Origin of the sequence: Streptomyces sp. NPDC006872 (assembly GCF_040635845.1) — a bacterium.
Taxonomy (GTDB): Bacteria; Actinomycetota; Actinomycetes; order Streptomycetales; family Streptomycetaceae; genus Streptomyces.
In genome coordinates this window covers 451,127-506,701 of record NZ_JBEYIL010000008.1, presented here as the reverse complement: position 1 = coordinate 506,701, position 55,575 = coordinate 451,127, and the positions used below count along the sequence as shown (strand labels likewise).

Here is a 55,575-nt window from a genome sequence, read left to right as displayed (position 1 = left end):
TGTGACCCGGGTCGCCGATCCCGAGGACAGCCGCTCCCGGCGCATCCGTCTCACCCCGCTCGGCGAGGACGCCGTGGCGCGGCTGGGCGACGCGGGCGCCCGGGGCATGCAACTGGTCCTGGCCGACTGGTCGCCGTGCGAACTGCGGCGGCTCGCCGACCTGTTCCACCGGATGGTGGACGTCTTCGACCCCCCTGACGGCGAAAGGCGTGTGTCCGATGCGGGCGCCGCGTCATCCAGGGCGTGACGACCCGCGGTTCGGCCACGCGGACCCCATGGGCGACACGGACCTCCCCGAACCGTCAACCTGCCCGAGCCCGAGCCCGAGCCCGAGCCCGAGCCTCGACCCGAATCCGAATCCGAACCCGAGTCCCCGACGAACGGTTGCGGCCATGTACGGCGACGCGAGTGAGACAACGTCCTATGTGAGGGGGAAGCCGTCCCTCGCCCGCGGCGCCGGACAGCATGTCCTGGTCGTCGCCGGCGAGCCGGACATCGCCGAACTGCTCGCCACCACCCTGGAGTTGGCCGGCTACCGGATCACTCTCACGGGCGCGGCGGTCGAGGCGCTGGTCCACCTCGACGCGCTCCGGTTCGACCTGTTGGTCGTCGACGCCGATCTGCCGGACCTGGCCGGGTTGGGCGCGGCGGGCCGGCCGGTGGTCGTCCACCGGCCGCCGGTCCTCTATCTCACCGCCTACGACTCCCTCGGCCGCCTGCTGCCCGAACTGGGCCTGGGGGAGAAGGACTACGTCACCAAGCCCCTCCGGGTGGCCGAGGTGCTCACCCGTATGCAGCTGCTGCTGCGCGCGGCCTCCCCGGGCCGTCGCCCGGACCACGCCCCGGCCTACGGCGACCTGGTCCTGGACGACACCCTGTGCCGGGCCCGGCGCGGCGCCCGCGGCCTCGACCTGACGCCCGCCGAGTACCGCCTGCTGCGTCACCTCCTGGGCAACGCGCACCGGGTGCTGTCGAAGGAGCAGATCAGCCGGTACGTCTGGGGCGACTTCCGGGGCGACAACGCGATCGAGCAACTCGTCTCCCGGCTCCGGCGCAAGGTGGACCGCGACGCGCCCGCGCTGATCCATACGCGCCGGGGCTTCGGCTACTGGCTGGGAAAGGCGGACGGCGACGGCTGAGAGTCGACGGTGCAAACGCTGAAGAAGCGGTGTGCCGACGGGTGACGGGCGGTGTCGTGAGGGTGCGGCGCCGCCCGTTCGCGTTCGCGGCGAACCCGTCGTGATCGGGTCAATCGGCAGGCTGTGCAGGTGAGTTGAGGAAACGTTTCACACGTGGGACGAACCCCAACTCCCCATGTGATCCACGTCACGTCAGGCTTCTGTCAGGGAACTGACCGGAACGCGTCAGCCCCCTCTGTTTGCATGTGCTCATCGAGGCCTCGACACCTTCCCCCGGCGCTCCGGCCTCCCCGGAGCCCCCACCACCGAGGAGAGCCCATGGCCGAAACCCTGACCGGCGCGGTCCCCGAAGTCACGGACGCCGTCCCCGAGTTCCCGATGCCCCGGGCGGCCCGCTGCCCCTTCGACCCCCCACCCGCCCTCAAGGACCTGCAGGAACAGGCGCCCCTGACGAAGGTGCGGCTCTGGGACGGCAGCGAGTCGTGGCTCGTCACCCGCTACGCCGAACAGCGGGCGATCCTCGGCGACCCCCGGGTCAGCGCGGACACCGACAGCCCCGGCTATCCGACCAAGGCCAGCCCCCAGGGCGGCGAGGGCAAGCTCAGCTTCATCATGATGGACGACCCCGAACACGCCCGGCTGCGCCGGATGGTGACGGCCCCGTTCGCCATCAAGAAGGTCGAGGCCCTGCGCCCCGCCGTCCAGCGCATCGTGGACGACCTGATCGACGAGCTGCTGGCCGGCCCCCGACCGGCGGACCTGGTGGAGCGGTTCGCCCTGCCGCTGCCCTCGCTGGTGATCTGCGAACTGCTCGGCGTGCCCTACGACGACCACGCCTTCTTCCAGGACAACACCAAGACGATGGTCCACCGGGACGCCACCCCCGAACAGCGCGGACAGGCCGGCCGCGAAGTGGCCGGCTACCTCGCCGCGCTCATCGGCAAACGGCTCGCCGACCCGCGCGAGGACCTGCTGTCGAGCATCGCCGGACGCATCACCGCCGGTGAGATCGACCACCAGCAGGCGACCGAGATGGCGCTGCTCCTGCTGATCGCGGGACACGAGACGACCGCGAACATGATCGCCCTCGGCACACTCGCCCTCTTCCAGAACCCCGACCAGCTCGCCCTGCTCCGCGAGAGCGACGACCCCAAGCTCGTCGCCTCCGCGGTCGAGGAGCTGCTGCGCTATCTGCACATCACCCACCTCGGGCGGCGCCGGGCGGCCGTCGCGGACATCGAGATCGCCGGACAGGTCGTCAAGGCCGGCGACGGTCTCATCATGGCCAACGAGATCGCCAACCGGGACCCCGAGGTCTTCCCCGACCCGGACCGGCTCGACATCACCCGCGACGCCCGCCGCCATGTCGCCTTCGGCTTCGGCGTCCACCAGTGCCTGGGCCAGCCGCTGGCCCGCATGGAGCTCCAGGTCGTCTACGGCACGCTCTACAAGCGCATCCCCACCCTGCGGCTGGCCGGCTCGCTGGACGACGTCCGCTTCAAGCACGACGCCTTCATCTACGGCGTCCACGCCCTGCCCGTGACCTGGTGACGGCCTTCCGTCCCGAAGCGCAACCACACGACCGACCGTGAAGACCGTGAAGAAGGGGAATCCCATGAGTGCCGTCAAGGTGGAGCTGGAAGCCGACAAGTGCGTCGCCTCGGGGCAGTGCGTGGTCGCCGCCATGCAGGTCTTCGATCAGGACGACGACGGCATCGCGATCCTGCTGGAGGAGCAGCCCGCGCCCGAACTCCTCGACGACGTCCGCGAGGCCGTCGCCGTCTGTCCCGCCGCCGCGATCCGGCTGGTCGAGCAGTGAACCGGATCGTCGTCGTCGGCGCCTCGGCCGCCGGGCTCGCGGCGGTCGAGACCCTCCGCCGCGAGGGCCACACCGGCCCCCTCACCCTGATCGGCGACGAACCGCACCTGCCGTACGACCGGCCGCCGCTGTCCAAGCAGGTGCTCGCCTCCGAATGGGAGGAGCACCGGCTCCCGTTGCGTCCGGCCGGCGACCTCGCCGCCCTCGACCTCGACCTGCGGCTCGGCGTGGCGGCCACCGGACTCGACGTGGCCGGACGCGGGGTGCGGCTGGCCGACGGGACCGAGGTGCCCTACGACGGACTGATCATCGCCACCGGGGTCCGGCCGCGCCGGCTGCCCGGCGAGGGCGCACACGTGCTGCGCACCCTGGAGGACGCGCTCACCCTGCGGGAGCGGCTGACGCCCGGACGGCGGCTGGTCGTCGTGGGCGCCGGCTTCCTCGGCGCGGAGGCGGCGGCCGTCGCCTGGCGGCTGGGGGCGGAGGTCACTCTTCTGGAACCGGCGGCGGTGCCGCTGGCCCACGCCGTCGGGGAGCGGGTCGGACGGGTCCTGTCGCGGGCCCATCTCGACCGCGGGGTGAACCTGCGCTGCGGGGTCACCGTGACCGAGGTGACCGAGGACGGCGTACGGCTCGGCGACGGCGAGATCGTCGAGGCCGACGAGGTGCTCGTCGCGATCGGCTCCACGCCCAACACCGACTGGCTGGCCGGCAGCGGGCTGACGGTGGGCGACGGCGTGGTCTGCGACCAGTACCTGGAGGCTGTGCAGAACGTGTATGCCGCCGGGGACGTGGCCCGCTGGCACAATCCGCTGTTCGGGACGTCGATGCGGATCGAGCACCGCACCAACGCGGCCGAGCAGGGCATGGCCGCCGCCCGGAACCTGCTCGCCCCCGACGCCCGCAAGCCGTTCGCACCCGTGCCGTACTTCTGGTCCGACCAGTACGACATGAAGATCCAGGCGTACGGGTTCCTGCGCGGCCACGACGAGGTGGCCGTCGTCGAGGGCGACCTCGCCGAACGCCGGTTCGTGGCCGTGTACCGCACCGGCGACCGGGTGAGCGGGGCGCTCGCGGTCGGGATGCCGCCGAAGGCGATCCGGCTGTGGCGTCAGACGATCGCGGCCGGCGCGGCCTGGGCCGAGCACGTGCGCGTGCGCGCGTAACGCGGGCGTCGACCGACGGCCGACGGGCCCCGGCAGGCGGTGCGAGCCTGCCGGGGCCCGTCGTGTCGGTACCATCCGCGTACCGCAGGCGGGCGGTGTGCGCGTCATCCGTCCGCAGTAGATCGCCGTAAACCCACGCAGTAACTTACTTGAGTTACGCAACAAGATGGTAAAGTGGGTCGCATGTCCACCGAACCGCTCCCCCTGCCCTCCGTCGCCACTCCGGAAGTGATCGAGATCGAGCGCGCGCTCACGCGCATCACCTACCTGAGCACCCGCGCCCGCCAGCACGACCGGCTGATGTCGATGGCCGGCGTCCCCCTGGACCGCGCCGCCGTGGCCCTGCTGCGGCAGGTCGCCGACACCGAGCCGCTGCGGCCCGGGGAGCTGGCCCAGCGCCTGGGCGTGGAGGCCTCCCATGTGACCCGCACGGTGCAGCAGCTCCAGAAGTCCGGGTACGTCACCCGGGTCCCCGACCCCGACGACGGCCGGGCCCAGCGGATCCAGCTCACCGAGGCCGGCCGCGCCGCCATCGACCGGGTCCGGGACGCGGGCGCCCGAGGGATGCAGCTGGCGCTGTCCGCATGGTCCCCGGAGGAGCTCGGTCAGCTCGCCGCCCTCTTCCACCGCATGGTCGACGACTTCCTCTCCTACGCGATCGAGGACGAGCCGGAGCAGCCTCCCGTCACCGCCTGACCGGGGCGACCGGGTCCGGCGCGGGCTCGCGCAGACCGCGCAGCAGGAACCAGGCCGCCACGGGAGGCAGCAGCAGGGGGAGCAGCCCGATCCGCAGGGACGTGGCGTCCGCCAGCGCCCCGATCGCCGGCGCCGCCGCGCCGCCCACGCTCACCGTCAGCCCCAGGGTGACGCCGCTCGCGGTGCCGACGCGCCGGGGCAGACAGTCCTGGCCCAGCGTCACGTGCAGCGAGAACGGCACGTACAGCCCCGCCGAGACCAGCGCCACGAAGAGGTACAGCGGCCAACCCGGCACGAGGAGCACGCCCGCGACCGCGAGCAGGGTCACCCCGTACGAGCGGCGGACGACCGTGAGCCGCCCGTGCCGCTCGGCCAGCCGGCTCCCGGCCAGCGTCCCCGCCGCACCGCCCGCGTACAGCACGCACAGTGCGGCCGTACCGGCGACCTCCCCACCGCCGGTGCGCTCCCGCACGTACAGCGAGACGAACGCGCTCAGACCGACGAAGACGATCGAGCGGCACACCACGGCGCCCGACAGCCGCAGGAACGCCGGCCAGTCGTCCCGGCCCGCAGCCTCCGCGGCGGCCGGGGCGGGCACGGCCCGGGCGGTCGCCGAGCGCACGCCGGCCACGCACAGGGCCACGCCCGCCAGCGCCGGCAGCCCCAGCAGCGGCGAGGCCCGCAGTCCCCAGCTCGCGACGACGGCCGCGACCAGCGGCGGAGCGAGCGCGAAGCCGACGTTGCCGCCGAGCGCGAACCAGCCCATCGCCGTGTGCCGGCCGCCCGAGGCGACCCTGGCCGCACGCGCGGCCTCCGGGTGATAGGCCGCGACGCCGATCCCGGACACGGCCACCGCGGCCAGCGTGAACGGGTACGAGCCGCCGACCCCGCTGACCGCGACGCCCGCGCCGGCGGCCGCCACGCCGAGCGGCAGCAGCCACGGCATCGCCCACCGGTCGGTCAACAGGCCGAACAGCGGCTGCGCCACCGACGACAGCAACGACGCCGCCAGGACGATCCCGGAGGCGGCGGCATAGGAATAGGCGCGCTCGGCGACGAAGAAGGGGACCAGGGCGGCCACGGCCCCCTGGTACAAGTCCACGCAGGCATGGGCGACGGACATCAGGGTGATGGATCGGTTTTTCGGCACCCTGCGATCGTCACGACCTCGGCGGCTGTCGCGCTTCCGATAAACTGCCCTCTTGTGTCGAACATCCGCCACACCCCGCAGGCCCCCACCCGCGCCCAGGTCCTGGCCGCCGGCGAGCGCATCGACGCACACCGGCACGACGACCACCAGATCGTCTACGCGGGCTCCGGCGTCCTCGCCGTCGCCACCGACGCCGGCACCTGGTTCGCGCCCGGCACCCGCGCCCTGTGGGTGCCCGCCGGGACCGTCCACGCGCATCGGGCGTACGGCCATCTCGACCTGCACCTGGTCGGCCTGCCCGCCGACGACAACCCGCTCGGCCTGGACGCCCCGGGCGTCCTCGCCGTCAGCCCCCTGCTGCGCGAGCTGATCCTCGCCTACACCCGCGCCCCCGAGGACACGAGCCCCGAACGGGTCCGGCTGCTCGCCGTCCTCCGCGACCAGCTGCGCGCCTCGCCGCAGGCGCCGACGCGGCTGCCCACCCCCGCCGACCCCCGGCTGGCCGCGGTCTGCGCGCTCGTCCACGCCGCCCCGGCCGACCAGCGCACCCTCGCCGCCCTCGGCGCCGCGACCGGCACCGGCGAACGCACCCTCAGCCGCCTCTTCCGCCGCGAGTTCGGCATGACCTTCCCCCAGTGGCGCACCCAGTCCCGCCTGTACCACGCCCTGCGTCTGCTGGCCGACGACACCGCCGTCACCACGGTCGCCCACCGCTGCGGCTGGTCCTCCGCCAGCGCGTTCATCGATGTGTTCCGCAAGGCCTACGGGTACACACCCGGCCGCCACCAGGGGCGAGTTGGGGAACGCCCGGCCCGGGACCCCGCCGCCGGACCGCCGCCTACCCTCCAGTAATCTCGGGCCCCAGGTCATCAGAGGAGGAACCGTGCCCCGGTCCGAACGCTCACCCCTGCTACTGGCGGGCCTGCTGGCCGGCATGGGCGCAGCCCACTTCGCCGTGCCGCGCCCGTTCGACGCGATCGTCCCGCGGGCGCTGCCGGGCTCGCCCAGGGCCTGGACGTACGCCAGCGGCGTCGCCGAACTCGCCCTGGCGGCCGGAGTGGCCCTGCCGCGGACCCGGAAGACGGCCGCGCTGGCCACGGCCGCGTTCTTCGTCGGCGTCTTCCCCGCCAACGTCAAGATGGCCTGGGACTGGCGGCACCGTCCCACCCCGCTCAAGGCCGCCGCCGTCGGCCGCCTCCCCCTGCAGGTGCCCCTCGTGCTGTGGGCCCGCAGCGTCGCCGACCGCACCACCACCACCGCGAACCTCATGGAGGGACGGGCATGACCAAGGCTCTTCAGACCGGCGACCTCGTCGAGGACTTCGCGCTGCCGGACGAGACCGGCACGGTGCGCAGCCTCACCGAACTGCTCGCCGACGGACCGGTGGTCCTCTTCTTCTACCCCGCCGCCCTCAGCCCCGGCTGCACCACCGAGGCCTGCCACTTCCGTGACCTGGCGGCCGAGTTCGCCGCCGTCGGCGCCCAGCCGGTCGGGATCAGCGGGGACACCGTCGACCGTCAGCAGGAGTTCGCCGGCCGGCACACCCTCGGCATGCCGCTGCTGTCCGACGCGGACGGCGCGGTGCGGGAACGGTTCGGCGTGAAGCGCGGCTTCTCCCTGGCCCCCACCAAGCGGGCCACCTTCGTCATCGGGCAGGACCGCACCGTCCTGGAGGTCGTACGCAGCGAGCTGCGGATGAACACCCACGCCGACCGCGCCCTCGACGTGGTGCGGGCCCACCGGGCCTGACCGGCCCGGCGCGGTTGATGCACCGGGCCAAAGGGACCATTCTGGACGACATGGACGACATGGAGCATGTCGTCGCTGCGGCGGTCGTCGATGCTCGCGGCATCGTGACGGGCTGGAGCGAGGGTGCCCGTCTGCTGACGGGCCATGCGGCCCAGGAGGCCGTGGGGCGGGCCGCGGTCGACCTGCTCGCCGAGAAGCTGCCCCGACGTGCCGACGGCGAGTGGACCGGCCCCGTCGTCGTACGCCACCGCGACGGCCACCCCGTCGCCCTCGCCGTCACGGCCTGCCCGATGCTCGGCCCCGAAGGCGACCCCACCGGCTGGACGCTCACCGCCGAACGGCCCGCCGCTCCGGAGCCGACCCTCGCCGGACGCGCCTTCCAACAGGCGTCCATGTCCATGTCCGTCTTCGACCCCCGGCAGCGCTATCTGCGCCTCAACGAGGTCGCCTGCAAGGTCATGGGGGTCTCCGAGGACGTTCTGCTCGGCCGCTACTTCCCGGAGACCGTCGAGGAGGCCGAGCACAGCAAGGGCTTCAACTGGCACCTGCGCCATGTCGCCGAGACCGGCCGCCCGATCCGCTACGAGAGCTGGACCGGCGCGCCCTCCCTCAACCGGGAGCACGCCTGGACCACCGAGATGTGGCCCGTGACGAACGCCTCCGGGGAGGTCGCCGGCGTCGCCCTGGCGGCCTTCGACAGCACCGAACAGTACCTGGCCCGCCAGCGCCTGGCCCTGCTCAACGAGGCGGCGGCCTCCATCGGCACCACCCTCGACGTGGTGCGCACCGCCGAGGAGGTCATCGAGCTGCTCGTGCCGCACTTCGCCGACTTCGCCAGCGTGGACCTCCTCGAATGGGTCCTCGGCGCGGACGAGCCGCCCCCCGTGCCCGACGGCGAGATCGTGCTGCGCCGCGTCGCCCATGGCTCCGGCCGGGACGGCACCCCCGAGGCCGCGGTCCACCTCGGCGACAGCGACAGCCATCCGCCGTTCAGCCCGCCCGCCCGCGCCCTGCGGGAAGGGCACGCGATCCGCAGCCAGGCCGGCGAGCCCGACTTCATGTGCTGGCTCGCCGAACGCGACGCGCGCGCCCCCGAGGGCCGCCGCTTCCGGCGCGGCGTCCACTCGATGATCTCCGTGCCGCTGCGGGCCCGCGGCACCGTCCTCGGCGTACTGGTCGGCATCCGCATGGCCCACCCCGACGACTACGAGGACGACGACGCCGTCTTCGCCGAGGAGCTCGCCAGCCGGGCCGCCGTCTGCATCGACAACGCCCGCCGCTTCGCCCGCGAGCGCACCACGGCGCTCGCCCTGCAGAACAGCCTGCTGCCCCGCGGCCTGTCCGGACAGGCCGCCGTCGACGTCGCCCACCGCTATCTGCCCAGCGGCTCCACGGCGGGCATCGGCGGCGACTGGTTCGACGTCATCCCGCTCTCCGGCAGCCGCGTAGCCCTCGTCGTCGGCGACGTCGTCGGACACGGCATCCCCTCCTCGGCGACCATGGGACGGCTCTGCATGGCCGTGCGCACCCTCGCCGACGTGGACCTGCCGCCCGACGAACTCCTCACCCACCTCGACGACCTCGTCACCCACCTGGCGGCCTACGACGAAGGCGGCGAGAGCGGCGAAGAGGTCGCCGAACTCGGCGCGACCTGCCTCTACGCGGTCTACGACCCCGTCAGCCGCCGTCTCACCGCCGCCGCGGCCGGCCACCCGGCGCCGGCCGTCGTCCTGCCCGACGGCACGACCCGACTGGTCGACATGACCCCCGGACCGCCGCTCGGCGTCGGCGGACTGCCCTTCGAGGCCGTCGAGCTGGAACTGCCCGAGGGATCGGTCCTCGCCCTCTACACGGACGGCCTCATCGAGGACCGCGACCGCGACGTCGACCGCGCCACCGGTGAACTGTGCAGCGCCCTGACCGCACCCGCCGCCACCCTCGACGCCCTGTGCGACACCGTCCTCAAGGCGGTCCTGCCGGAGGAGCCCAGCGACGACGTCGCGCTGCTGCTCGCCCGCACCCGCGCCCTCGGCACGGACCGCGTCGCCACCTGGGACGTCACCCCGGACCCCGCCCACGTGGCCGCCACCAGAGCGGCCGCCACCGAGCAACTCGCCGCCTGGGGCCTGGAGGAGGCCGCGTTCGTCACCGAGCTCGTCGTCAGCGAACTCGTCACCAACGCCATCCGCTACGGCGCGGCCCCCATCCAGCTCCGCCTGATCCGCGATCGCACCCTCATCTGCGAGGTGTCCGACGGCAGTTCCACCTCCCCCCACCTGCGCCGCGCCCACGCCTTCGACGAGGGCGGGCGCGGCCTGCTGCTCGTCGCGCAGCTCACCCAGCGCTGGGGCAGCAGGCAGACCGGCCGGGGCAAGACGATCTGGGCGGAGCAGACGCTGGAACCCGAGTGAGCCGGCAGCGTGAGCGCTCAGAACTCCTCGTGCACCTCGGGGTCGCCGCCCAGGCGCCGATGCGCCCGGTCCGCGATCGCCGCCATCTGGGCCGGGCCGAGCTCGAAGCCGAAGACGTCGAGGTTGGCCCGCCGGCGTTCGGGGCTGGACGACTTCGGGATGGGCACCGCGCCGAGCTGGACGTGCCAGCGCAGCACGACCTGGCCGGGGGTCACGCCCAGCGCCTCGGAGACCGACACCACGGCCGGATCCTGGAGCAGCGCCGAACCACGGCCCAGCGGGCTCCAGCTCTCCGTGCGGACGCCCTTGGCCTCGTGGAAGGCGCGCAGCTCGTCCTGCGGGAACAGCGGGTGCAGCTCGATCTGGTTGACGGACGGCAGGACGCCGGTCTCCTTCTCCAGCCGCTCGATGTGCTCGGCGGTGAAGTTGGAGACGCCGATCGACCGGACCAGGCCCTCTTTGCGGAGCTTGATCATGGCCCGCCAGGAGTCGACGAACCTGTCGACCCGGGGGAGCGGCCAGTGGATCAGATACAGGTCCACGTACTCGAGACCGAGCCGTCGACGGGACTCCTCGAAGGACGCGAGCGTCTCCTCGTACCCGTGGTGGCGGCCGGGCAGCTTCGTGGTCACCACGAGCTCCTCGCGCGCCACCCCGCCCCGGGCCACGCCCAGGCCGACGCCGGTCTCGTTGCGGTAGTTCGTCGCCGTGTCGACGAGTCGATATCCGAGGCCGAGCGCCTCGGCCACCCCCTGCTCCGCCTCCGCGTCGTCCATCGGCCAGGTGCCCAGACCCAGGGCCGGGAGCTTCGTGCCGTCGTTGAGCGTGTGCTGCGGGATGCTGATCACGATGGGACCTTCCCTCGACTGTGCCGTCCCTCCAGCCTCGGGGACAGGGGGCGGATTGATCAACCGGACACCCGGGCAGGGGTGGGTTCGGACGAGCCACGACGAGCGAGCGGAGCGGGCATGACGACGGACTTCGACGGCCGGGTGACGGAGTCGGCCGGAGTGGAGGTGAATCCGGTCGCCGGGCACATAGGCGCCGAGATCGGCGGCGTCGACCTGGCCGCCGGCCTCGACGACGCCCAGGTCGCCGCGATCAGGGCGGCCGTGCTGCGCTGGAAGGTGGTGTTCTTCCGCGGTCAGCGCCTCGACCACAAGGGGCACGTGGCGTTCGCCCGACGGTTCGGCGAACCCGTCGTCCTGCGCAGGCGCGGCAGCGCCTCGCCGCCGGACTTCCCGGAGATCGAGACGACCGCCGACCGGCTGGAACTGGGCGGGAAGTTCGGCATGGAGCACGAGGAATGGCTCCGGCGCCGCCGGCACACCCTCCTGCGCGGCTGGCACTGCGACCACGGCGCCCGTATCGACCCGCCGGCCGCGACGATCCTGCGCGCCGAGACCGTGCCGCCGTACGGCGGCGACACGACCTGGTCCAACCTGGCCGCCGCGTACGCCGGACTCTCCGCGCCGGTACGGGAGTTCGCAGCCGGGCTGCGCGCCGAACACCGGCTCGGCGTCGGCTACCAGCCACGCCCCGGCGACGACGCGTATCTGCGCCACCTCCTCGACCACCAGGTCGCCTCGGTGCACCCCCTGGTACGCGTCCACCCGGAGACCGGCGAGCGGGTGCTGTACGTCAACGGCTACTACGTCGAGCAGATCACCGACCTCTCGCGCGCCGAGAGCCGGGCGATCCTGGACATGCTCCTGGAGGAGGCGACCCGCCCCGAGTACACGGTCCGCTTCCGCTGGGAACCCGGCAGCGTGGCCTTCTGGGACAACCGCGCCACCATTCACCTCGCCCCCGGCGACAACGCCCATCTGGGTTTCCCGCGCACCATGCACCGCGTGATGCTCACCGGCGACGTCCCCGTCGGCGTCGACGGCAGGCCGTCGGAGCCGCTGACGGGGACCGAGCCCGGCCGCTGGTGACGTCAGGCGCCCGGCTGCCGGCCGAGCGCCGGGCCCAGCTTCGTCGCCATGTCGGTGAGGATCTGCACATAGTCCTCGTGGTCGAAGGTGAACGGCAGCGCGAAGGCGACCTCGTCGATCTCACGGAACGCGGCGTGCGCGTGCAGGCGTTCGGCGATCTCGGCCGAGGCGCCGACCAGGTCCGGCGCGAACAGCAGCCGCGCCGGGCCCTGCGGGGAGGTGGTGCGCGGGAGCCGCTTGGCGGCGAACTCCTCGTACTTCGCGCGCTGTTCGGGCGTGGCGGAGTCGGTGGGGATGACCACGAGGCCCTGGGAGACCCGGGCGGCCTCGCCGTCGGGGTGCGCGGCGCGGAAGGCGCGGACGTGCGAGAGCTGGATCTCCGCGAAGTCCCGTGTGTCGTCGGGCCCTTCGGCCTTGACGACGCTGCTGGTCAGGAAGTTCATCCCGTGCTCCCCGGCCCACTGCGCGGAGCCGATGCTGCCCCCGCCGTACCAGAGACGGCGGCCCAGGCCGGGCGAGTGCGGCTGGACCCGGTCGGAGAACACCTCGAAGCCCTCCACCCCGCTGAAGTCGGAGGCGGACTTGCCGCGCACGAGGTCCAGCAGCCGCCGCACCCGCTCGTAGCTGAAGTCCTCGGTGCCGGAGCTGTCCGGGTACAGGGCCTCCTTGACCTGGTCGTAGTGCATCGGCGGGCCCACGCTCACCCCCGGGTTGAGCCGGCCCCCGGAGAGGACGTCGACCGTGGCGAGGTCCTCCGCGAGGCGCAGCGGGTTCTCCCAGCCCAGCGGGATGACCGCGGTGCCGAGCTCGATGCGGCGGGTGCGCTGCGAGGCCGCCGCCAGGACGGCGACGGGGGAGGAGATGCCGTACTGCAGATGGCGGTGGCGCACCCACGCGCTGTCGAAGCCGAGCCGCTCGCCCAGCTCGATGATCTCCAGCGTGGTCTCGTGGCCTCGGGCCGGGTCGTCCCCGTCGAACAGCCCGATGGTGAGGAAGCCCAGCTTGCGCAAGGGGCGTGAGGTCGACGACAAGAGCTCCTCCATGGTGCGCGGCACGTACGGTCGTACAGGTCGTACAAGTCGTACGGGCCGCGCCGCATTCCCCCGTGTCGTCCCAGGTGGCGTCAGCCCAGCGGGATGGTGACCTCGTCCTCGACCGGCGGGTTCAGCTCCTGCGCGAGATTGCCGGTGGCCGCGAAACAGCGCAGCCGGACCGACTCCGGTGAGACGTCCAGCCGCAGGAAGCACTTGAAGAAGGGCGGGCTGTAGGTGGCCGAGCTCGGCGAGAAGAGCTGGGTGTAGATCTTGCGCACGGGCAGCCGGAACCGTCTGCGGCGGTCCGGGCTGCTCCCGGTGCCCAGCAGGCCGGCGATCAGCCGGATCCGCCGTGTCACCTTCACCTCCGGACCCGGGGTGCGCGTCGCCGGGATGCCCAGCCGCTCGGCGACGACCGCCTGGCCCTCCGCCTCGGTGAGGGAGAAGAAGCGGCGCAGTCGCAGCCGACGGCCGTAGAGCCCGCTGTAGAAGGCCAGGGAGTCGCCGCGCAGCGGATAGCAGCGGAAGTCCTGCTCCGTCACGCCGGCGACGGACACGCGCGGGATGGTGTGCGTGGCGTGCATGAAGGCGCCCCCGCCGCCCGAGACGACGTACTGGAGCGTCCGGCCGTCCGCCAACCGCACCGGGTAGCGCTGGTAGTTGTGGATGTCGCCGCCGATCGCCGCCACATAGCGGTGCTCGGGCGCGCTGACGATGTCGTCGACGGTGCCGCCCCCGTCGATGGGGCACGGGTGGTGCTCGCCGTCGACGTACAGCGGCGAACCGGTGATCAGGATCTTCGGCCGCGGCCCCTGGGACACCTCGCGCAGCCATGCGCCCTGTTCGGCGTCGAGGGAGCCCAGCAGACCGGTGTCGATGCCTATGATCCGCACCGGTCCGGTGTCGATCGCCCAGTACGGCCCGGGCTGCACGGCGCGTTGACCCGTCCCCGACCGCAACTCCCGCGCCTCGGCGAGACGTTCGCCGTCCTTCGCGCTCGGTCGGTGCCACAGCCACGACCGCAGCCGGGCGCCGCTGAACAGGCGCGGCGCGGGCTCGGCGGGCAGGGCGGGGGCGTCGTCGCAGAAGACCCGCATGAACGCGCCGAGGTCCTCGTACCAGTCGTGGTTGCCCGGTATCGCGTAGACGGGGGCCTGGTAGTCGCGGTACGGGCGGAAGAACTTGCTGCCGTAGTCGTCGGCGCTGCCCACCGGGTAGATGACGTCACTGGCGAGGACCGCGAAGGACGTTCCCTGACTGGCTCTCAGAAAGCCCGGCACGACGGCGTACTGGGGATCGTCGCCCTCGCCCGTGTCGCCGATGACCATGAAGGAGAAGTGGTCCGGGTCGCTGCGCCGGATCACCTTGTCGGCGGGTGCGCCCGCGGCCGCCCGCTGGGCGACCCACCGGCCGCGGGTGCGGCCCGTCGGGTCGCCGAACCAGGAGGCGAGCACGCCGTTGCGGGCGGCCCACAGGGTCCTGGGATTCAGCCACGAGATCTTCTCGACCCTGGCCGGCATGAGCCGCTGGTACGCGCCACGGTCGGCGCCGCCCCAGCCGGCGCCTTCGGCGGTATCGCGTGAGGAGTCAGACACCGGTGCACCGTAGCAATCATCCCGAACATGTCAGGACTCGGGTGACCGGCGACGACGGCCGCCTCCGCTGGTGAACTGCGGCCGCACGTCGCCCTGTTGCCCTCACCGACCGCCGGGGAGCGTCACCGTGGCCCGGCGCTCCACGACCGACCGGCGGCAGGCCGGCCGACCGGCTCCTCCGCCGCGGCCGCGGCCCGCCCCGCCCGGGCGGCGCGGTTCCACTCGCCGTCGCCGAGCACGAGCAGCGGGTCGAACATCACCACCACACCGGCCAGCAGCAGGAAGATCACCGGGCCGATCAGCATCGGCAGCAGCAGCGAGGTCGGGGTGTCGCCGGCCCACGACGAGGTCGCGCCGTGCACATGGACGCTGACCGCGGCCATCCCCGTGTAGTGCATCCCGGACACCGCGACGCCCATCACCAGGCTCGCGCCCAGGCTGGTGAGGAACCCGCGGATCGTGACGGCGGCCCACAGTGCGGCGGTCGCGGCGATCACCGCGATCAGCACGGAGAGCGCCACCGTGGACGGGGCGTACTCGATGTCCCCGTTGAGCTGCATCGCCGCCATGCCCAGGTAGTGCATCGCGGCCACCCCGAGGCCGGTGACGACTCCGGCGAGCGACAGCGACCCGCGGCCGGCGCCCCGGTAGCCCACGATGAACACGCCGACGCCGACCACCGCGATCGCGACGGCGAGGCTGAGCACGGTCAGACCGACGTGGTAGCCGATCCGGGTCTCCTCCACCTGGAAGCCGATCATCGCGATGAAGTGCATCGTCCAGATGCCGCAGCCGATCGACGCGGCCCCGAGCGCCAGCCAGCCGGGCTTCCACGAATCGGTGCTGAGCAGCGTCCGCACGATGCAGCGCAGCCCGAGCGCCCCTCCCAAACAGGCCATCACAAAAGCCGCCACCGGGGTGACCAATCCGTACCGAAACCCGTCGATCGTGCCTTCCACGCCAACTCCCCCCAGAGTGACGGATGTTCGTGGGAGCCATGTCTACGGGTAAGGGAGATGTGAACGCAAGCGATTCCTGTGTACTCGTCTGTATTCGTCGTTCCTCCCTCTTCCGAGGGAGGCCGCAGATGGGTCACGTCGGCGATGTCCGGGGGGTGCCGCCGCGGCGAGGATCCACGGCATGGACAAAACCATCGCCTTCGCCGCCGCCCCACTTCTCGTCATCGTCTACGCGGGCCTGCGCATCCTGGACGGCCTGGACGGCGAGCGCGGTCCCGGGCCGGCCTGGACGACCGGGCACCTCGCGTTCCTCGCCGCGTTGTTCCTGTTCGTCCCGGTGTTCCTGGCACTGCGCCGACTGGCGGGCCGCGGCCCGTTCGCCACGGGCACGGCCGTCGTCGGCATCGTCGGCGCCGTCTGCTCCATGGCACAGATCACGATCGACATCGTCGTCGGGGCGCGCGCCGCCGATCACGAGGCCATGCGGGGGATGTTCGCCGACGTCCAGAGCGTCCCCGGGGTGGACGTCGTCGTCTACACCGTGGGCCCGGTGCTGCTCTTCCTCGGTCTGCTCGTCATGTTCTGCCGGCTTGCCGTGGCCCGCGCCGTTCCCGTGTGGCGGGCGGTCGCGGTGGCGCTCGCCGTGCTGGTCTCCCTCCTGGGACTGGACGCGCTGCCGGCCGTCGGCCTGTTGCTGTACGTCGGACTCGCGCCGTTGCCCGGTCGCCGCGGCGCCTCTCGCGCCGCCGCGCGCAGCTGAACGACCGCCGCCCGACGCCCTCGTGGAAGAATCGGTCGCCATGCCCGCGCTGCCCATACCCCCCTCGCTCCGCCGCCTCGCGGGTTCGCCGTGGTCGGACGTCGCGCTCGCCGTCGTCACCGCCGTCGCCCAGTCGGCGCCCCTGCTGTTCGCGCAGAGCGACAGCGGCCGCCCCTGGCACTGGTGGGGGTATGTCGTGGCAGTCGGGGCATCGCTTCCCCTGGCGCTGCGGCGGCGCGCGCCGGTGCCCGTCCTGCTGGCCTGCTCCGTGGTCTCCGGCCTCTACGACCTCGTCGACGCGGTCGCTCCGCAGCCGCTCTGGTACGGAGTCCTCATCGCGTTGTACGGGATGGCGTCGGTCTCCCCGTCCCCGGTGCGGATCCCGGTGTTCCTGGTGATGTGCGCCGTCGGCCTGGCCACGGTGGGCTCGCTGGACACCGCGACCCGCGGAATCGTCCTGTACGTCGCCGCCTACGCGCTCGGGCGGGCCTCCGCCGGCTTCCGCGCCGAGGCGGCCGTGCTGGCCGAACGCGCCGCCCGCCTCGAACGCGACCGCCGGATGGACGAGGAGCGCGCCGCCGAACGCGAACGCGCCAGGATCGCCCGGGACATGCACGATGTGCTGGCCCATTCGATCAGCCTGATGGTCGTCCAGGCCGAGGCCGGGCCGGTCGTGCTGGACACGGACCCCGTCCGCGCCTCGGCCGCGTTCGGCGCGATCGCGGGCACCGGCCGCGACGCCCTCGACCAGCTGCGCTCGATGCTGGCGGTCCTCAGGGACGACGAGGACGACGGCAAGGACGACAGGAAGCACGGCGGCAAGGGCGGCGGCAAGGACGGATACGGCCCGCGCGCCCCGCGGCTGACGATCCACGACCTGCCCGCGCTCGCCCGCCAGGTCGCGGGGGCGGGCCTGGAGGTGTCCTGCACCGCCGAGGGCGAGCCACGTCCGATGCCCGCCGACGGCGACACCGCCGCGTACCGGATCGTGCAGGAGGCGCTGACCAACGTCGTCAAGCATGCCGGCGCGGACCGCGCCGAGGTACGGCTGCACTGGCGGCACGACGGTCTGGAGATACGGGTCGTCGACGACGGCCGAGGCGACGGCCGCGGCGCGGGAAGGGACCTTCCGTCCGGCGGGAACGGTCTGACCGGCCTGCGCGAGCGGGCCGCGGCCTGCGGCGGGAGCGCGACGGCCGGCCCCCGGGAGGACCGCCTCCCGGGATTCGAAGTGCGGGCCCGGCTGCCCCTGGCCGCGCCGGAAGCGGGAGCGATGGCATGACGATCCGTGTGGTGGTGGCCGACGACCAGGAGCTGGTGCGCGCCGGATTCGCCATGATCCTTGCGGCACAGCCCGGCATCGAGGTCGTCGCGGAGAGCGGGGACGGGTTCGAGGCGGTCGGCGCCGCCCGGGCCCACCGCCCGGACGTCGTGCTGCTCGACATCCGGATGCCGGGGATGGACGGCATCGAGGCCGCCCGGATCGTCTGCCGTGAAACGGACAGCCGGGTGATCATGCTGACCACCTGGGGACAGGACGACTACCTGTTCGACGCCCTGTGCGCCGGCGCGAGCGGCTTCCTGCTCAAGGACGTACGGCGGGACGACCTCGTCCACGCGGTCCGGGTGGTCGCGGCGGGCGACTCGCTGCTCGCCCCCTCGGTCACCCGCACCCTGATCGCCGCCTTCACCTCGGGCGCCGCCGTGCCGCCGCCGCGGACCGAACGCCTGGACGTCCTCACCGCCCGCGAGCGCGAGACGATGCGGCTGCTCGGCGGCGGCCTGTCCAACGCGGAGATCGCCAGGGCGCTGGTGGTGAGCGAGCACACGGTGAAGACGCACGTCAGCAACGTCCTCACCAAGCTCGGCCTGCGCGACCGGGTCCAGGCCGTCATCGCCGCCTACGAGACCGGACTGGTCGTCCCCGGACAGCGCATGGCGGAGGGCTCGTAGCCTCTCCCGGCGTGCCCGCCCAAAATTCGAAAGCCGGTCGGCACCGTGTGCGCCGAAGAGGTCCTGCGCCGCCAAGTGAACTTCCTGCAGGGGCACTTGGCGCAACAGCGGTCGCCCGGGCGAACCGCCGGTCCGGACAGTGAACGCACAGACCGCTCACAGTCCGGCCGCGGGTGACGACTCCAACACCCTCAGGTACCGAGGGATAACCCTCGAAGCACCCCGCTGTGGCTGACATGCAACTGTCAAGCCTGCCATTCTCCCTCCCAACTGCCGCACAAGCAGCGGCACGTTGCCTGCACACCCTCACGGTCCCGCACAACTCAGCTCGTCCCGGACAGCACACCCGTCTGTCCGGTCTGTCACCGGCCGTACCCCGCGGCCGCCGCAGTAGGAGAACGAGTGAGATCCAACCCCCGCAAGCGGACCTCGGTCGGAGCAGCCCTGCTCTCCACCGCCGCCCTCCTGGCCGTCGGCGTCTCGACGGTCCCGGCAGCAGCGAAGCCCGCAGCCCCCCACCCCAGCCCCCTGCGCACCGGCGGCCTGCCCGCCGACCTCACGCCCGCCCAGCGCACGACGCTGATCAAGAGCGCCGAGGCGAAGACGACACAGACGGCCGACTCCCTGGGCCTGGGCGCCCAGGAGAAGCTGGTCGTCAAGGACGTCGTGAAGGACAACGACGGCACCGTGCACACGCGCTACGAGCGCACCTTCGCCGGTCTGCCCGTCCTCGGCGGCGACCTCGTCGTGCACACGCCCCCGGCCTCGCTGGCCGCCGGCACCGTCAGCACGACCTTCAACAACAACCGCCGTACCGTGTCGGTCAAGTCCACGACCGCCACGTTCAGCAAGTCGGCCGCCGAGAGCAAGGCCCTGACCGCCGCCAAGGCCCTCGACGCGGAGAACCCCGCCGCGCAGAGCGCCCGCAAGGTGATCTGGGCGGGCGCGGGCACGCCGAAGCTGGCCTGGGAGACCGTGGTCAGCGGTCTGCAGGACGACGGCACGCCGAGCAAGCTGCACGTCATCACCGACGCCGCCACCGGCGCCGAGCTCTCCCGGTTCGAGGGCGTCCAGACCGGCACCGGCAACAGCCAGTACAGCGGCACCGTCACCATCGGCACCACGCTGTCCGGGTCGACGTACCAGCTGAACGACACCACGCGCGGCACCCACAAGACGTACACCCTGAGCAACGGCACGTCCGGTACCGGCACCCTGATGACCGACACCGACGACACCTGGGGCACCGGCTCCGGGTCGAACACCCAGACCGCCGGCGTCGACGCCCACTTCGGCGCCCAGACGACCTGGGACTTCTACAAGAACACCTTCGGCCGCAGCGGCATCAAGAACGACGGCGTCGCCGCCTACTCGCGCGTCCACTACAGCACGGCGTACGTCAACGCCTTCTGGGACGACGACTGCTTCTGCATGACCTACGGCGACGGCACGAGCAGCACACACGCGCTCACCTCGCTGGACGTGGCCGGCCACGAGATGACCCACGGCGTCACCTCCAACACCGCGGGCCTCAACTACACCGGTGAGTCGGGCGGCTTGAACGAGGCCACCTCCGACATCTTCGGCACCGGGGTGGAGTTCTACGCGGCCAACTCCTCCGACGTCGGTGACTACCTCATCGGCGAGAAGATCGACATCAACGGCGACGGCACCCCGCTGCGCTACATGGACGAGCCCGACAAGGACGGCGGCTCCGCCGACAGCTGGTACTCCGGCGTCGGCAACCTCGACGTCCACTACTCCTCGGGCCCCGCGAACCACATGTTCTACCTGCTCTCCGAGGGCAGCGGCAGCAAGACCATCAACGGCGTCACCTACAACAGCCCGACCTCGGACGGCGTCGCCGTCGCGGGCATCGGCCGGGCCGCCGCGCTGCAGATCTGGTACAAGGCGCTGACGACGTACATGACGTCCAGCACCAACTACGCCGGCGCCCGCACCGCGGCCCTCAGCGCGGCCACCGCGCTGTACGGCTCCAGCTCGGCCCAGTACGCCGGGGTCGGCAACGCCTTCGCCGGCATCAACGTCGGCAGCCACATCACGGTCCCGTCGACCGGCGTCACGGTCACCAACCCGGGCAGCCAGTCCACCACGGTCGGCACCGCGGTGAGCCTGCAGATCTCGGCCAGCAGCACCAACAGCGGCACCCTGACGTACGCCGCGAGCGGACTGCCCACCGGACTGTCGATCAGCTCCACCGGTCTGATCTCCGGCACGCCGACCACCGCCGGCTCCTACAGCACCACCGTCACGGTGACCGACTCCACCGGCGCCACCGGCACCGCGTCCTTCACCTGGACGGTCAGCTCGACGGGCGGCGGCTCCTGCACCTCGACGCAGCTCCTGGGCAACGCGGGCTTCGAGTCGGGCAACACCACCTGGACCGCGACCAGCGGGGTCATCACCAGCTCCAGCAGCCAGGCGGCCCGCACCGGTTCCTACAAGGCCTGGCTCGACGGCTACGGATCGACCCACACCGACACGCTGACACAGTCGGTGACGATCCCCAGCGGCTGCACCAGCACCACGTTCACCTTCTACATCCACATCGACACGGCCGAGACCACCACCAGCACCGCGTACGACAAGCTGACGGTCACCGCCGGGTCCACCACCCTGGCCACGTACTCCAACCTCAACGCGGCCACCGGTTATGTCCAGAAGTCCTTCAGCCTCGGCTCCTTCGCGGGCAGCACCGTCGCCCTGAAGTTCTCCGGTGTCGAGGACTCCTCGCTCCAGACCAGCTTCGTCATCGACGACACCGCCGTCACGACCGGCTGATCGGCTCCTCCTGACCGGCGTCCCGCACCCGGGCTCCCCCCGGGTGCGGGACGCCGCCGTGTGCGCCCGGTCCGGTTCCCTTCAGTTCAGCGGGTCGAGTGTCAGGTACGCCTGGCGCGGCGAGCCGTCGTGGACGAGGGACTCCTGCTGTCCGACGTCGTCGAAGGCGAACGCGTACGCCTTGCCGTCCGCCATCTGCGCGTGGATCTTGCGGGCGTAGTGGTTGGTCACCGTGTCCTGGTAGAAGTTCGCCGTGGTGGTGTCCGGCTGGTTGGGGTTGACCAGGAGCGTGGAGCGGTTGAAGCCCGCGCACAGGGTGCGGGAGATCGGTCCGCGCACGGCGTCGTTCGGCGCGTCCAGCAGCCGGTGGCAGCCGAAGATGCTGGCTGCGTCCGGCTTCTGGAAGCTGGTCACGACCGCGCCGGAGGAGTTGGTGAAGTTCATGACCCCGCCCGAGACCCGGCCGTAGTACTTGGTGCCCGGCTGGTCGGCGAACGGGGTGACGGTCAGGGTGGTCGTCGCGTACTTCTGCCAGACGCGGTTGACGTAGTCGTCCATGACGTTCGCCGGGAGGGCTCCCGTCTCCACGCCGTACAGCGGGGCGAGAGCCCTCAGCACGGTGCCGTCGGACCGGGTCTGGACGAGGTTCGCCCAGCCGCCGGGCTGACCGCGCAGGGCGTTGAAGAAGCCGGTGTAACCGCCCGCCTTGAGGTGCCCGGTGCTGATGGTGGTCCCGTCGGCGCGCTGCACGCCGACCGCGTACGGAGCGGAGAACATGTCGACCTGAGTGCTGTTCAGCCACAGCCCGGAGTCGTTCAGCGTGTACTCCGACCAGTTGAACAGGATGTTGCGGTTCGGGTCGGTCGGGTTCTGCACGGCCGGCTGCACCAGCCCGCCGGTGGTCAGCCGGAAGTCGAGCTTCTGCCCGTAGGAGAAGTAGACCCGGCCGGAGAACTTGGGGATCCGGATGGTGGCGGACTGTCCGGCGGCCGGGCCCGCGATCGAGGCGTCGGGCGCGGGGGTGGGCGGGTTGCCGCCGGCGGGCCAGGCGTGGAAGGCGCCGTTGGCGTCCGCCCAGCCCTGCCGGCCCGTCGTCAGCTGGGTGCCGAGGTTGTAGACGTAGAGGGCTTCGCCGCGCCCCGAGTTGTTGGTGATCTTCAGCGGGATGGTGTCGGGGACGGCCGCCTGAGCCGGGGGACCGAGCGAGAACAGTGCGCCGACGAGAGCGGCGGCTCCGGCGATTCTGAGCGCGAGCGTGATCCTTGAGAGCACTCTCCACCTCCGTGCGGGTAGGCCTGTGGGGTTGGTCCGTACCATGTTGAGAGCGCTCTCAAAGTCGCACCGCGGTGTGCCCATGTCAACAATGTGAACGGAAACGGCAAAGGAAAGGACGCCCTCGGCACGGCTCGTGCCAGGGGCGTCCCGTAGCCCGGTCCCGTTGCCCGGCCCGTTGGGATCCCTGTGCTCAGAAAGTCCGCTTCAGCAGTTCCAGCAGCGCGGCCCAGTGCCGCTCCGAGCCCTTTTCGTCGTACGCGGAGGTGTCGGCCTGGGTGTAACCGTGCTGCGCGCCTTCGTAGACCTCGCAGGTGTGGCGGACGCCGGCCGCGGTGAGGGCCTGCTCCAGGCGCTCCATCTGCTCGGGCGGCAGGGCCGAGTCGTTGTCGGCGTGGCCCAGGTAGACCTCGGCCTTGATGTGCTCGGCCGACAGGTGAGGGCTGTCCGGCGCGTCGGTGGCGAGATGCCCGCCGTGGAAGCCGGCCGCGGCCGCGACCCGGTCCGGATGGCCGCCGGCGGTCCACAGGGTGAGCCGGGCGCCCATGCAGTAGCCGGTCACCGCGACCGGGCCGGCCGTGACCAGCTCGCTCTCCTCCATCCACCGCAGATAGGCGCCCGCGTCCCGCACGGCCAGTTCGGAGGTGAGGGAGAGCATGATCGGGTACAGCTTCTCGAAGATCTCCGGACGCGCGGCCGGGTCGATGAACTCGGGCAACTCCACGACGGGAGCGCGCCCGTGACGGTAGAACACATGGGGGACCAGCACCGTGTAACCGGCCTCGGCGAGCCGGTCGGCCATCGCCCGCAGGTGCGGACGGAGTCCGAAGGCGTCCTGGTAGAGCAGTACGCCCGGCCGTGGCGCCCCGTCCCCCGGATGGGCCAGATAAGCGTCGGCGACGCCGTCCTCGGTGCGGATGTCGACGGCTGTTCCCTGTACGGAGGTCATCTGGGGGTGCCTCTCTGACGCGGTTCACGGTGTACGGCGAACGTCATCGTTGCATGCACCATCCACCCGGCCGCGAGGACCCCCGGCGCAGGGCGCGCTACTCGAACCGGGAGGTGTCGCCGGCCCCGTGCCGCACGATCTCCGCCTCGCCCTCGGAGAAGTCGATGACCGTCGTCGGCTCGGTGCCGCAGTCCCCGGAGTCGACCACGCCGTCCACCACATGGTCGAGCCGGTCCTTGATCTCCCAGCCCTGGGTCATCGGCTCGTCCTCGCCGGGCAGCAACAGGGTGCTGGACAGCAGGGGTTCACCGAGCTCGGCGAGCAGGGCCTGGGTGACGACGTGGTCCGGGATGCGCACGCCCACCGTCTTCTTCTTCGGGTGCTGGAGCATGCGGGGCACCTCCTTCGTCGCCGGGAGGATGAAGGTGTAGCTGCCGGGCGTCGACGCCTTGATCGCGCGGAACACGTCCTTGTCCACCCGCACGAACTGACCGAGCTGTGCGAAGTCCTGGCAGACCAGGGTGAAGTGGTGCCGGTCGTCGAGGTCGCGGATGGCCCGGATCCGGTCGATGCCGTCCTTGCTGCCCAGCCGGCAGCCCAGCGCGTAGCAGGAGTCCGTCGGGTACGCGATCAGCGCGTCGTCCGCCCGGATGGCGGCCGCGATCTGGGAGATGGTGCGCGGCTGGGGGTTCTCGGGGTGCACGTCGTAGTACTTGGCCATTGGCTGAGCTTATGCCGTGCCACCGGGCGCTGCCGCGCAAGGCCGCCGCCCCGCCCCGCGGACCGGCCGGCCGGGTGGAATCGGCCGACACGGTGACCTTCGACGGACCGTCCCGGCCCACCCCGCTCGCCGGGCCTGGTCTCCCAGGCAGGTGAGGTAACGTCCCCGACCGATATGACTGGTTCGGCTCACAGGGGCCGTGAGCGACGAGGAGAGCGCCGACATGGGCGGCCGGGACGACGAGAACCTCCACACCGAGGCGGCGGACGGCGCCGGATCGACGTGGGCGCAGGCACTCCTCGATCACCTGCGCCCCACCGGGCGGGACGTCGGCCGCATCGTCGACTGGCTCGCGAAGACGCTCGACGCGACGGTCTCCCTGCGCGACGACGCCGGCGCCTCCCTCGCCGGACCGCTCACCCCGCTGGACGAGGCCCTGGCCGCCGACATCACCGGCGGTCGGCTCGCCTCCGCCGCCTGGGAGGGCGACGGCAGGTTCGTACGCCTGATGAGGGTCGAACTCACCCGGCCCGGCTCGGTCGGGGTGCTCGCCGTGACCCGCACCAGCCCCTTCGACCGGCGCGCCTCCGACGTCGTCACGTACACCGTGGGCGTCCTGGAGCTCCTGCTGCGCGCGCAGCAGACCGCGGCGACCGGACACCGACTGGCCCGCGCCACCGCCGATCTGCGCCTGGCCATCCTGCAACTGCTCATGGTCGAGGACACCATCGCCGCCCGCCGCGTCGCCGCCGGTCTGTGGCCCGGCCTCCTCGACACCGACACCGCCTGCGTCTACGTCGTCGAGGTCGGCCCCGAGGAACGCGACCGCCTCGCCGCGGCCTGTGTGGCGGCGACCCGGGACGAGGCACTGGTCGTGCGCTGCCCCGCCCTGGACGGCCACGTCATCGTCGTCGTCCCGGACGACAGCGCGGGCAGTGCACTGCGCGCGCTGTGCGATCGCAACCCCGGCGCATTCCTCGGGGGCAGCTCCCGGCAGAGTCTCGCCCACACCGCCACCGCCTACGGGCAGGCCGTCAGCGCGCTCGCCGTCGCCCGCTTCCGCCCCGACAAGACGGCCGTCTACGCCGAACGCACCCACCCCGAACGCCTGATGGACCCCGAGGTCCTGCGCACCTGGACCACCCGTCTGCTGCGCCCCCTCGACACCCTCCCGCACCACACCCGCGCCGAGCTCCTCGCCACCACCCGGCTCGGCCTGGAGTTCACGGCAGTGAACGCTGCGAAGGTGCTCGGCGTCAGCCGCAACACCGTCCGCGCCCGTATGGAACGCGTCGAGAACCTGCTGCGCACCGACTTCTCCGACCTCACCGTCCGGGCCGCCGTCCATCTCGCCCTCAACGCGCAGGTCGGCATCGCGCAGGAACCCATCGGCGCCGCGGCGGCCCCCAGCCGGTTCGGCGAGCTGCTCACCGGGCCCGCGCTGCTCGCCTGGGCGCAGGATCTGCTGGCCCGCCTCGACACCGACGGCCGAGACCTGCGCGGCACACTGCGCGCCTGGATCGCCGCCGGCGGCAACGCCGAACGCGCCGCCCAGCGGTTGAGCGTGCACGCGCAGACCGTCCGCGAACACGTCCGCAGCGCCGAACCCGTCCTCGAACGCCAGCTCCTCGCCGGCGGCAGCGACCTGTACGAGGTCGTGCTGGCCCACCTCGCGGCGGGCGACCTCGACCAGCCCGACCTGCAGGGACATCCCCAGCGGGAGTCCCGCCAGGATTCCCACCTGGCGGAATCGGGCCATCCGGACTCACCTGTGCACGGGTGAGCCCTCCGGCCCCGCGAGCGGGCACGGCCACGATTCACAAGCCGCCCGCCGGGCCGTTAGGTTCAAGGAACCGCGGGGGTACGACCGGTACGGGGGACTGGTCGCACCCCCGTGTGCGTTCAGCCCCGGAGCCGCACCGGGATCTCCTGCCAGCCGCTCGCGATGAACGAGGGCACCTGCCGCAGCTCCTCGCCGCCGGTGTCCAGCCGCAGCTCGGGGAACCGGTCGAAGAGCGCCTGCAGCGCCGTCAGCGCCTCCATCCGGGCCAGCGGAGCCCCGATGCACCGGTGCACACCGAGCCCGAAGGCCAGATGGTCGTCGGCCGCGCGTGCCGCGTCGAACACCTCCGCGTCCGGTCCGTAGTGCGCCGGGTCCACGTTCGCCGCCGCGTACGTGGTGACGATGGCGTCCCCGGCCGGGATCGTCACGTCACCCACCTTGAGGTCGCTGACGGCGAACCGCAGCGGCAGCGTGGCGATCGACGGGTACAGCCGCAGCGTCTCGTCCACGACGGCGTCCCAGCCGATCTCGCCCCGCCGCACGGCCGCCAGCTGCTCGGGCCGGCGCAGCAGCGCCACCGTCGCGTTCCCGATGAGGTTCACGGTCGTCTCGAAGCCCGCCCCGATGACCAGCAGCAGCGTGTACACCAGCTCCTCGCCGCTCAGCCGGTCGCCGTCCTCGTCCCGCACCCGGATCAGCTCGGTCGTCAGGTCGTCGCCGGGGTGCTCGGTGCGGTGGGCGATGAGCGAGCCCAGCACCGTGCCGATCTGCTCCTGGACGAACGCGGCGTGCTCCGGGGTCGGGTCGGACGTGTCCATGATCGCGGCGATCAGCCGGGCGGTGGCCTCCCGCAACTCCTCGGGCACGCCGAAGAGTTCGCAGATGATCCGCATCGGCAGCGGATGCGCGAACCCGGCCTTGAGGTCGACGACCTCGGCGCCGTCCTCGTCCAGGGCGTCCAGCAGCTCCGCGGTGATCGCCTCCACCCGTCCCCGCAGCACCTCCGTGCGCCGGTGGGTGAAGCTCGGCGCGACCAGCTTGCGCAGCCGCGCATGGTCGGCGCCGTACGTGGAGAGCATGTTGACCACGCCGACCCAGCCCAGGATCCAGCCCCAGGACGGGTGCTCGCCCAGCTCCGGCCACTGCCGCCAGTGCCGGCGGGGGTCCTTGCTGACCTGGGGGTCGAGGATCAGCTCCTTGAGCGTGTCGTACCCGGTGGGCGCCCAGGCCGGGATGCCGCCGGGCAGCTCCACGGGCACGATCGGACCCAGGGCGCGCAGCCGGGCGCTCTCACCGGGGATGTCGGCGCCCAGCGGGTCGAGGGCGATGCGGTCGGTCACGGTCACGGTCGAACTCCTGGCTGGTCGGGAGAGTAGGTGGAGACAGGGGCGGGCGTGCGGGGGCTGAAGCGGACGGGCAGCGCGGTCAGCGAGCGATGGAAGGGACCCGGCCGCCAGTCGAGCCGCTCACGGGGCAGGACGGGATCGAGATCGGGCAGCCACTGGGTGAGCCGCTCGATCGCCTCGGTGACCAGCAGCAGCGTGTGCTGCTTCACCGGACAGGCGTGCGCGCCCGCGCCCCACGACAGATGCGAGGCGTCGTTGGGGTGACGGCCGTGGGTGACCTCCTGCTCCGCGAACAGCCCGAGCGCCCCGTACGACACCACCACCGGCACCGCGTCGCGCAGCCACACCCCGTGGAAGGCGACGGGCCTGCGGGCGTAGTAGATGCCGTAGTTGGCCAGCGGCGTCTCGTGGTGCAGCACCTCGACCACCGCGTCCATGACCGGCCGGGCGCCGCTGGTGAGCGTGGAGTAGTACTCCGGGTTGCCCAGGATCCGGGACAGGGTGTTGGACACCAGGTTCGCGGTCGGCTCGTACCCGGCCCCGAGAGTGAGGAACACCTGCCAGGTGACCTCCTCAGGGGTCAGCCCGGCCGGGTGGTCGAGGAGCCAACTGGGCAGATCGTCGCCGCGCTGCGCGGCCTTGGCGGCGATGACGTCCAGGACGTACTGGGCGTACAGCGCCTCGCCCTCGGCGGCCTGCGCGCCGCCCTCCATCATCTTGCCCAGGCCCTCCTCGAGCCGGTCGCCCTGATCGTCCGGCAGCCCGAACAGGTCGTTGAAGACCAGCGCCATCAGCGGCCGGGAGAAGTCCGCGACCAGGTCCGCCTCACCGCGGGGCCCGATGCGCGCGGCCAGCAGCCGCACCGCCCGGTGCACGCGTCCCCGCAGGTCGTGCGGTTCCACCAGGTCGAACACATCGATGAGGGTGGTGCGGTAGCGCACATGCGCCGCGCCGTCGGCGAACAGCGCGTTGGGCCGCCACCGCATCATGCCGAGCACCGGCGAGTCGACGGGGACCGTCGTCTCCCAGGCCCGCGGGTCGTGCGAGAACGTCTCCTCGTCGTGCAGCACGTCCAGCGCCGCCCGCCGCTCGGTGACCACGTACGCCGGCACCCCGGGCGCCAACTCGGCCCAGCCGATGGGGCCTTGGGCGCGCAGGGCGGCGTAGTAGCGCTGCGGATCGGGCGCGAAACCGTCCTCCCACAGCCGTACGGGCACGGAGCGGGAGAAGTCGCGCCGGTCCGGGGGATAGGTCGTCACCGGGCCTCCACCGGGTCGCGGCCGATCAGATGGTCGACCAGCGCGAGCAGCGCGTCGATCGAGGAGTTCGGGTCCCGGGCGTCGCAGGTCACCATCGGCGTCCCCGGCTCCAGGTCCAGCGCCCGGCGCAGCCGCTCCTCGCCGTAGTGGCGGGGCGTGTCGGGGAAGGCGTTGAGGGCCACCGCGTACGGCAGCCCGCTCTCCTCCACCAGGCCCAGCACGTCGAACGACGCGTCGAGCCGACGGCTGTCGACGAGGACGAGCGCGCCCAGCGCTCCGTAGGCGATGTCGTCCCACAACGCCCGGAAGCGCTCCTGCCCGGGCGTGCCGAACAGGTACAGCACGACGTCGCCGGACAGACTGATCCGGCCGAAGTCGATGGCGACGGTCGTCGTGGACTTCTCCCGCACCCCGGCCAGGTCGTCGACCTGCGCGGACGCCTCGGACAGATGCTCCTCGGTGTGCAGCGGCCGGATCTCGGACACGGAGTCGATCAGGGTCGTCTTGCCCACCCCGAACGGCCCCGCGACCAGGATCTTCACCAGGTCGCGAGCGGTGTCGGGGAGGTGGACGACGCCGGGCGCGGCGTCAGGTGCTGCGATGCCGGGCGCTGCGGTGCTAGGGGCTGAGCTTGAGGGCGCGGAGGCCATCGGCCACTCTCTTCAACAGGTCGGGGTCGAACCGTTCGGCGGGCGGGATCGGCGCACGGGCGGTGATCAGGTTCCGGTCGACGAGGCCGGCCGCCAGCACCCGCACCGCGGAGAACGGCAGCCTGAGCAGCGCCGCGGCCTCCACCATCGCCAGCGAACCGCCCTCCAGGGTGTCCAGCAGGGCGAGTTCGGCGGCGGGGAGGCCGGCGGGCATCGGCTCTTCGCCGCGGGTCAGCACCGACAGCCGCTCCAGGTGGGGGCGGCTGGGCCGGGCCACGCCGCCGGTCGACAGATAGGCGGGAACCAGGGGGCGGCCGGCCGGGCGGCCGGTCATGCCGACGCGTTGTCGTCGGCTCCTCGGGGCGCTGCCGCCATGGCCTTCTCGCCCAGTCGCGCCACCTGGGAGTGCACCCGGTGCGCCAGCAGGTCCAGCCGCACCTCGTCGTCGCCGTACGCGGCCACACAGGTGCCGTGGTCGGTCGGCACGATCAGCACGTATCCGTGGTCGGACTCGATGACGATCTGCCGGATCTCGGCCCGCTCCCGGTCGGCGAACGCGGCCGCCGCGGTACGGCAGGCCCCCTGCACCGTGCTGGTGATGGCGGCCACCCGCTCGGCCGACGGCTGGGACAGGGCGTCGGTGTACCCCGTCACGAGGCCGTCCCGGGTCAGCATGACGGCGGCCAGCACGTGCGGCACCTGCAGGACCGGTTCCAGCACCCATGCCGTGTCGCCCGTGTTGCTGCTGGTCATCTGTCCGTACCCCCTTCGTTGTCGGTCGGGTCGATGTCGTCGGCCGCGGTGTTCCCGGCGGCGTTCTGCGCGCGCGCCGCGGCCGTGCCGGACTGCAGTGCGCCGAGCGAGGCCGCGGCCTCCTCCGGGCGGCGCGCGGGGCGCCGTGTCGGGGTCGGCGGCGGTGCGGCGGCGGTCCGGGTGCGGCGTCGGCGCTGCGGCAGGCCCTCGGCGTCCTCCGGCTCGTGATGCCCGGGAGGGGCCTCGGGGACGCCGGCCTCCGTCCCGTACGCGTGGGCGGGGGCGGGCCGGTCGGGCACGGCTCTGCGCGTCGTGCGCGGGGCGCTCGCGGCCGGGGGCCGGTCGGCCGGGTCGAGGTGGCTGAGCAGATGGCTGTGCACCCGCAGCACCGCGCGCACCCCGCCGTACGGGGAGGCCGAGGAGACGTCGACGCCCAGGTCGAACTGCCGGGTCAGCCGGCCGATCGCGGCCAGCCCCATACGCGGCGGATCGCCCAGGTCGGTCAGCAGGATGAGGTCGTCGCCGGCCACCAGCCGCTGGGCGCGGTCGCGTTCGTCGCGGGTCATGCCGAGACCGGCGTCGTCGACGGTGACGCACACCCCGTGGTGGACGTGTTCCAGGCTCACCACGACGTCGGTGTCCGGGGACGAGTGCCGGAGCGCGTTGTCGAGGAGTTCGGCGACGATGATGGCCACCGGCTCCACGGCGTGCGAGACCAGGGCCGTACCGGCCTCGAGGTGGTTGTGGACCCGGACCCGCTGGTAGCCCGCGAGCCGGGCCTGGCCGCCGGTCACCGCGTCCACCAGGTGGGACTCCTCGCGGGCCAGCCCGACCCATGCCCCGCACACCACGGCGGCGACCTGCGCGCGGCGCAGCGACTGCTCGTTCTCATGGTCCAGCCGGAACAGCGTCTGCGCCAACTCCGGGTCGTCGTAGCGCTGTTGGAGTCCGCGCAGCGCGTCCTGCAGTCGGTAGAGGGCGGCCTGGATCTCCCGGACCGCGCCCCGCATCCCGGCCTGCGCCGCGGCGTCGACCCGGGTGCGCTGGGCGGCCACCTCGGACTGCAGCGCCAGCAGCACGTTCTCCAGGGCGATGCCCAGGGGGGTGCCGACGGTGAGCGGCTGGAGCGGGCCCGGCACGGCCAGGTGCGGATGCGCCACGTGACGGGCGGCGGCGGGCACCCGCTGCGCGGCCAGATGCTCGACCTCGGCCGTGAACGCCCTCAAGGAGCCGTCGAGTCGGGTGCGCAGCGCGGCGATCTCCGCCCGCTGCCGGGTCTGTTGCCGCCGCAATCGCAGCACCCCGCCGCCGAGGGCGAGCGCGGACAGTGTGCCGGCGGCCAGGCCGCCGGCCACCAGGTCCGGTAATTCGATCATCGCTTGGGTTCCAGAAAGGTCGGGCGTCGTCACGGAGTTCAGGGCAGGGGTGGGTCCGACGGGCTCGGACCGGGCACTCGCAGCACAGTACACACCGTCATCGATCGCTCCCGCACGGTTGAGCGATACTTGGCTCCGAAAGTGCCTGCCTTCTGTTCGCTTCTGCGTCGACTGTCGGGAATGCCGTAGGCCGCCGAACGGGCGCTGTGCTCACCCGTGCCGGTGAGCGCGCGCTGCCCGCGCGTACCACCGGCGTGCCCCCTTGCGTTGGTCCGGCATGGACCGAACTCCTCCCGTGGCGCCCCGCGACGACTGCCCGTCCGGTCTCCTCTACGCCCGGTGGGCGGGCGGCCCGCACTGCCGAGTGCCGATCTACGCCGGGCTCGTCGCGGAGTGGCGCGCCCGCGGCCGGACCGTGCCCGCGCGCCCGGACCTGCACTGGGTGTCCCTGGTCCGGCCCTTCCGCCGTCCGTGACGCGTCACGGACGGCACGTCGGGGTCAGCACGGCCAGCGTGCCGTTGGCCTGGCGCAGCGCGAACTCCAGTGTGACGGGCGCGTGCAGCGCACCGGTCCCGTCCGGCGGGACCAGCCACTCCAGGGAGCGCGCCGCCCGGTACGGCGGCGGCACCGCCACCCAGGAACCCCGGCCCGCGCGCCGCAGTCCCGCGCCGATCCACCGGCTCCCGGGATCGGGCGGCAGGAAGAAACCCACCCGGTGCGCCACGGTGTCCACCAGCGTCGGCCCCGGCGCGGGACGCGAGGCCTGCCACAGCAGGTCCAGCGTGAGCAGGCCCAGCCGGTCGGGCACGCTGAGCACGTCCCAGTAGCGGCCCGCCTCCAGCAGGGCGATCCCCTCGCCCTGGTCCCACTCCCGCTTGCACACCCGTGGGTCCGTCGCCGCGGCGGCGAGCCACTCCACGCCGCGCATCCACATCGCATCGCTCATGTCGGCTCCGTGTGACCTCCCCGGCGGCCGCATGCCGACCGGGCATATGCATGCTGGTGGATATTTCTATCGGGTGGAAGGGGTGGCGAACCCTGGCGTTTCGGTCTCTTTCGTTCGACCTTCGCGCCGTTGTTCTATGCCGTCGTTCTGCGCCGTTGTTCTGCGCCGTTGTTCTGCGCCACCGTTCTGGTGGTCGTTCTAGTGGTCGTTCTCCAGGTGCAGTTTGAGCAGGTCCACGCCGTAGTCGCCGCCGTTGGGGGTGCGGATGATGGTGTGGATGTGCTGCTGGGTGGGCGTGCGGCCGGTGCCGTAGGCGATCGGGGACTGGGCGTCGTACTCGATGAGCACGACCGGGCTGTGCACGCGGTAGTAGAAGGCGGAGCTGTCCTCGGTCTCGCCGATCCAGTAGAAGTACGTGTCGTCGAGGTGCTCCTCGACCTCCGTCATCTTCACCTCGGCGTGACCGTCGTCCATGGTGCCGACGTACACGCGGACCAGGTCGAGGAGGCTGTTCCTCTGGGCGTCGGTCCACCCCTTGGCGGCCAGGCCCTGGTAGGCGAGCTGGGCGTTGTCCTGCCCCGCGCCGGCCTTGAAGTTGTCGCCGGCCTTGCTCTCGGAGGAGACGACCTTCCTCTGCTGCGCGGAGGTCAGGGACCGCAGCACGGTCAGCCCCGCCGTGGTCTCCTTCTTGAAGAGGGTGATCTTCTCGCCGTTGTAGGTGGCCGAGGTCGGCTCGGAGCCCATGAAGGTCGGCGTCATGACGACCTGGTCGCCGAGCACGAAGTAGTTGATGGCCACGTGGTGGCCCTCGTACTGGAAACCCCACGGCTCGGTGGTCGACGGCGTGCCCATGAACGTGAAGAAGTAGGCGCCCTCGGTCAACGTCTCCTTGCCGCCGCCGCTGGAGTCGCCCAGGAACGCGTTGAGCTTCATGATGTTGCGCGTCTGGGTGAGCCCCTCGGCGGAGAGCGCGACGCCGAGCAGTGCGTAGCCCAGGTTGCGCTGCTTCTCGGTCAGGTCGCCCATCCGGGCGCCCTCGCGCTGGTAGCCGTCGACGTTGCTCCAGGCCAGCCACTCGTCGTCGTCCACCTCGAAGACGGACGCCTTGCGCTCCGCGGCGGTCAGCCCGTCCAGGAAGGCCTGGGCGGCCTTGACCACCTTGTCGGTGGAGACGTCCGTGGCGTGGATCGAGTACAGGTCGTCCACCACCTTGCCGTCGGTGGTGACCCCGACGAAGTCGGCGTACTTGACCTCGCTCGCGCCGGGGCCCATGCCTCCGGCCCCGCCGCCGGGGCCGCCGGAGGGGCCTCCGGAGGGCATCCCGCCCGGGCCGCCGTACGAGGCGGAGGCCGCGGCGTCGGAGGAGCTGGACGAGCAGCCGGTCATGGTCGCCAGCGCGGCGACTCCGCCGGCGAGCAGCGCCTTGTTCATGAACCAGCGACGGCTGTGCTCGGTTTCGGGGGTGCGTGGTCGGTGTCCGTGCATGGAGCCCAAGCTTCAGGACGTACCTGAAGGAAACCTGAAGCCCGCCGAGCCCTTCCCACCAGGTCCTCCGGGTCCTCCCTCCGGGCCACCCCAGGCCCCGTCAGGCCACCCCAGGCCCCGTCAGACCCCGCCGGGGCCGCCCTGGGGCACCGAAAGCGGCAGCTCGGCCTGGCGCAACTCGGCCAGCAACTCGTTCTGCCCCGCGAGGAGTTCGGTGAGGATGCGGCGGGCGGCCCGCAGCAGCTCTGCCACGTCACCGCCCGCCAGCGCGTAGCTGACCGTCGAGCCCTCCCGGATCGACACCACGATCCCGGACCTGCGCAACACCGCCAGCTGCTGGGACAGGCTGGACGGTTCGATCTCGATCTCGGTGAGCAGGTCCCGCACGGCGACGGGGCCGCCCTGCAGCAGTTCGAGGACCCTGATGCGCACGGGGTGCCCGAGCATGCGGAAGAACTCGGCCTTGGCCTGGTAGAGGGGAACCTGCATGGTCGGTCGCTCGCTCCCTGCCGCGTTCGGTGCCTGGTTCTCGATCCTGGTGGCTGGGGGCTCCGCACACCCGTGTGATGCGCTGATCTGGATGTGTCGAGATGAAGAAACCTTCAATTCGATGGCGTGCGAAGCCGCGGACCTCCGGTCGCCTACACCTCGAGCTCGGCTTCGATGCGCTTGAGCTGGTGCCGGGCCATGGCCAGATTGGACCGCTCGCGGTCCAGGACGAGGTAGAGGAACAGCCCGCTGCCGCCGCGCCCCTTGAGCAGCCGGATGAGGTGGTACTGGCTGCCGAGCGTGATCAGGACGTCCTCGATCTCGCCCTTCAGGCCCAGGTGTTCCATGGTGCGGACCTTGGCGCGGATCACATCGGTGTTGCCGGCCGCGGCGACGTTCAGGTCGAGGTCCTTGCCGCCGCCGAGCGTGCCGAGTGCCATGCCGCTGGTGTAGTCCACGACGGCGACCCCCAGCGCCCCCTCCACCGCGGTCATCGTCTCCTTCATCGAGATCTCCACATTCGCCATGGCGTTTCTCCTGCCGGTTGCACGGGTCCGGGCTCCTCCGGCCCCGCTGGTCCACCGACCGTACGGAGCCCGTCCCCCGACCGGGTGACACGCTCCGGGACTGGACCAAGGAGGTTCGGAAGACGAAGACCCCCGCACTTTTCTGATCGCACAGATATGTGAATTGAGCGGATCGACAGGGGTACGCGGCGGTCATGCTGTTCCTCGATCGACGGCAGGCCGGACGGAAACTGGCCGACGCCCTGCGGGCCCGGCAGGAGCGTGGCCTTCTGCCCGACCCCGTCGTGCTCGCCCTGCCGCGCGGCGGCGTCCCCGTGGCCGCGGAGGTCGCCCGGGCGCTCGACGCCCCGCTGGACGTACTGGTCGTACGGAAGATCGGCGCCCCCTTCCAGGAGGAGTTCGGCGTCGGCGCCATCACCGGCGACGACGAGGACGCCCACTTCGACCAGGACGCCCTCGACCGGCTGGGCCTGAGCGCGGACGCGCTCACTCCGGTCGTGGAACGCGAACGCGCGGAGCTCCGCCGCCGCGAACGGTTGTACAGGCACGGCCGCCCCGCCCCCGACCTGCGGGAACGCACCGTGATCGTGGTGGACGACGGGCTCGCGACCGGGGTCACGGCGCGCGCCGCGCTGCGCTCCGCACGCCGCCGCGACCCCCGGCGGGTCCTGCTTGCCGTGCCGGTCGGCGCGCGGGAGACGGTGGACCTGCTGCGCGCCGAGGCCGACGACGTGATCTGTCTGCATCAGCCGGCCGACTTCATGGCCGTCGGCCTCTGGTACGACGACTTCGAGCAGCTCTCGGACGCCGACGTGCTGCGAGCCCTGCAGACGGCGGCCGAGCGCTGAGCGGCCCACTGAACGAGCTCCCGGTCCCGGGAGCCGTCCGCGGCCGCGTTCTGCAAGGTCAGCGCCGCGCCGTCGGACGCGCCGGTCAGATCCTGGTTCCGCAGGAACGCGATCCGGCCCGTGCCGTCGACGTACCGGAGATTGCGGCTGTAACCGCTTCCCAGGGTCGTCTGGTACTCCTTCCGGACGCCGTCGCTGCCTCCGCTCTCGTTGACCCAGACGTTGCCACTGCCCGCCGCGTTGTAGACCAGCCGCCCACCGGGCAGCCGGACGAGGACCGGGCTGCCCCCCGTCGCCAGGGCCCGCGAGCCGGTGTCGACCGGCAGCGAGGCGACGGCCGTGCCGGTGGGGGAGCCGCGGTAGAACTCCAGCGGGTCGTCGGCGATCCGGGGACGCATCCGTCACCGTGCTCGCCGGGTCAGTTCTGCGGCAGCCACTTCTCCAGGGCGTCGATGAGACGGTCGAGCGCGGGCTCCTCGGTGGAGCGGTCCGTCATGACCGTACGGCCGTCGAACCGGAGCGTGTACTGGAACAGGTCGGCCGCCCCCATGTTCATCGTGAACGACGGGACGTCGTCGAGCGCCGGATCCCCGAGCAGCGTGCGCAGCTTCGTGAACTGGGCCGCGGTGGTGCGGCGCACCGCTGACTCTCCCTTGTCCGCGGTGCGGACGGTGCCGTCGCCCCGGAGGATCACCTCCTTGTTCACCCCGGCGAAGCCACCGCTGACGGTCATGACGACCAGCTTCTGATCCGGTCCGGTGACGGGCACCGGCGACGGACTCGCGGACGCCGGGACCGACGGGGTGGCGGAGGGGGACGGGGATGTGGAGGGGGACGGGGAGGGCGTGGGTGGGCCGGCGGGGGACGAAGGGGACGCGGTCACCGTGGCGCGTGCGGTGTCCGTCGGCTTCGTCGTGTCCCCGTCGTCCCCGGGGGAGCAGCCGACCAGGGCCAGCACACCGGCCGCGCACACCATCGCCGAGCTCCGAGCGAGCACTGCGCACTCCTCGCGTGTCGATACCTGAGTAACCGTCATATCAGAGTGCCATGCTGTGAGTTGCGCCGTCTCCCGGGAGGAAGCATGTCCCAACCGTCCGTCCTCGCCGCTCTGGTGTCCGCGCTGCGCGGTGGGTCCATCGAAGTCGTCGACCTCACCTCACCGCTGTCGTCGTCCACGCCGGTGATCCAGTTGCCGCCCGAGTTCGGTCAGACGGCGGTGTTCGAGCTCGCGGAGATCAGCCGGTACGACGACCGGGGGCCGGCCTGGTACTGGAACAACTTCCGCAGCGGCGAGCACACCGGCACCCACTTCGACGCCCCCAACCACTGGGTGACCGGCAAGGACCTCGACGACGTGGCGTCCGTGCCGGCCGGCCGGCTGATCGCACCGGCCGCCGTGCTCGATTTCACCGCCGAGGCGGCCGAGAACCCCGACTTCCTCGTGGAAGTGGAGCACGTGCAGCGTTGGGAGGCCGAGCACGGGCCGCTGCCCGAGGGCGGCTGGCTGCTGCTGCGCACCGGCTGGGACGCCCGCGGCCACTCCCAGGAGGCGTTCCTCAACGCGGACGAGACCGGCCCGCACACCCCTGGCCTGTCACCGGAGTGCGCCCGCTGGGTGGCGCAGGAGTCGCCGGTGATCGGCCTCGGAGTGGAGACGGTGGGCACCGACGCCGGACGCGGGCACTCGTTCGACCCGGCGTTCCCCTGCCACTCCTACCTCATGGGCAGCGACAAGTACGGACTGACCCAGCTCCAGAACCTGGCGGCGCTCCCGGCCACCGGCAGTGTCGTCATCGCGGGCCCGCTGCCCATCGTCACGGGATCCGGGGCGCCCGCGCGCGTGCTCGCACTGGTGGAGCGCTCATGAAGGTCGCCGAAGGCGTCGGCCGGGCGCTGTCCGCGGCCGGGGTCCGCCAGGTCTTCGGAGTGGTCGGCTCGGGCAACTTCCACCTGACCAACGCCATGGTCGCCGCCGGGTCGAGCTACGTCGCCGCACGTCACGAAGGCGGCGCGGCGACGATGGCGGACGCGTACGCGCGCGTGAGCGGCGCCCTGACGGCACTGAGCGTCCACCAGGGGCCCGGGCTGACGAACGCCCTGACGGGGATCGCCGAAGCGGCCAAGAGCCGTACGCCGCTGCTCGTCCTGGCGGCGGAGGTGACCGAGCCGCGCTCCAACTTCCACATCGGCCAGGAGGCCCTGGCGCGTGCGGTGGGCGCGGCGCCGATGCGGATCACCTCGGCCGAGGACGCGGTGGGACAGGCCCTGGCGGCGGCGCGGCGCGCGGTGCACGAGCGGCGCACCGTGCTGCTCAACCTGCCCCTGGAGGTACAGGCCCTTCAGGCGCCGGACGGCGTCCCGGCGCAGCCCGGGCCACTGCCCGCACGGGCGCCGGTCGAACCGACGGCGGCCGATGTGACGGCGCTGGCGCACCTCCTCGAAGAGGCCCGCCGGCCGGTGTTCGTGGCGGGCAGGGGCGCCCGCTCGCCCGGTGCCGCGGACGCCCTGGAGGCGCTGGCCGACCACTGCGGCGCGCTGCTGGCCACCTCCGCCGTGGCGGCCGGCCTCTTCCACGGCAACCCGTGGTCGCTCGACGTCTCCGGCGGCTTCGCCTCGCCCCTGGCGGCCGAACTGATCGGAGCCGCGGACGCCATTGTGGGCTGGGGCTGCGCGCTGAACATGTGGACGATGCGGCACGGCGCCCTGATCGGCCCCGGCGCGACCGTCGTCCAGGTCGACGACGAGGCGTCGGCGCTCGGTGCGCACCGCAAGGTGGGGCTCGGCGTCACCGGCGACGTGGAACTCACCGCTCGGCGTGTGCTGGCGGCGGGCGGCGAGAAGCGGCAGGGCCGCCGGACCGCCGACGTCGCCGCGGCCGTCGCGGCCCGGGTGCGGTGGCGGGACGTGCCCTACGAGGACACGAGCGGCGGGGGCCGGATCGACCCCCGCACGCTGAGCATCGCGCTCGACGACCTGCTGCCCGCGGAGCGGGTCATCGGCGTGGACTCCGGCAACTTCATGGGCTACCCGGTCATGTACCTGTCGGTCCCGGACGAGAACGGCCTGTGCTTCACCCAGGCGTTCCAGTCGATCGGCCTGGGACTGGCGACCGCGATCGGCGCGGCCCTGGCCCGGCCGGACCGGCTCCCGGTGGCCGCGCTCGGAGACGGCGGCGCGCTGATGGGCGCCGCGGAACTCGACACGGTACGCAGGCTCGGACTGCCGATGGTGGTCGTCGTCTACAACGACGACGGCTACGGAGCCGAGGTGCACCACTTCGGCCCCGATGGACACCCCCTCGACACGGTCGAGTTCCCGGAGACCGACATCGCCGCCGTGGCCCGCGGGTACGGCTTCGAGGCGGTGACCGTGCGCGAGCGGACCGACCTGCGGGCGGTGCGGGACTGGCTGTCCGGTCCGCGCTCGGCCCCGCTGCTCATCGACGCCAAGGTGGTCAAGGACCGCGGGTCCTGGTGGCTGGAGGAGGCGTTCCGCGGGCACTGACCACCGTCGGCTCAGACCACCGTCTCGACGGCGTAGAGGCTGGCCATGCCCGCGTCGGTGAGCACCCCGAGTCGGCCGCCGACCCAGGTCAGCGCGGAGCGCCGTACCGAGTGCTCGATCGGGAAGCGGAGGAGGGGGCGCAGCTCGGCCGGGTCGAGCACCTGGACCTCGTCCCGGTGCGAGACGGCCAGGCGGCCGCCCTCGGCGTCGATCGCCAGATCGCCGCGCGCGGAGTCGAACGGCAGCGGCCAGCCTGCAGGGTGCGTCCCGTCGGTGAGGTCGAGACAGTGCCAGCGCCAGGTCCCGTAGCGGTCCTGGGCGATCAGGCGCGTGCCGTCCGGTGTGAACAGCAGCTTGGCCACCATCGCGAACCCGCCGGACCAGGTGTGCCGCACCCGGCCGTCGGCCACTTCGCGCACGACCACCTCGCCGGGCCGCGCGCAGTACGCGAGCAGGGCGCCGTCGGGGGAGAGGGCGCCCTCCATCTGGAGCGAGTGTCCGCCGTGCGTCGTCGCCGGGACGGTCTCGCGGAACAGCTCGCTCCCGTCGGCGAGTTCGGTGACGACGACATCGGGCTCGGCGTACCAGACGGCGCGGGTGCCCGCCCCGCCCAGAAAGCTCACCGGGTGCGGGTTGTGGGCCGTCAGGGCCTCGAACTCGCCGAACGGGACCGGTCCGGCGAAGATCTGGTGGTCGCCGCGCACCAGGAGCCGCTTCAGCTCCGGAACATGACGGGCCTGCCAGGCCAGCCGGCCGGCGGGCATCGACACGCTGTCGGCCAGGCCGCCGTCCTCGTCGACCAGGAGCAGCCGCTCACGCTTGTCGGTGTCGTCGAACCGGTTGCACAGCAGCCGTCCCTCCACCGCCTCGGCCACCATGGCGCCGGTGTAGGCGGGGCCCAGATACCGGTGCATGACCGGTTCTCCCGGGGCGGCCGTGGGATCGCTGAGCACGAACCCCTTCCGCAGCCTGGCCCACTCCTGCTTCAACGCGTACTCCGGCCCGGCCCCCTCCTTCCTGGTCCGCCGCTCCCGGCCGGGGGAACCGGCGAGGGTCTCGACGACGCCGTCGGCGCAGTGGCTGGTCCAAGTCCGGCCCGTGGCCGGGTCGTTGAGGTGTCGTGTGCGGGGCATGTCTCGATCCTTCACCGAAGCGGGCGGCTCCGACCCGCAGTTGTGTCAGAAGTGTTGACCGGGTCTCTGGAAACGTTTTAACTTCACCTCACTCGGCCCCCGAGGGGAGGAGACTCCGTGGCGACGCTGCTGCGTGAGAACCCCAGTAAGACGGAAGAGAGTAGCTCGTCCCGCCGCTCGATGCGGCGGCGAAGTGATCGGAAACGTTTTCAGGAACGGCGCAACCGGACCCTGTTCCTGCTCATGCTGCCGGGGCTCGTCTACTTCCTGGTGTTCCACTACGGCGCGCTCGCCGGGAACCTCATCGCCTTCAAGGAGTACGTGCCCTTCGACGGCCTGTGGGGCAGCCCCTGGGTCGGACTCGGCAACTTCCGGCGGATGTTCGAGGACGCCGGATTCTGGGACGCCGTCCTCAACACCCTCTGGATCGCGGTCCTCCAGCTCGTCTTCTACTTCCCGGTCCCACTCGCCCTCGCCCTGCTCCTGCACACCCTCACCTGGAGCACCGTCCGCCGCTTCGTGCAGTCGGTGGCCTATCTGCCGCACTTCATCTCATGGGTGATCGTCGTCGCCCTGTTCCAGCAGGTGCTGGGCGACACGGGCCTGGTGAACGGCTATCTCGGCGACGCGGGCCTCGGCACCGTCGACATCATCGGCAACCCCGACGCCTTCCGGCCGCTCGTCGTGGCCCAGGTGATCTGGAAGGACGCCGGCTGGGGCACGATCATCTTCCTCGCCGCGCTCTCCCAGGTCGACGAGCAGCAGTACGAGGCCGCCGCCATCGACGGGGCCGGCCCCTGGCGGCGGTTCTGGCACATCACCCTGCCCGCCATCCGGCCGGTGATCGTGCTGCTGCTCATCATGCGGCTCGGCGACGTCCTCTCCGTCGGCTTCGAACAGATGCTGCTCCAGCGCGACGCCGTCGGCCCGCAGACCGCCGAGGTCATCGACACCTTCGTCTACTACCAGGGCATCGTCGGCGGCGACTACGGATTCGCCGCCGCCGCGGGCCTGTTCAAGGGCGTGATCGGCGCCCTGCTCGTGTACGCGGCCAACAAGGTCGCCCACCGCCTCGGCGAACAGGGGGTCTACCGTTGAGCGCCCACGTCCGGCCCGGCTGGATGGAGAAGCCGCGACCGCTGACCCAGGCCGCGAAGGCCGTCGCCCTCACCGCGGTGGTCCTGCTGGTCTGCGTGCCCTTCCTCGTCATCCTGTCGACCTCGCTCGCCGCCCCGCGCGAGGTCGTGGCGAACGGCGGCTGGGTGCTGTGGCCCGAACACCCCACCCTGCAGGCGTACCGCGACATCCTCGACGGCGGCATCGTCACCCACGCCCTCGCCGTCAGCGCCGGAGTCACCGTCGCCGGCACCGCGCTCAGCCTCGCCTGCACGGTCGCCCTCGCCTACGCCCTCTCCCGCCCCGGAGTGTTCGGCGGCCGCCCGGTCCTGCTGCTGATCCTGTTCACCTTCCTCTTCCCACCGGGCATGATCCCGGGCTTCCTGCTGGTCAAGGAGCTGGACCTGCTGGGCAGTTACGGCTCGCTGATCCTCCCGGTGCTGGTCAACGTCTTCAACCTGGTCGTCCTGCGCGGCTTCTTCCAGGGCATCCCGGAAGAGCTGTACGAGGCGGCACGCCTCGACGGCGCCGGGGACTGGCGCGTGCTGTGGTCCATCGTGCTGCCGCTGTCGAAGGCGGCGCTCGCCGTCGTCGGACTGTTCTACGCGGTGGCCTACTGGAACTCCTGGTTCTACGCCTCGCTCTACCTCGAGAGCGACCAGTGGCCGCTGCAACAGGTGCTGCGCACCTACGTCGTGGCCGGCTCCGGCCTCACCGACACCACCACCGGCGAGGCCACGGTCAACGCGCCGCAGACCATCCAGATGGCCGTGCTGGTGATCGCCACCGTGCCGATCCTGCTCGTCTACCCCTTCCTCCAGAAGTACTTCACCAAGGGCGTCCTCACCGGCGCCGTCAAGAGCTGAGCGACACCACCGCATTCAAGAGCCGCACGCAGAAAGGTCATTCGTCATGTCCAGCATGTCCCGACGCACGCTGCTGCGATCCATGGCCGCCGGTGGCGCCGCCGTCACCGTCCCCGGTCTGCTCACCGCCTGCTCCACCGGTTCGGACGACGGAGACGTCTCCAACGCGGGCAAGGAACTGACCCCGTGGCCCGCCTACGCGGCGCCCGCCGGACCCCGGCCCGACCTCGCCCCCACCGAAGCGGGCGTCCAGGCCGGGTTCACCTCCTACCCCTCCTCCCTGGTCACCTCGGTCGCCCGGACCCCCGGCGACGGCTCCACCGTGAGGGTCCTCACCGTCACCTTCGGCACCCCGCCCAAGCCGGCCGCCCAGAACCAGTACTGGCGGGCCGTCGAGAAGGCCCTCGGCGTGAAGATCGAGTTCACGGTGGTCCCGCAGGCCGACTACCAGAAGAAGATGGCCACCGTCATGGCCGGTGACCCCGATTCCCTGCCCGACGTCATCAACGTCTTCACCGGGGTCACCCTGCCCCGCGAGGCCCAGTTCGTGCAGCGCAGAGCCGAGGACCTGACCCCGCACCTCTCCGGCGCGGCGGTCCGGGACTACCCCAACCTCGCCGGCATCCCCACCCACGCCTGGCGCGACATGGGCCGCATCGGCGGACGGCTCTACGGCATCCCCCTCGAACGCCCGGTGCCCGGCTCCACCCTCTGGCTCAACCAGGGCGCGTTCACCGAGGCCGGCATGAAGAACGGCTGGACCTCGACGGACTTCACCGCCGTGGCCAGGAAGGGCACCCACGGCAAGCGGTACGCGCTCGGCGCCTCCGTCGGCTCCCTCTTCGGCAACGCCGTCCACGCCGCCGCCCACAACGCCCCCAACGCCTGGGCCGTCGACAAGAACGGCGCCTTCCACCCCCACTACACCGACGACCGCTACAAAGCCGCCGTCGCCTTCCAGGCCCGACTGCGCAAGAACGGCTCCTACCACCCCGACGCCACCTCGATCTCCTCGGTGGACCTCAGCACCCTCTTCCTCAACGGCACCGTCGCCTCCCTCCAGGACGGCTTCGGCGCCTACCAGACCCGCTACCCCGACGCCGAGGGCCTGCTGACCCCGGCGCCCGCCCTCCCGTACAGCGTCGACGGCGCGCCCGGCGGCATCGTCGCCGCCCGCCGCTCCTTCGGCTACACGATCCTGAAGAAGGCGGGGAAGGAGCGCATCCAGATGCTGCTGCGCCTCCTCGACCACCTCGCCGCCCCCTTCGGCACCAAGGAGTGGGAACTCGTCCACTACGGCCTCGAGGGCGTCCACTTCACCCGCGGCAAGGACGGCGCCCCGCAGCCGACCCGGCTCGGCGAGGTGGAGAACGTCTCCAACCTGCCGTTCCGCTACCTCGCCGAGGGCCCCCAGGTGCTGTTCCTGCCGGGCCTGCCCGACGCCGTACGAGCCCTGCACACCTGGCAACAGGCCGTGGTCCCGGTCGCGATCCGCAACGCCTCCTTCGGCCTGAAGTCCCGCACCGAGACCTCCCAGGGCGCCACGCTCAAGGCCCTGATGGACGACACGATCACCGCCGTCGTCGCCGGCCGCGCTCCGATGTCGGAGTACGACGAGGCGGTACGGACCTGGCGCTCCCGAGGCGGCGACAGAATGGCCGGGGAGTTCGCCGAGGAGCACGACGCCAACACCTGAGTCGGCGGCAGCGGCGGACCTGGACACGGCCGAGGGGAACGGGGAGCGACATGACGGCACAGGGGCGGGTGACCATCCGAGAGGTGGCCGAACGGGCGGGCGTGTCCGTGGCCACGGTCTCCCGCGTGCTCAGCGGCAACTACCCGGTACCGCCCGCCACCCGCACCCGGGTCCTGCGCGCCGCCCGGGCCCTCGACTACGTCGCCAACGCACACGCGCGTGCCCTCGTCGGCGGCGGCCGCAAGACGGTCGCCGTCGTCGTACGCCAGGTCACCAGCCCGTTCTACGCGCAGGTCGCCGAGGGAGTCGAGGCGGAGGCCGCCGTCCACGGCCGGCTCTGCCTGGTCGGCACCACCGGCGGCGACCCGCAGCGCGAACTGGAGTTCGTGCAGCTCATGCGGGAGGAGGGGGCCCGGCTGGTGATCCTGGTCGGCGGGGTCGTCGAGGACGACGCCTACCGCGAGCGCGTCGCCCACTACGCCCAGGCCCTCGACTCCGCCGGCGCCCGCCTGGTGCTGTGCGGACGCCCCGCGCCCGACCCCGACATCCCCGCACTCGTGGTCGAGTTCGACAACGAGGCCGGGGCCCACGCCATCACCGGACACCTGCTCTCGGCCGGCCACCGCAGGATCGTCTTCCTCGGCGGACTGCCCGGCAACACCGCACTGGACGCCCGCGTCCACGGCTACCGGGCCGCCCTCGCCGAGCACGGACTGCCGCCCGAGGCCGCCCATGTCGTCGACTGCGGCCTCGGCCGGGCCGCAGGACTGCGTGCCATGGCCCGACTCCTCGAGGAACGCCCGGAGTTCACGGCCGTCTTCGCCGGGGACGACATGGTCGCGGCCGGCGCGCTGCGCGCCATCGCCGAGGCCGGACTGCGCGTCCCCGACGACCTCTCCGTCGTCGGCTACAACGACATCCCGCTCGCCGAGGACTTCAACCCGCCCCTCACCACCGTCCGCACCCCCGCCGAGGAACTCGGCCGCGCCGCCGTGCGCATCGCCCTGCGCGACCCCGAACACGCCGCCGGCGCCCACCATCTGCTCGGCACCCACATCGTCGTACGCGACAGCGTCGCCGCGCCCCCATCCGGGCGCGCCCACTGACAGACGGAGGTACCGCCCCCGTATGACCGCGCCGCATCCGTCGGCCGACGCCGGCCACCTGCCGCCCCCCGACCCCGACCTGTCCCCCCGTACCGGCTACACCCGCGCCCACTGGGAGGCCACCGCCGACCGGCTCCTCGCCGCGCTCCGGCCGTACGCCACCCCCGGCCTCGCCCAGTACCGGCTGCCCGGCCGCACCGGTCACTCCGGCGCCTGGTCGGACGGTCTGGAGGGCTACGCCCGCTCGTTCCTGCTGGCCGCCTTCCGCATCGCCGGCTCGCACGGAGCCGTCGGCCCCGACCTCGTCGAGCGCTACGCCGCCGGGCTCGCCGCAGGCGTCGACCCCCGCCATCCGGAGCACTGGCCGCCCATCACCGACCGGAGCCAGCCCATGGTCGAGGCCGCCTCCGTCGCCATCGCCCTGCACGAGACCCGCCCCTGGATCTGGGACCGGCTCGACGACACGACAAGGCAGCGAGCGGTCGACTGGCTCGACGGCTTCGTCGGCGCCACCGTCAACGACTCCAACTGGCGGCTCTTCCAGGTCATCGCCGAGGAGTTCCTCGCCTCCGTCGGCGCTCCGCACGACCGCGCCGAGATCGACGCGGGCCTGGACCGCCTCGACGACTGGTACCGGGGCGGCGGCTGGTACACCGACGGCGACGGCCGCAAGTTCGACTACTACAACGCGTGGGCCCTGCACCTCTATCCCGTCCTGTGGGCCCGGGTCGCGGGCCCCCGCGCCGACCCCGCCCGGGTCGCCGTCCACCGCGCCCGGCTGCGCGAGTTCCTCGGCGTCCACCAGTACTTCTTCGGCTCCGACGGCGCCCCCGTCCACCAGGGCCGCTCCCTCACCTACCGCTACGCCGCCGCCGCACCGCTCTGGGCGGGCGCCCTCGCCGACGCCACCCCACTGCCGCCCGGCCGCACCCGCCGCCTCGCCTCGGGCGCCCTGAAACACTTCACCGACCACCGAGTGCCCGACGAACGGGGCCTGTTGAGCCTCGGCTGGTACCGCCCCTACCTGCCCGTCACCCAGCCGTACTCGGGACCGGCCTCCCCCTACTGGGCGAGCAAGGCCTTCCTCGGTCTGCTCCTGCCCGTCGACCACCCCGTCTGGACGGCACGCGAGGAAGCGGGCCCCGTGGACACCGCCGACCGGCAGCTGTCCCTGCCCGCACCGGGCTGGCTGCTGCACTCGACGGCCGCCGACGGGATCGTCCGCCTGGCCAACCACGGCAGCGACCGCCTCCCGCCCCCGCCCGCCGCCTCCGACGACAGCCCGCACTACACGGGCTTCGCCTACTCCACCGCGACCGCGCCCGAGACCCCGCCCCCCGGCGAGGAACCGGGCCCCGACAACCGCATCGCCCTGCTCACCCCCACCGGTCCCTCCCGGCGGGGCCGTATCCACCCGCTGTACGCGGACGGCCGGCGGGCGGCGTCCTGGCACACCCCGCTCGGCCCGGACGGCGACGGGCGCCCGCACATCACCACCGTGAGCGTGGTGCACGGACCGTGGGAGATCCGCGTGCACCGTGTCGAGGCCCCGGCGGGCACGCCCGTCCGGGCCGGCGGCTGGGCCGTGGCCTGCGACGACGCCCCGCCCGCCGCGCGGACCGGCCGGACCTGGGCGGTGGCCCGCCGGGCCGACGGACTGACCTCGGCCCTCGTCGGCCTGCTCGGCTGGGACGACGCCGCCGCCGAGGTGGCACGGGCCCGCGGCCACAACGCCTACGGCGACCACTCGGCCGTCCCGGTCCTCACCGCACCCCACCCGGGGGGCACGCTGCTGCTGGCGACTCTGGTGGTCCTCACCGCCGACCCACTGGTCTCGACGGACGGTCCGACGGGCGCGAGCGCGGTCCTCGCCCCCGACGGCAGCGTGCGGCTGCGCTTCCCGGACGGCACGACCGAGAACGACATATATTTTGCGGCCCACGGGACCGGCTACCGGACAAAACGCGCGTATTAATATGCCGTGCTATACTCGTTACTAGTTGCAGTTGTGGTTCCCGAAACTTCAAGTGCCTTGGCGACTGGATGTCGTCGGGCACTTTTGTATCTCCGGTGCTTATCCGGACGGGGTTCATTTGTGGCAACGCAGGGGTTCACACAGAGTGAGCTCGCGGGCACTGCCCCGAAGGAGATCTGACATGGCTACTGGCACCGTCAAGTGGTTCAACGCGGAAAAGGGCTTCGGCTTCATCGAGCAGGACGGCGGCGGCCCCGACGTCTTCGCCCACTACTCGAACATCGCCGCCCAGGGCTTCCGTGAGCTTCAGGAAGGCCAGAAGGTGAACTTCGACGTCGTGCAGGGCCAGAAGGGCCCGCAGGCGGAGAACATCACCCCCGCCTGACGCGGAACAGCATGAAGCAGCCGGGGCCCCCACCCAGTGGGGGCCCCGGCTCCTGCTTTCCCATTAATCCACTGGATTCTTGTCAGTTTTGCATTCGGCTCGTTCTTGCAATTCATCCGACGCGGTCCTGTCGGGAATTCCTCGATGCGTGCCCTGTCGAGGAAGGTTCGTCATGAGCCGTTCAACTCGCACGAACGACCGTAATCGTCCGCAAGGGGAGTTCGCGCTTCCCGTCACCGTCACCCCGGAGCTCCCCGCGGTGGCTGCCTTCGGCGAACTGGACATGCCCGCCGAGTTGTTGGAGATGCTCACCGGTCACGGCCTGACGGAGCCCTTCCCGATCCAGGCCGCCACCCTGCCGAACTCCCTCGCCGGACGCGACGTCCTGGGCCGCGGACGCACCGGATCGGGCAAGACCCTCGCCTTCGGCCTTGCGCTTCTCGTGCGCACGGCCGGGCAGCGCGCCGAGTCGCGCAAGCCGCTGGCCCTGATCCTCGTGCCCACCCGCGAGCTGGCCCAACAGGTCACCGACGCGCTCACCCCCTATGCCCGGCTGCTGAAGCTGCGGCTGGCCACCGTCGTCGGCGGAATGTCGATCGGGCGACAGGCCGGCGCGCTGCGGACCGGCGCCGAGGTGGTCGTCGCGACGCCCGGCCGGCTCATGGATCTCGTCGAGCGCAAGGACTGCCGTCTGGACCGGGTGAAGATCACCGTCCTGGACGAGGCCGACCAGATGGCCGACATGGGCTTCATGCCCCAGGTCACCCAACTGCTGGACCAGGTACGCCCCGACGGCCAGCGCCTGCTGTTCTCGGCCACGCTGGACGCCAACATCGACCTTCTGGTCCGCGAGTATCTCCACGACCCCGTCGTCCACTCGGTCGATCCGTCGGCGGGCGCGGTCACCACGATGGAGCATCACGTGCTGCACGTGCACGGCGCCGACAAGTACGCCACCGCCACCGAGATCGCCGCCCGCGACGGGCGCGTGCTGATGTTCCTGGACACCAAGCACTCCGTCGACCAGTTCACCCGGCACCTGCGGGGCAGCGGCGTCAAGGCGGCGGCGCTGCACAGCGGCAAGTCACAGCCCCAACGGACCCGCACCCTGGCCCAGTTCAAGGACGGCCACCTCACGGTGCTGGTCGCCACCAACGTCGCCGCCCGGGGCATCCACATCGACGACCTCGACCTCGTCGTCAACGTCGACCCGCCCGCCGACCACAAGGACTACCTGCACCGCGGTGGCCGTACCGCGCGCGCCGGCGAGTCCGGCAGCGTCGTCACGCTGGTGCTGCCCAACCAGCGCCGGGACATGGCCCGTCTCATGTCCGCCGCGGGCATCCGCGCGCAGATCACCCAGGTCCGCTCCGGCGAGGCCGAACTGAGCCGCATCACCGGCGCCCAGGCTCCTTCCGGGGTCCCCGTCGACGGCAGCGCGCCGGTCACGGAGCGCCCGCAGCGCGGCGGCGCCCCGTTCCGAGGCATGGGCACCCGCCCGGGGCGGGCAGGCCGCGCCGGCGGCGAATCCCGCCGAGCCGCCGAGGCCCGCCAGACGGCAGAGGCCCGCAAGGCCGCCCGGATCCGCCGGGGCGCATAACCGCGAACGACGGCGTGCAGCCGTCAGCGGATCCGACAGCCGCTGTACCGGGCAGGTCGTCAGCTAGTCAGCCCGCCAGGCGGTCAGGCCGTCAGCCCGCCAGGCGGTCAGGTTGTCAGCTCGGCGGGCCGCCAGCCCGTCAGGCGGCCAGGCGGTCAGCTCGACGGGCCGTCAGGCCGTGAGCTCGATGGGCCGCGAGCCCGTCAGGCGGTCAGCCCGCCAGCCCGCCAGCCCGCCAGGCGGCCAGGCCGTCAGGCGGTCAGCTCGACGGGCCGCGGGGCCCGCCCGGCCGGGGCTGTTCGTCGTGCCGTCCACGTCCCTGTCGCATGGACCATCGACGCCGCCCCGTCGCCCCGCGCAGCCGTGACCGCGTCGCCGCTTGCGGCCGACGCGGGGAGCGGGCAGGGTTCCGTGCCGTGGCCACCTTGCTGATCGTCCATCACACCCCCTCGCCCAACTGCCAGGCGCTCTTCGAAGCGGTCGTCTCGGGCGCGACGGCGCCGGAGATCGAGGGCGTCCGCGTCGAGCGGCGGGCCGCGCTCGCCGCGACCCCCTCCGACGTCCTGGCCGCCGACGCCTATCTGCTGGGCACCCCGGCCAACCTCGGCTACATGTCCGGTGCGCTCAAGCATTTCTTCGACCAGGTCTACTACCCCTGCCTCGACACCACCGGGGGCAGGCCCTTCGGCTACTACGTGCACGGCGGCAACGACGTCACCGGCGCGGTGCGCGGCATCGAGGCCATCACCACGGGCCTGGGCTGGCGACGCGCCGCCGAGCCCGTCACCGTCACCGGGGAACCGGGCAAGGCGGACCTGGCGGCCTGCTGGGAACTGGGCGCGACGCTGGCGGCCGGCCTGATGGACTAGGACCGGTCCTGGACACTCTCAGTTCCAGAGCGGATACGTCACGACCTGCCCGAACTGCTCGGGCCTGGCTCCCGGGTAGGTCAGGGTGATCCGGCTGTAGTGCTGCACCTGCGGATCCTTCTTCCACGGCTGCGGCCGGTCCAGCTTCACCACGACGGCGTAGGGGTGGAATTCGCCCGCCGCGCAGTAGGGATCGCAGTCGTTGACGACGTTGACCCCGGTGGCCCGCGCCGACTCCGCGCCCCAGCTGTCCCAGTGCAGCGAGACGAGCCGGCTGTTGCCGTCGCCGCACGCCAGGATGAAGTCGCCGGGCCGCACCTGAGCGTGCCAGAAGCAGTCGACCAGAACGGGCGTCGTGGCCTGCCGCACCACGGCCTCGCGCGCCGTGGGCGGCGACGCGGCCGGAACGGCCGAGGCCGAGCCGACGGCCGCCGTGAGGCCCAGCGCCGCACAGAGCATGACCGCTGTTCTCGTCGTGTGTCGCATCTTCGCTCCCGCCCGCCCGACCAGGGGCCCGTCGGTGTGCCGTGCCCCGAAGAAGTTCTCTACCGACGCTACGACGACGAGCGGAAGGGGACCACTCGAACGGGCCAGACGATGCCCCGGTCGTAGGAGGCGGGGTCGAGGCCGCGCAAGGACTCGGGGTCGGTCTGGACTCGCAGGGTGCGGCGCGCAGTGCCGCGACACGCCGTCGAGGTATCCGCATTCATCCTTTCGGGGAAGGGGCCGCGCACAGCTGCGGCTGAAAACGTGCGCCGAGCAGGGCGAATCCCCAGAAGGTCATGGTCAATTCAAGCCGATGTTTTGGCATTCCCATGACAAACCTGTGCACCCGGTGCCACGCTGCTGCCGAAGTTCACCATTCCTTCACACCCGCATCATGCGGGGCATCCCCCCATTCACCCCCCACCTCCTTCCACCCGCCTGCCGTGCAGCGCTCCGGACCGGCCCCACCCCGTCGGTCCGCCCCCACCTCGGCCGCCATCACCGGCCGACCGTCGCACTGAAGGAGACCCCGTTGCCCCGGCGACCCCGTCCCACCATCCGGCGCAGACGCGCCACCGCCATCGCACTGACGGCCATCGGCACCCTGTTGGCCCTGGGCGCCCCCACCGGCACCGCCGGCGCGGCGCCCGCCGACCCCGGCCCGTCCACCCTCACCGCCACACCGCGCGCCGGCGCCGCCGCGAAGTCCCTGTCACCGGCCCTGCGCGCCTCACTGATCAAGAGCGCGCAGAGCACGGCCGGCACCACGGCCCAGCGGCTCGCCCTCGGCGCCCAGGAAAAGCTCGTCGTGAAGGATGTCGTCCAGGACGCCGACGGCACCACGCACACCCGCTACGAGCGCACCTACGCCGGACTGCCCGTGCTCGGCGGCGACCTCGTCGTCCACCTCAAGAGCGGCCGGACCACCGTGTCCAAGGCCACGGACGCGACGCTCGCACCGGCTTCCCTCACCCCGAAGCTCTCCGCGTCGAGCGCCGGCGGCAAGGCCCTCGCGGCCGCGAAGAGCGCCGAGGTCACCGGCGCCGCGGCCGAGCGCGCGCCCCGACTCGTGGTCTGGGCCGGCCCGACCAGGTCCGTCCTGGCCTGGGAGACGGTCGTCGAGGGCGTCCAGCAGGACGGCACCCCCAGCGAACTCCAGGTCGTCACCGACGCGAGCACGGGCAAGCAGCTGCTCGCCGCCGAGAAGGTGCACACCGGCACCGGCACCGGCCAGTACAGCGGCACGGTCCCGCTCGGCACGACCCTGTCGGGATCGACGTACCAGCTCACCGACGGCGAGCGCGCCGGGCACAAGACGTACGACCTGAATCAGGGCACCTCCGGCACCGGGACCCTGTTCACGGACGACAACGATGTCTGGGGCAACGGTCTGCCCTCCAACCGGCAGACCGCCGGTGTCGACGTGGCCTTCGGCGCCTCCGCCACCTGGGACTACTACAAGGACGTGTACGGCCGCAACGGCATCCGCAACGACGGCGTCGCCGCCTACAGCCGCGCCCACTACGGCAGCAGCTACGTCAACGCCTTCTGGCAGGACAGCTGCTTCTGCATGACCTACGGCGACGGCTCGGGCAACACCCACCCGCTGACCTCCCTCGACGTGGCCGCCCACGAGATGAGCCACGGCGTCACCGCCGCCACCGCCAACCTCACCTACTCGGGCGAGTCCGGCGGCCTCAACGAGGCGACCTCCGACATCTTCGCCGCCGCCGTCGAGTTCCACTCGGGCCTCGCCGCCGACCCCGGCGACTACCTCGTCGGCGAGAAGATCGACATCAACGGCAACGGCACCCCGCTGCGCTACATGGACAAGCCCTCCAAGGACGGCTCCTCGCGCGACAGCTGGAGCTCCACGCTGGGCAGCATCGACGTCCACTACTCCTCGGGCCCCGCGAACCACTTCTTCTACCTGCTCTCCGAGGGCAGCGGCGCCAAGACCGTCAACGGCGTCTCCTATGACAGCCCGACCTCCGACGGCCAGGCCGTCACCGGCATCGGCATCGAGAACGCCGCCGCCATCTGGTACCGGGCGCTGACGACGTACATGACCTCGTCGACCAACTACGCGGGCGCGCGCACCGCCACCCTCCAGGCGGCGACCGACCTGTTCGGCGCCTACAGCCCCACCTACCTCGCCGTCGCCGACGCCTGGGCCGGCATCAACGTCGGCAGCCGGATAGCCCTCGGCGTCAACGTCGCCCCGATCGCCGACCAGACCAGCGGCGTCGGCCAGGACGTCAGCCTGCAGGTGGACGCGTACACCACCAACAGCGGCTCCGGCCTCACCTACGAGGCGACCGGGCTGCCCGACGGTCTGAGCCTCAGCGCGAGCGGTCTGATCTCCGGCACGCCCACGACCCTCGGGACCAGCGACGTCACCGTCAAGGTCACCGACAGCACGGGCGCGTCCGTCACGGAGGCCTTCAGCTGGCGGATCGCCTACGTCTACGCCACGAGCACCCGGGTGGACATCCCGGACAACGGCGCCGCCGTGGAGTCCCCGATCACCATCGCGGGCCGTGACGGGAACGCCTCCGCCACCGCCTCGGTGTACGTCAACATCGTCCACACCTACCGCGGTGACCTGACCGTCGACCTGGTCGGCCCCAACGGCACGGTCTACTCGCTCCTCAACCGCACCGGCGGCTCCGCCGACAACGTCGACCAGACCTTCACGGTCGACGCCTCCGCCCAGCCCCTCAACGGCACCTGGAAGCTGCGGGTCCAGGACCGTGCGTCGATCGACGTGGGCTACATCCAGCGCTGGCAGCTCACCCCCTGATCGCAGTCCGTCCCGACAGCACCGCCCGGGCCCGCCAGGCCCGGGCGGTGTGCGTCAGGCACCGAGGGGACGCACGACACAGGCGGGGCCTGAGGACTACGGGCCTCAGGCCCGCCTGGGCGCGGGGACGATCCCGCCCGCGAGCTGGGCCAAGGGCGTGCCGTGCGCCCACAGTCGCAGCCGCGGGCCGTCGATCAGATACGTGTGGGCCTCGCGCGAGGCCCACACCTCGTCCCGGTGGGTGAACGTGCCCCGGTGCACCACCAACCGCAGCGGGGGACCGGCCCGGCCGCGCGCCAGTACCCGCGCCCGGCACGAACAGGCCGACTCCTCGTCGGGCAGCGGCTCGGCCACCGGACGGAACGCCACGTCGAGCAGACGCCCCCGGCCGTCGCGGGCGGCGAGATGAAGGGCGTCGTGCCGCGACGGCGGCAGCACCCGCCAGCCGTCCCGCCGGAGCATCCGGGCCACGGCGACCACCAGCGCGGGCATGTCCAGCTCCGCCAACTCCTCGGCGGTGTAGTAGCCACCCCGCCGCCGGTTCGGCCGACGGGACCGACGGAGCAGAACGACGGCCACGACCGCGAGCGGCACGAGGACCAGCGCACCGGCCGGCCCGCCGAACCTCCGGGAGACCAGCGCGACTCCCGCGACCGCGCCGCATCCGACGACGACCAGAGCGGCGAGGGCCGGCAGCACCTCGCGCAACCGGGGCCCGTAGCGGCCCGCCGCGCGCAGCTCACGCACCGTCCGACGGCGCCGGTCACCCGCCGACTCGCCGCCCTGCGCCTGCGCCTCCCCCTGCTCCCGCGTGCGTGCCATCAGGGTCGGCTCCCCCCAGCCCGTGCACAACGACGTGTACCGGGTGGATACCCGCCCCGACAGGGATTGCGCTCGTCCGCCGCTTTTCCGCCATGGCCTTGGCCGAAGATGCTCCCGGCAGGCCGTGCGGCGGGCCTCGCGGCGGGCCGTTGTCAGTGGTGGGTGACAAGCTGCTGGTCATGGACGAGGTTGAGTTCTTGCGGGGCCGGGTCTACGGCGCAGATCACGACGACGCGGGTCCCCGCCCGGACCGCGTGTACGCCCAACTGGTGGGCGGCCCGCTGGACGGGCTGCTGTTGGACGTCACGGATCGCTCCGCCCACGAACTGCGCGAGGTGGCGCTGACCACGGAGATAGGCCGCTACGGGCCCGGCGGCCGCGCCCTGTACGAGCGACGCGGCGCCGACGACCGCCGTTTCGACTGGCGGGGGGACATCCCATGAGCCGCCGTGGACGTGGCCGTATGCCGCGCCACTTCAGATAGGGCCCGTCGACGCCCACCTTTCCGGGTCCGCTGGTGTAGCGGCGCTTGAACGCCGTACCGCCGCTGATCCCGTCAGCGCCATGTCGGGGGAGTGGGCGGGGAGGGCGTGCCTTTGTCGCGGGAGGGTGATCAAATGTGCGAATGTCGACCGGATACACGCCAGCCACACCCGCCGCACGCGCAACCACCGCACCTCAGGCCCGTCATGGCTGGCACAAACTCCTCATCGGCCTCTTCCTGTTGAATCGCGCGACGCGCATTCCGGCCGCGATCGACGGCACGTTGGGGGCGAGTCCGTCCGGCTGGTGGATCGTGCTGTGGGAGGTGCTCGGTCTGGTGCTGGCCGCCTTCGCGGTGAGCGAGTGGGAGATCCTCGAGTCGACGGCCTGGCGTATGCCGGTGTCCCAGTGGATCTGCATGGCCGTCTTTCATATCGGACTCATTGGTTTCTTCGTGTTTCTGATGATCCGTCTGCTCTAGCCTGACCCGCGGCGCAACGGATCTTTGTTCGATCGCACGAACATGACTTCGACAGGGTTACTTCTGTCGCCCGCGCTTGATAGGAAACTTTCCTGTCAGTCAGAACTCGGTCGCAACACGGAAGTCACCCCACCCCCCACTCCTCGTCTGGAGCCCCTGTGGCGCACATATCCCGGCCGGTCGACGGCCCCACCCCCACCCCCGCCCCCACCCGCACCTCCGCCTCCACCTCTCGTCGGGTCTTCCTCGCCCTGACCGGAGTCGCCGCCGGTGCCCTGGCGGCCATCCCGCTCCTTGACGCGCAGAGCGCGGGCGCGGCGACCGCCGCAAAGGCGAAGGGCCTCGACGACCCGGCGAAGAAGGAGATCGCCATGAAGCTGGTGTCGAGCGCGGAGAACTCCTCGCTCGACTGGAAGGCCCAGTACCAGTACATCGAGGACATCGGCGACGGCCGCGGCTACACCGCCGGCATCATCGGTTTCTGCTCCGGCACCAGCGACATGCTCGACCTCGTGGAGCTCTACGCCGACCGCAAGCCCGGCAACGTCCTTGCCAAATACCTGCCCGCCCTGCGCGCGGTCGACGGCACCGACTCGCACGCCGGCCTCGACCCGAACTACCCCAAGGACTGGCGCAAGGCCGCCCAGGACGCGGCGTTCCAGCAGGCCCAGAACG

General features: G+C 72.1%; 54 protein-coding genes and 1 pseudogene (2 of these 55 only partly in view). 32 read left to right on the top strand and 23 right to left on the bottom strand.

Translation table 11 applies throughout. The features are described from left to right. From ABZ725_RS25830 to ABZ725_RS25805, 6 genes are all read left to right on the top strand, one after another. Positions 1-247, top strand: partial view of a MarR family transcriptional regulator gene (locus ABZ725_RS25830; protein WP_358804935.1) — the 3' end only. 272 nt of this gene lie to the left of the window's left edge; the window shows 247 of its 519 coding nt (coding positions 273-519); the start codon falls outside the window, past its left edge; it ends in the stop codon at positions 245-247. A 145-nt stretch (positions 248-392) separates the two neighbouring features. Further along, positions 393-1,139: a response regulator transcription factor gene (locus ABZ725_RS25825; protein WP_358804934.1), complete on the top strand. Its 747-nt coding sequence runs from the start codon at positions 393-395 to the stop codon at positions 1,137-1,139. Positions 1,140-1,457: 318 nt separating this feature from the next. Continuing rightward, positions 1,458-2,690 (top strand): cytochrome P450, encoded by a 1,233-nt coding sequence (locus tag ABZ725_RS25820; RefSeq protein WP_358804933.1) that lies wholly within the window; start codon positions 1,458-1,460, stop codon positions 2,688-2,690. Positions 2,691-2,754: 64 nt separating this feature from the next. After that, complete coding sequence (locus ABZ725_RS25815; protein WP_351919817.1) at positions 2,755-2,958, top strand: ferredoxin; 204 nt, start codon at positions 2,755-2,757, stop codon at positions 2,956-2,958. Then, positions 2,955-4,124: an FAD-dependent oxidoreductase gene (locus ABZ725_RS25810; RefSeq protein ID WP_358804932.1), complete on the top strand. Its 1,170-nt coding sequence runs from the start codon at positions 2,955-2,957 to the stop codon at positions 4,122-4,124. The genes ABZ725_RS25815 and ABZ725_RS25810 overlap by 4 nt, the downstream gene beginning before the upstream one ends. A 183-nt stretch (positions 4,125-4,307) precedes the next feature. Then, positions 4,308-4,820: a MarR family transcriptional regulator gene (locus ABZ725_RS25805; RefSeq protein ID WP_358804931.1), complete on the top strand. Its 513-nt coding sequence runs from the start codon at positions 4,308-4,310 to the stop codon at positions 4,818-4,820. On the opposite strand, the gene ABZ725_RS25800 is transcribed toward ABZ725_RS25805, so the two are convergent. Continuing rightward, entirely contained in the window at positions 4,810-5,943 is a 1,134-nt protein-coding gene (locus ABZ725_RS25800) for an MFS transporter (RefSeq protein WP_358804979.1), read from the bottom strand. The genes ABZ725_RS25805 and ABZ725_RS25800 overlap by 11 nt on opposite strands. A gap of 81 nt (positions 5,944-6,024) precedes the next feature. Here ABZ725_RS25800 and ABZ725_RS25795 point away from each other — a divergent pair, with 81 nt between their 5' ends. The 4 genes from ABZ725_RS25795 to ABZ725_RS25780 are packed head-to-tail and all read left to right on the top strand — an operon-like array spanning position 6,025 to position 10,130. Then, positions 6,025-6,822 carry a helix-turn-helix transcriptional regulator gene (locus ABZ725_RS25795; RefSeq protein ID WP_358804930.1) on the top strand — a complete coding sequence of 266 codons (798 nt, stop codon included), beginning with the start codon at positions 6,025-6,027 and terminating at the stop codon, positions 6,820-6,822. 31 nt (positions 6,823-6,853) lie between these two features. Then, the gene (locus tag ABZ725_RS25790) at positions 6,854-7,255 is read left to right on the top strand and encodes a hypothetical protein (RefSeq protein WP_351919810.1); all 402 of its coding nucleotides are present in this window, start codon (positions 6,854-6,856) and stop codon (positions 7,253-7,255) included. Further along, entirely contained in the window at positions 7,252-7,719 is a 468-nt protein-coding gene (locus ABZ725_RS25785; RefSeq protein ID WP_358804929.1) for a peroxiredoxin, read from the top strand. Before ABZ725_RS25790 ends, ABZ725_RS25785 begins: the two co-directional genes overlap by 4 nt. 59 nt (positions 7,720-7,778) lie before the next feature. Beyond that, on the top strand, positions 7,779-10,130 hold the full coding sequence (locus ABZ725_RS25780; RefSeq protein ID WP_358804978.1) for a SpoIIE family protein phosphatase: 2,352 nt from the start codon (positions 7,779-7,781) through the stop codon (positions 10,128-10,130). Positions 10,131-10,147: 17 nt separating this feature from the next. Here ABZ725_RS25780 and ABZ725_RS25775 read toward each other — a convergent pair whose 3' ends face one another. Beyond that, positions 10,148-10,978: an aldo/keto reductase gene (locus ABZ725_RS25775; RefSeq protein WP_358804928.1), complete on the bottom strand. Its 831-nt coding sequence runs from the start codon at positions 10,976-10,978 to the stop codon at positions 10,148-10,150. Between the two features lie 120 nt (positions 10,979-11,098). On the opposite strand from ABZ725_RS25775, the gene ABZ725_RS25770 reads away from it, so the two are divergent. Beyond that, positions 11,099-12,067 carry a TauD/TfdA family dioxygenase gene (locus tag ABZ725_RS25770; protein ID WP_358804927.1) on the top strand — a complete coding sequence of 323 codons (969 nt, stop codon included), beginning with the start codon at positions 11,099-11,101 and terminating at the stop codon, positions 12,065-12,067. 2 nt (positions 12,068-12,069) lie between these two features. Here the strand turns inward: ABZ725_RS25770 and ABZ725_RS25765 are convergent, their stop codons facing one another. The 3 genes from ABZ725_RS25765 to ABZ725_RS25755 form a co-directional block, all read right to left on the bottom strand. Beyond that, a complete protein-coding gene (locus ABZ725_RS25765) occupies positions 12,070-13,098 on the bottom strand; it encodes an LLM class flavin-dependent oxidoreductase (protein ID WP_358804926.1) in 1,029 nt (342 codons plus the stop codon). A 92-nt stretch (positions 13,099-13,190) separates the two neighbouring features. Then, entirely contained in the window at positions 13,191-14,696 is a 1,506-nt protein-coding gene (locus ABZ725_RS25760; protein WP_358804925.1) for a metallophosphoesterase, read from the bottom strand. Between the two features lie 122 nt (positions 14,697-14,818). After that, entirely contained in the window at positions 14,819-15,655 is an 837-nt protein-coding gene (locus ABZ725_RS25755) for an MHYT domain-containing protein (RefSeq protein WP_358804924.1), read from the bottom strand. Positions 15,656-15,836: 181 nt separating this feature from the next. Between ABZ725_RS25755 and ABZ725_RS25750 the strand changes: the two genes are divergently transcribed. The 4 genes from ABZ725_RS25750 (at position 15,837) to ABZ725_RS25735 (ending at position 21,170) form a co-directional block, all read left to right on the top strand. Next, positions 15,837-16,415 carry a hypothetical protein gene (locus ABZ725_RS25750; protein WP_358804923.1) on the top strand — a complete coding sequence of 193 codons (579 nt, stop codon included), beginning with the start codon at positions 15,837-15,839 and terminating at the stop codon, positions 16,413-16,415. Between the two features lie 40 nt (positions 16,416-16,455). Continuing rightward, the gene (locus ABZ725_RS25745) at positions 16,456-17,697 is read left to right on the top strand and encodes a histidine kinase (RefSeq protein WP_358804922.1); all 1,242 of its coding nucleotides are present in this window, start codon (positions 16,456-16,458) and stop codon (positions 17,695-17,697) included. Continuing rightward, positions 17,694-18,368, top strand: coding sequence for a response regulator transcription factor (locus ABZ725_RS25740; protein ID WP_351919794.1), 675 nt, complete (start codon positions 17,694-17,696; stop codon positions 18,366-18,368). Before ABZ725_RS25745 ends, ABZ725_RS25740 begins: the two co-directional genes overlap by 4 nt. Before the next feature lie 402 nt (positions 18,369-18,770). After that, positions 18,771-21,170, top strand: coding sequence for a M4 family metallopeptidase (locus ABZ725_RS25735; protein WP_358804921.1), 2,400 nt, complete (start codon positions 18,771-18,773; stop codon positions 21,168-21,170). Positions 21,171-21,251: 81 nt separating this feature from the next. Here the strand turns inward: ABZ725_RS25735 and ABZ725_RS25730 are convergent, their stop codons facing one another. The 3 genes from ABZ725_RS25730 to ABZ725_RS25720 all read right to left on the bottom strand — a co-directional run bounded on the left by ABZ725_RS25730 (position 21,252) and on the right by ABZ725_RS25720 (position 24,112). After that, positions 21,252-22,442 carry a glycoside hydrolase family 64 protein gene (locus ABZ725_RS25730; RefSeq protein WP_358804920.1) on the bottom strand — a complete coding sequence of 397 codons (1,191 nt, stop codon included), beginning with the start codon at positions 22,440-22,442 and terminating at the stop codon, positions 21,252-21,254. A gap of 193 nt (positions 22,443-22,635) precedes the next feature. Then, positions 22,636-23,391 carry a dienelactone hydrolase family protein gene (locus ABZ725_RS25725; protein ID WP_358804919.1) on the bottom strand — a complete coding sequence of 252 codons (756 nt, stop codon included), beginning with the start codon at positions 23,389-23,391 and terminating at the stop codon, positions 22,636-22,638. Positions 23,392-23,488: 97 nt separating this feature from the next. Next, on the bottom strand, positions 23,489-24,112 hold the full coding sequence (locus tag ABZ725_RS25720) for an L-threonylcarbamoyladenylate synthase (RefSeq protein WP_351907179.1): 624 nt from the start codon (positions 24,110-24,112) through the stop codon (positions 23,489-23,491). A gap of 223 nt (positions 24,113-24,335) precedes the next feature. Between ABZ725_RS25720 and ABZ725_RS25715 the strand changes: the two genes are divergently transcribed. Then, positions 24,336-25,895, top strand: a complete 1,560-nt coding sequence (locus tag ABZ725_RS25715; RefSeq protein WP_358804977.1) for a helix-turn-helix domain-containing protein — start codon at positions 24,336-24,338, stop codon at positions 25,893-25,895. A gap of 119 nt (positions 25,896-26,014) precedes the next feature. Here the strand turns inward: ABZ725_RS25715 and ABZ725_RS25710 are convergent, their stop codons facing one another. Genes ABZ725_RS25710 through ABZ725_RS25685 form a run of 6 tightly spaced genes read right to left on the bottom strand, consistent with a single transcriptional unit; the run spans position 26,015 to position 31,279 of the window. Then, positions 26,015-27,241, bottom strand: coding sequence for a cytochrome P450 (locus tag ABZ725_RS25710; protein ID WP_358804918.1), 1,227 nt, complete (start codon positions 27,239-27,241; stop codon positions 26,015-26,017). After that, positions 27,238-28,500, bottom strand: coding sequence for a cytochrome P450 (locus ABZ725_RS25705; RefSeq protein WP_358804917.1), 1,263 nt, complete (start codon positions 28,498-28,500; stop codon positions 27,238-27,240). The genes ABZ725_RS25710 and ABZ725_RS25705 overlap by 4 nt, the downstream gene beginning before the upstream one ends. Then, positions 28,497-29,150 carry an ATP/GTP-binding protein gene (locus ABZ725_RS25700; protein WP_351907185.1) on the bottom strand — a complete coding sequence of 218 codons (654 nt, stop codon included), beginning with the start codon at positions 29,148-29,150 and terminating at the stop codon, positions 28,497-28,499. The genes ABZ725_RS25705 and ABZ725_RS25700 overlap by 4 nt, the downstream gene beginning before the upstream one ends. Continuing rightward, positions 29,119-29,484, bottom strand: coding sequence for a DUF742 domain-containing protein (locus ABZ725_RS25695; protein ID WP_358804916.1), 366 nt, complete (start codon positions 29,482-29,484; stop codon positions 29,119-29,121). The genes ABZ725_RS25700 and ABZ725_RS25695 overlap by 32 nt, the downstream gene beginning before the upstream one ends. Then, entirely contained in the window at positions 29,481-29,903 is a 423-nt protein-coding gene (locus tag ABZ725_RS25690; RefSeq protein ID WP_351907189.1) for a roadblock/LC7 domain-containing protein, read from the bottom strand. Before ABZ725_RS25690 ends, ABZ725_RS25695 begins: the two co-directional genes overlap by 4 nt. Continuing rightward, positions 29,900-31,279: an ATP-binding protein gene (locus tag ABZ725_RS25685; protein ID WP_358804915.1), complete on the bottom strand. Its 1,380-nt coding sequence runs from the start codon at positions 31,277-31,279 to the stop codon at positions 29,900-29,902. The genes ABZ725_RS25690 and ABZ725_RS25685 overlap by 4 nt, the downstream gene beginning before the upstream one ends. Positions 31,280-31,556: 277 nt before the next feature. Here ABZ725_RS25685 and ABZ725_RS25680 point away from each other — a divergent pair, with 277 nt between their 5' ends. Then, positions 31,557-31,754: a hypothetical protein gene (locus ABZ725_RS25680; protein WP_358804914.1), complete on the top strand. Its 198-nt coding sequence runs from the start codon at positions 31,557-31,559 to the stop codon at positions 31,752-31,754. A gap of 4 nt (positions 31,755-31,758) precedes the next feature. Here ABZ725_RS25680 and ABZ725_RS25675 read toward each other — a convergent pair whose 3' ends face one another. The 4 genes from ABZ725_RS25675 to ABZ725_RS25660 form a co-directional block, all read right to left on the bottom strand. Next, on the bottom strand, positions 31,759-32,226 hold the full coding sequence (locus ABZ725_RS25675) for a hypothetical protein (protein WP_351907195.1): 468 nt from the start codon (positions 32,224-32,226) through the stop codon (positions 31,759-31,761). 198 nt (positions 32,227-32,424) lie between these two features. After that, positions 32,425-33,711: a DUF3500 domain-containing protein gene (locus tag ABZ725_RS25670; RefSeq protein ID WP_358804913.1), complete on the bottom strand. Its 1,287-nt coding sequence runs from the start codon at positions 33,709-33,711 to the stop codon at positions 32,425-32,427. A 120-nt stretch (positions 33,712-33,831) separates the two neighbouring features. Continuing rightward, entirely contained in the window at positions 33,832-34,200 is a 369-nt protein-coding gene (locus tag ABZ725_RS25665; RefSeq protein ID WP_358804912.1) for a metalloregulator ArsR/SmtB family transcription factor, read from the bottom strand. Between the two features lie 152 nt (positions 34,201-34,352). Next, positions 34,353-34,727 (bottom strand): hypothetical protein, encoded by a 375-nt coding sequence (locus ABZ725_RS25660; RefSeq protein WP_358804911.1) that lies wholly within the window; start codon positions 34,725-34,727, stop codon positions 34,353-34,355. Between the two features lie 194 nt (positions 34,728-34,921). Here ABZ725_RS25660 and ABZ725_RS25655 point away from each other — a divergent pair, with 194 nt between their 5' ends. Further along, positions 34,922-35,575: a phosphoribosyltransferase family protein gene (locus tag ABZ725_RS25655; RefSeq protein WP_358804910.1), complete on the top strand. Its 654-nt coding sequence runs from the start codon at positions 34,922-34,924 to the stop codon at positions 35,573-35,575. 92 nt (positions 35,576-35,667) lie between these two features. Here ABZ725_RS25655 and ABZ725_RS25650 read toward each other — a convergent pair. Beyond that, positions 35,668-35,961: pseudogene (locus ABZ725_RS25650) on the bottom strand (hypothetical protein); the annotation flags it as partial. Between the two features lie 32 nt (positions 35,962-35,993). Continuing rightward, a complete protein-coding gene (locus ABZ725_RS25645) occupies positions 35,994-36,572 on the bottom strand; it encodes a hypothetical protein (RefSeq protein WP_358804909.1) in 579 nt (192 codons plus the stop codon). An 84-nt stretch (positions 36,573-36,656) separates the two neighbouring features. Between ABZ725_RS25645 and ABZ725_RS25640 the strand changes: the two genes are divergently transcribed. After that, positions 36,657-37,442 (top strand): cyclase family protein, encoded by a 786-nt coding sequence (locus tag ABZ725_RS25640; protein ID WP_358804908.1) that lies wholly within the window; start codon positions 36,657-36,659, stop codon positions 37,440-37,442. Next, a complete protein-coding gene (locus tag ABZ725_RS25635; RefSeq protein WP_358804907.1) occupies positions 37,439-39,079 on the top strand; it encodes a thiamine pyrophosphate-binding protein in 1,641 nt (546 codons plus the stop codon). Before ABZ725_RS25640 ends, ABZ725_RS25635 begins: the two co-directional genes overlap by 4 nt. 11 nt (positions 39,080-39,090) lie before the next feature. On the opposite strand, the gene ABZ725_RS25630 is transcribed toward ABZ725_RS25635, so the two are convergent. Then, positions 39,091-40,212 carry a hypothetical protein gene (locus tag ABZ725_RS25630; RefSeq protein WP_358804906.1) on the bottom strand — a complete coding sequence of 374 codons (1,122 nt, stop codon included), beginning with the start codon at positions 40,210-40,212 and terminating at the stop codon, positions 39,091-39,093. A gap of 243 nt (positions 40,213-40,455) precedes the next feature. On the opposite strand from ABZ725_RS25630, the gene ABZ725_RS25625 reads away from it, so the two are divergent. The 8 genes from ABZ725_RS25625 (at position 40,456) to ABZ725_RS25590 (ending at position 49,825) form a co-directional block, all read left to right on the top strand. Further along, the gene (locus tag ABZ725_RS25625; protein ID WP_358804976.1) at positions 40,456-41,310 is read left to right on the top strand and encodes an ABC transporter permease subunit; all 855 of its coding nucleotides are present in this window, start codon (positions 40,456-40,458) and stop codon (positions 41,308-41,310) included. Continuing rightward, complete coding sequence (locus tag ABZ725_RS25620; protein WP_358804905.1) at positions 41,307-42,194, top strand: carbohydrate ABC transporter permease; 888 nt, start codon at positions 41,307-41,309, stop codon at positions 42,192-42,194. The genes ABZ725_RS25625 and ABZ725_RS25620 overlap by 4 nt, the downstream gene beginning before the upstream one ends. A 46-nt stretch (positions 42,195-42,240) precedes the next feature. After that, entirely contained in the window at positions 42,241-43,890 is a 1,650-nt protein-coding gene (locus ABZ725_RS25615; RefSeq protein WP_358804904.1) for an extracellular solute-binding protein, read from the top strand. Positions 43,891-43,940: 50 nt separating this feature from the next. Next, positions 43,941-44,996, top strand: a complete 1,056-nt coding sequence (locus ABZ725_RS25610) for a LacI family DNA-binding transcriptional regulator (RefSeq protein ID WP_358804903.1) — start codon at positions 43,941-43,943, stop codon at positions 44,994-44,996. A gap of 22 nt (positions 44,997-45,018) precedes the next feature. Beyond that, the gene (locus ABZ725_RS25605; RefSeq protein WP_358804902.1) at positions 45,019-46,971 is read left to right on the top strand and encodes a DUF2264 domain-containing protein; all 1,953 of its coding nucleotides are present in this window, start codon (positions 45,019-45,021) and stop codon (positions 46,969-46,971) included. 181 nt (positions 46,972-47,152) lie between these two features. Continuing rightward, on the top strand, positions 47,153-47,356 hold the full coding sequence (locus ABZ725_RS25600) for a cold-shock protein (protein WP_351907225.1): 204 nt from the start codon (positions 47,153-47,155) through the stop codon (positions 47,354-47,356). 172 nt (positions 47,357-47,528) lie between these two features. Further along, the gene (locus tag ABZ725_RS25595) at positions 47,529-48,956 is read left to right on the top strand and encodes a DEAD/DEAH box helicase (RefSeq protein WP_358804901.1); all 1,428 of its coding nucleotides are present in this window, start codon (positions 47,529-47,531) and stop codon (positions 48,954-48,956) included. Positions 48,957-49,372: 416 nt separating this feature from the next. Further along, complete coding sequence (locus ABZ725_RS25590) at positions 49,373-49,825, top strand: flavodoxin family protein (protein ID WP_358804900.1); 453 nt, start codon at positions 49,373-49,375, stop codon at positions 49,823-49,825. Positions 49,826-49,843: 18 nt separating this feature from the next. On the opposite strand, the gene ABZ725_RS25585 is transcribed toward ABZ725_RS25590, so the two are convergent. Further along, positions 49,844-50,311 (bottom strand): hypothetical protein, encoded by a 468-nt coding sequence (locus tag ABZ725_RS25585; protein WP_358804899.1) that lies wholly within the window; start codon positions 50,309-50,311, stop codon positions 49,844-49,846. A 532-nt stretch (positions 50,312-50,843) separates the two neighbouring features. Between ABZ725_RS25585 and ABZ725_RS25580 the strand changes: the two genes are divergently transcribed. Next, positions 50,844-53,114 (top strand): M4 family metallopeptidase, encoded by a 2,271-nt coding sequence (locus ABZ725_RS25580; RefSeq protein ID WP_358804898.1) that lies wholly within the window; start codon positions 50,844-50,846, stop codon positions 53,112-53,114. Positions 53,115-53,219: 105 nt separating this feature from the next. Here ABZ725_RS25580 and ABZ725_RS25575 read toward each other — a convergent pair whose 3' ends face one another. Further along, positions 53,220-53,936 carry a hypothetical protein gene (locus tag ABZ725_RS25575; protein WP_358804897.1) on the bottom strand — a complete coding sequence of 239 codons (717 nt, stop codon included), beginning with the start codon at positions 53,934-53,936 and terminating at the stop codon, positions 53,220-53,222. A 179-nt stretch (positions 53,937-54,115) separates the two neighbouring features. Here ABZ725_RS25575 and ABZ725_RS25570 point away from each other — a divergent pair, with 179 nt between their 5' ends. From ABZ725_RS25570 to ABZ725_RS25560, 3 genes are all read left to right on the top strand, one after another. Next, a complete protein-coding gene (locus ABZ725_RS25570; RefSeq protein ID WP_358804896.1) occupies positions 54,116-54,379 on the top strand; it encodes a hypothetical protein in 264 nt (87 codons plus the stop codon). A 182-nt stretch (positions 54,380-54,561) separates the two neighbouring features. Continuing rightward, a complete protein-coding gene (locus tag ABZ725_RS25565; RefSeq protein WP_358804895.1) occupies positions 54,562-54,900 on the top strand; it encodes a hypothetical protein in 339 nt (112 codons plus the stop codon). A gap of 251 nt (positions 54,901-55,151) precedes the next feature. Then, a protein-coding gene (locus ABZ725_RS25560) for a chitosanase (RefSeq protein WP_358804975.1) crosses the window boundary here: on the top strand, positions 55,152-55,575 show its 5' portion. It continues 368 nt past the right edge of the window; 424 of the gene's 792 nt are visible here — the first part of the coding sequence; it begins with the start codon at positions 55,152-55,154; its stop codon lies beyond the right edge, outside the window.

What these genes read in the sequence shown, in the direction of transcription:
- ABZ725_RS25655 (WP_358804910.1), top strand. Translation starts at nt 34,922, where the DNA reads ATGCTGTTCCTCGATCGACGGCAGGCCGGACGGAAACTGGCCGACGCC.
- ABZ725_RS25605 (WP_358804902.1), top strand. Translation starts at nt 45,019, where the DNA reads ATGACCGCGCCGCATCCGTCGGCCGACGCCGGCCACCTGCCGCCCCCC.
- ABZ725_RS25815 (WP_351919817.1), top strand. Translation starts at nt 2,755, where the DNA reads ATGAGTGCCGTCAAGGTGGAGCTGGAAGCCGACAAGTGCGTCGCCTCG.
- ABZ725_RS25575 (WP_358804897.1), bottom strand. Translation starts at nt 53,936, where the DNA reads ATGGCACGCACGCGGGAGCAGGGGGAGGCGCAGGCGCAGGGCGGCGAG.
- ABZ725_RS25670 (WP_358804913.1), bottom strand. Translation starts at nt 33,711, where the DNA reads ATGCACGGACACCGACCACGCACCCCCGAAACCGAGCACAGCCGTCGC.
- ABZ725_RS25805 (WP_358804931.1), top strand. Translation starts at nt 4,308, where the DNA reads ATGTCCACCGAACCGCTCCCCCTGCCCTCCGTCGCCACTCCGGAAGTG.
- ABZ725_RS25750 (WP_358804923.1), top strand. Translation starts at nt 15,837, where the DNA reads ATGGACAAAACCATCGCCTTCGCCGCCGCCCCACTTCTCGTCATCGTC.
- ABZ725_RS25630 (WP_358804906.1), bottom strand. Translation starts at nt 40,212, where the DNA reads ATGCCCCGCACACGACACCTCAACGACCCGGCCACGGGCCGGACTTGG.
- ABZ725_RS25700 (WP_351907185.1), bottom strand. Translation starts at nt 29,150, where the DNA reads ATGGCCTCCGCGCCCTCAAGCTCAGCCCCTAGCACCGCAGCGCCCGGC.
- ABZ725_RS25600 (WP_351907225.1), top strand. Translation starts at nt 47,153, where the DNA reads ATGGCTACTGGCACCGTCAAGTGGTTCAACGCGGAAAAGGGCTTCGGC.
- ABZ725_RS25720 (WP_351907179.1), bottom strand. Translation starts at nt 24,112, where the DNA reads ATGGCCAAGTACTACGACGTGCACCCCGAGAACCCCCAGCCGCGCACC.
- ABZ725_RS25770 (WP_358804927.1), top strand. Translation starts at nt 11,099, where the DNA reads ATGACGACGGACTTCGACGGCCGGGTGACGGAGTCGGCCGGAGTGGAG.
- ABZ725_RS25690 (WP_351907189.1), bottom strand. Translation starts at nt 29,903, where the DNA reads ATGACCAGCAGCAACACGGGCGACACGGCATGGGTGCTGGAACCGGTC.
- ABZ725_RS25675 (WP_351907195.1), bottom strand. Translation starts at nt 32,226, where the DNA reads ATGAGCGATGCGATGTGGATGCGCGGCGTGGAGTGGCTCGCCGCCGCG.
- ABZ725_RS25725 (WP_358804919.1), bottom strand. Translation starts at nt 23,391, where the DNA reads ATGACCTCCGTACAGGGAACAGCCGTCGACATCCGCACCGAGGACGGC.
- ABZ725_RS25585 (WP_358804899.1), bottom strand. Translation starts at nt 50,311, where the DNA reads ATGCGACACACGACGAGAACAGCGGTCATGCTCTGTGCGGCGCTGGGC.
- ABZ725_RS25740 (WP_351919794.1), top strand. Translation starts at nt 17,694, where the DNA reads ATGACGATCCGTGTGGTGGTGGCCGACGACCAGGAGCTGGTGCGCGCC.
- ABZ725_RS25595 (WP_358804901.1), top strand. Translation starts at nt 47,529, where the DNA reads ATGAGCCGTTCAACTCGCACGAACGACCGTAATCGTCCGCAAGGGGAG.
- ABZ725_RS25625 (WP_358804976.1), top strand. Translation starts at nt 40,456, where the DNA reads ATGCTGCCGGGGCTCGTCTACTTCCTGGTGTTCCACTACGGCGCGCTC.
- ABZ725_RS25785 (WP_358804929.1), top strand. Translation starts at nt 7,252, where the DNA reads ATGACCAAGGCTCTTCAGACCGGCGACCTCGTCGAGGACTTCGCGCTG.
- ABZ725_RS25780 (WP_358804978.1), top strand. Translation starts at nt 7,779, where the DNA reads ATGGAGCATGTCGTCGCTGCGGCGGTCGTCGATGCTCGCGGCATCGTG.
- ABZ725_RS25745 (WP_358804922.1), top strand. Translation starts at nt 16,456, where the DNA reads ATGCCCGCGCTGCCCATACCCCCCTCGCTCCGCCGCCTCGCGGGTTCG.
- ABZ725_RS25635 (WP_358804907.1), top strand. Translation starts at nt 37,439, where the DNA reads ATGAAGGTCGCCGAAGGCGTCGGCCGGGCGCTGTCCGCGGCCGGGGTC.
- ABZ725_RS25695 (WP_358804916.1), bottom strand. Translation starts at nt 29,484, where the DNA reads ATGACCGGCCGCCCGGCCGGCCGCCCCCTGGTTCCCGCCTATCTGTCG.
- ABZ725_RS25680 (WP_358804914.1), top strand. Translation starts at nt 31,557, where the DNA reads ATGGACCGAACTCCTCCCGTGGCGCCCCGCGACGACTGCCCGTCCGGT.
- ABZ725_RS25800 (WP_358804979.1), bottom strand. Translation starts at nt 5,943, where the DNA reads ATGTCCGTCGCCCATGCCTGCGTGGACTTGTACCAGGGGGCCGTGGCC.
- ABZ725_RS25640 (WP_358804908.1), top strand. Translation starts at nt 36,657, where the DNA reads ATGTCCCAACCGTCCGTCCTCGCCGCTCTGGTGTCCGCGCTGCGCGGT.
- ABZ725_RS25825 (WP_358804934.1), top strand. Translation starts at nt 393, where the DNA reads ATGTACGGCGACGCGAGTGAGACAACGTCCTATGTGAGGGGGAAGCCG.
- ABZ725_RS25685 (WP_358804915.1), bottom strand. Translation starts at nt 31,279, where the DNA reads ATGATCGAATTACCGGACCTGGTGGCCGGCGGCCTGGCCGCCGGCACA.
- ABZ725_RS25565 (WP_358804895.1), top strand. Translation starts at nt 54,562, where the DNA reads ATGTCGACCGGATACACGCCAGCCACACCCGCCGCACGCGCAACCACC.
- ABZ725_RS25570 (WP_358804896.1), top strand. Translation starts at nt 54,116, where the DNA reads ATGGACGAGGTTGAGTTCTTGCGGGGCCGGGTCTACGGCGCAGATCAC.
- ABZ725_RS25715 (WP_358804977.1), top strand. Translation starts at nt 24,336, where the DNA reads ATGGGCGGCCGGGACGACGAGAACCTCCACACCGAGGCGGCGGACGGC.
- ABZ725_RS25665 (WP_358804912.1), bottom strand. Translation starts at nt 34,200, where the DNA reads ATGCAGGTTCCCCTCTACCAGGCCAAGGCCGAGTTCTTCCGCATGCTC.
- ABZ725_RS25660 (WP_358804911.1), bottom strand. Translation starts at nt 34,727, where the DNA reads ATGGCGAATGTGGAGATCTCGATGAAGGAGACGATGACCGCGGTGGAG.
- ABZ725_RS25615 (WP_358804904.1), top strand. Translation starts at nt 42,241, where the DNA reads ATGTCCAGCATGTCCCGACGCACGCTGCTGCGATCCATGGCCGCCGGT.
- ABZ725_RS25820 (WP_358804933.1), top strand. Translation starts at nt 1,458, where the DNA reads ATGGCCGAAACCCTGACCGGCGCGGTCCCCGAAGTCACGGACGCCGTC.
- ABZ725_RS25610 (WP_358804903.1), top strand. Translation starts at nt 43,941, where the DNA reads ATGACGGCACAGGGGCGGGTGACCATCCGAGAGGTGGCCGAACGGGCG.